The following is a 56067-nucleotide window of genomic DNA, read 5'->3' as shown; positions in this document are numbered from 1 at the left end:
CAGAAAGGACTCCCATGAGTTCCCAGTTTGAATCCTTCGACGACGTCTACGCCTCCGCCCGCGACACTGTAGGGGTCCGTCTCTTCACCGCCTCCGTCATTGCCGACGAAGGTGGCAGCATGGCGCGCATTTACACCACCCACCCCGGGGTCTACCCGGTTGGCGGTAAGAAAACCCTCGCGGGAGACACTAATCCTGTCTGGCTGGAGCAGGTCCTCATCGGCCAGCAGCCGTTCCTGGGTGCCGACAGGGAAGCGGTCAGGGCTTTCTTCTTCGACTCCGGAACGATCGAATCGCTGGGCTGCGGCGCGATTGTCAATGTTCCGGTGCTCAGCGGCGGTCGTACGATCGGCTCGATGAACTTCCTGGCGCCCGAAGGCAGCTATGACCAGTCCTCGGTGGACGCCGCCGTCGAGGTTGCGAGGCGCTCTGTCCGGCTCCTCGAAGACGCATTGGCTGCCACGAGCTAGCGTGCGCCCCCTAATAGGAAGGAAACACTGCACGTGATCCCCAACTCTCAGGGAAGCCTGACCATTCGGAACGCCAGGATCTTCGACGGCGAATCACCAGCACTCATTGAGGGCTCCATCATCGTCCGGGATGGCAGGGTCACCGCCGTAGGCACCACCGACGAAGGCACTGGCGCCGGGAACATAGTTGACGCGGGCGGCCGGGTGGTGATTCCCGGCCTCATCGATGCCCACTTCCATGCGTATGCGCTCAGCCTGACGTCGGCGATAAACGAAACCGGGCCGTTGAGCTATTCCGCGCTGGCCGGTGCCCGCAGGCTTGAGGCCGCGCTCGGCCGGGGCTTCACCTCAGTCCGGGATGTGGCTGGGGGTGACGTAGGCCTGGCAACTGCCATCGAGGAGGGACTGTACCCCGGTCCCCGGTATTTTTTTACCGGTCCGGCGCTGAGCCAGACCGGCGGTCACGGTGACATTCGCGCCGCGAGCGATGCAAGCTGCTTCCATGGCGGCCATATGTGTGAGGTGGTGGACGGCGTAGAGGACCTGCTGCTGGCGGTGCGCCACCGGTTCCGGACCGGTGCAACGGCCATCAAGCTCATGACCTCCGGAGGAGTGATCTCTCCTGTCGATCCGATCCGTGTACCCCAGTACAGCGCGGCGGAAATCCGCGTGGTCACCGAAGAGGCATCGCGGCGGGGCAGCTACGCCACCGCGCACGCCTACTCACCAGAGGCTATTACGCACTCAGTCCTCAACGGAGTCCGCTGCATCGAACACGGCAACCTGCTGGATGCTGAAACCGCCCGCCTCATGGCGGAGAATGACGTCTATCTCGTACCCACGTTGGTGACATACGACGCGATGGGCCGCCGTGGAGCGGAAATCGGGCTGACCGAGGTGGGAGTCGCCAAGAACCAGGAAGTCCTGGGCGCCGGCAAGAACGCCGTCACACTGGCGCGCGACGCCGGAGTCCGGATTGGCTTCGGCAGCGACCTCATGGGTGAGCTCGAGGATGAACAGCTGGCCGGGCTTCGCCTGCAGTGCGAAGTGTTGGGAGTCTACGACGCACTCCGCTCTGCGACTTCAACGAACGCGGCACTGCTCCGGCGCGAAGACCTGGGCCGTATCGCGAAGGGGGCATGCGCGGACTTGGTGATATTAGACGGAAATCCCTTCGACGAGCCCTCAGTGCTCTGGGACGAGCGCCGGAATCGCACCGTCATTAAAGCCGGCCACGTCGTCCCCTCCGGCGGCTTTCCGGTGGGTTCTGTCACGACAGACGAGGTCACCAGCGGCGCCACCGCATAACGGCGTGTCGGGCAGCTGGGCGACGAAGGTGGCGGCTCGAAGACCCGCCGCCGTCTTCGTCGTTCATAGAGGGAATCCGTTACCAAACGAACCGAGAAGAGCCGCTATTAGCCGTGTTCCCAGGTGGGCCCATGCGGGCAAGCTGTGCCTGAGGCGAGGGTAATTGCTCGGTCAGGCTGGCGGGCGCCGGTTGAGGGCCTGTTCGGGCCGCCTTCACCCGGTGGAGTGCCTCTTGCTGGAGCGTAACCGGCGCTTGAGTTGTGGTGGTGTCTACGGCGGCGGTGAGAGCACCTTGGTCCGACCACGGTCATGTTGCTCCAGCTCCCCCCGCCCATGAATAGGTGTAGGTCACCGCAGCAACCCCAGTCACAGCAGGCGGAAGACCACCCAGGGACTTGAACCTGCCACCCCACACACCCGCTTAGGCACCGCGGCAGCCAGGCCAAAGTGGGGTTGCCCGCAAGCTGTGGACAGTTGGTCAGGCGGCTTGTGCCGGCTGAGGTTGGTCCGTGGTGAGCAGCAGTTCGTGCTCCACGGGGGTGTTATAGCCCAGTGCTGAATGGAGGCGGGTGCGGTTATAGAACTCCTCGATCCAGCGGCCGGTGGCCCGGATGGCGTCCTGTCTGGTTGCCCACCGGCGCCGGTCGTAGAACTCCGCTTTCAGGGTGGACCAGAACGATTCCTGCATCGCGTTGTCCCAACACACGCCCGTCCTCCCAACGGACTGGCGGATACCAAGCCCGGTACAGACGTCATTGAGCTGGGTGGAGGTGTACTGGGTGCCCCGGTCGGCGTGGAAGACGACCCCGGCCGGGCCGCCGCCGCGCAGAATGAAGGCCATGCGCAGGGCCCGTTCGACCAGAGCGCTGGACTGGGTAGAGTCCATTGCCCAGCCGATCACCCGCCTCGAGCAACCGTCCCTGACTGCGCACAAGTACACCCAGCCCTCACCGGTACGAAGATAAGTGATATCCGAGATCCAGACCGCGTCCAGCACACCGGTGTCCCATTTCCTGGCCACCAGATCCGGGATCGAATGGACCCGCCCCTCACCGATCGGGGCCACGGGCCGGAACCGGCGCGGCGAGATCCCTTCCAGACCCTGCCGACGCATCGAGGCCGCGACGGTCTTCCGGTCAACGCCGGTCCCGTTCCTGGCCAGCGCTGCCCGGACCCGCGGCGCCCCATAGACTCCGGTCGAATCCTGATGAACCCGCCGGACTTTTGCATCCAGTTCAGCCCGGACCACCGTCCGCAGTGACCTCACGGAGGTCCTCCGCCGCCAAGCGTAAAACCCCGATCGTGACACGCCCAGCAGTCTGGCCATCCGCTGGATCGAGTAGTTAGCCTTCTCGGCCTCCATCAGTTCGAAGCATTCCGATTCTGCTGCTTGGAGGCGAAGAAGGCTGCGGCTTTTCCCAGGAACTCGTTATCCATCCGCAACTGCGCGTTTTCCCGGCGCAACCGCTCCAACTCCGACTTCTCTGTCTCGGCCGCCGCGACCTCTTCCGGGGCCGCCAGACGTGCCCGTTCCTGAGCCACCCACCGGCCCAACATCTGCTCTCCAAGCCCGAGTTCCCTAGCCACCGGCGCTACCGGCCTGCCGGTATCGATAACGAGCCGTGCAGCCTCCCGCCGATACTCCGGAGTGAATTTACGTCGTGTCGTGCTCACAAGAACACCTTCCCGCAGAATCCCAGGATCCCGCTACTTCAGGTGTCCACCAACAGAGGCTAACCCCAAAAGCCCGCGAACCTAGCGTCCGAGGGACGCCCCGTAGACTTTGTCCACACTTAAAAGCAAAAACCCCTTCTGACGAGGGGTTATGCCGTGCCCGAGGTGGGACTCGAACCCACACACCTTTCGATACCGCATTTTGAGTGCGGCGCGTCTGCCAATTCCGCCACTCGGGCGCGGAGATACCGGGTTGAAAGCGGCTCCATTTCTGTGAGCAACGCGATCCGTTCCCAGCACGCGAAACTACTCTACATGCAGATAGGCTGTTTCAAAGAACCGGACGCGCCGCGTGCAACAAAACCTGCCCTGGATGCGCCCGCACTAAGATGGACATGAACCCGCCGAACCTTTGCAAGGAGATCCCGTGACAGAACAGACGGAGTCCGCACCCGCAGCCCAGCCGGCCCGACGCGTCGTCGTTGCCGAGGATGAGACCCTCATCCGACTGGACATTATCGAGATTTTGAAGGGCGAGGGTTACGACGTCGTCGGTGAGGCGGACAACGGCGAGAAGGCCGTGCAACTGGCCGAGGAACTGAAGCCGGATCTCGTCCTCATGGACGTCAAGATGCCGGTGATGGATGGCATCTCCGCAGCTGAGAAGATCGTCAAGGCCCGCATCGCTCCCGTGGTCCTCCTGACGGCTTTCAGCCAGAAGGAACTGGTGGAGCGCGCCCGCGACGCCGGCGCCATGGCGTACGTCGTGAAGCCCTTCACCCCGGCGGACCTGGTCCCTGCGATCGAGATCGCCCTTTCCCGCCACGAGGAAATCAAGGCGCTCGAGAACGAGGTCTCGGACCTCCAGGAGCAGTTCGCCACCCGCAAGCTTGTGGAGCGCGCCAAGAGCCTCCTGACCACCAAGATGGGCCTCACCGAACCCGAGGCTTTCCGCTGGATCCAGAAGACCTCCATGGACCGCCGCCTCAGCATGCGCGAGGTTGCCGAGACCATCATCAACCAGGTCAACTAACGCCGGGAAAGGCGGCTTCCCATCCGGGAGGCCGCCTTTTGCGTGCCCAAATACACGCCCGACGGCGGCCGCCACCAAAGCGGCAACGTCACCAGCCGCCGCCAAAGCAACACAGCCCCCACCCGCCGTCGCGCCTTAAACAAACAGGACCCCGCCTTCAAAAAGGCGGGGTCCTGCCAAGCCACTACGAAGACTAGGCCTTGTTCTTGGTCTCGTCTTCAGGCCACGGTCCAACAGGTTCCTTGCGCGAACCGGAGACCTTGGAGGTGTCTGCGAGGTCGCCCACCTTGTGGACCTTGAGCGAGTTGGTGGAGCCGGCCTGTCCGGGAGGCGAACCGGCAGCGATGACCACCAGGTCCCCTTCGTCCACGAGCTTCATGTCCAGCAGGCTCTTGTCCACCTGGGCGGTCATCTCGTCGGTGTGGCCAACCATGGAGACCAGCACGGGGCGGATACCCCAGGTGAGGGCCAACTGGTTCCATACGTGCTCTACGGGCGTGAAGGCGAAGACGGGCTTCACCGGGCGCAGGCGGGAAAGGCGACGCGCGGAGTCACCGGACTGCGTGAACGTACAGATGTACTTGGCGTCCAGCTGGTCGGCGATTTCGACGGCTGCACGGGTGATGGCGCCGCCGCGGGTGCGGGGCTTGGTGCCCAGAGGGGGGACGCGTTCCAGGCCGTGTTCTTCGGTGGATTCGATGATCCGGGCCATGGTCTTGACGGTTTCGATCGGGTACTGACCCACTGACGTCTCGCCGGAGAGCATCACTGCGTCGGCGCCGTCGAGCACTGCGTTGGCGCAGTCGGAAGCCTCGGCACGCGTCGGACGCGGGTTATCGATCATGGACTCGAGGACCTGTGTGGCCACGATGACCGGCTTGGCCCAACGGCGGGCCAGTTCGATGGCGCGCTTCTGGACGATCGGCACCTCTTCGAGCGGAAGCTCAACGCCAAGGTCGCCACGGGCAACCATGATCGCGTCGAACGCATCGATGATCTCGTGGAGCTGGTCCACGGCCTGCGGCTTTTCGATCTTGGCGATGACCGGCACGCGGCGGCCTTCTTCGTCCATGATCTCGTGGACGCGCTTGATGTCGGCAGCGTCACGCACGAAGGAGAGGGCAACCAGGTCGACGCCGCGCTTGAGCGCCCAGCGGAGGTCGTCCTCATCCTTCTCGCTCAAGGCGGGAACGTTCACGGCAACGCCGGGGAGGTTGATGCCCTTGTTGTTGGACACTTTGCCGCCCACGGTCACGGTGGCAACAACCTTGACGTCGTCAACCTCGATCGCGCGGAGCGCGACCTTGCCGTCGTCGATCAGCAGGGCGTCGCCCACGTTGACGTCCTCGGTGAGGCTCTTCAGCGTGGTGGAGCAGATGTCCTTGGTTCCCGGAACGTCCTCGGTGGTGATGGTGAAGGTGTCACCAACAGCCAACTCATGCGGACCGTCCACGAAGCGGCCCAAGCGGATCTTGGGGCCCTGGAGGTCAGCCATGATCGCCACCGGCTTGCGCAGCTGCGAGGAAGCCTTGCGGACGTTCTCATAGGTGTTGTCGTGCACGGAGTAGTCGCCGTGGCTCATGTTCATACGCGCAACATCAACGCCGGCTTCCAGCACCGCGAGGGTGTTGTCGAAGCTGGAAATAGCCGGGCCGAATGTTGCCACAATTTTCGCGCGTCTCATATACCTACCCTAAGTAGTGTGCTGCTGATTGAGTAAAAGAAAGTTCCTTCCGGCGCTATAAGACCGCGATTGCCCGGTCTGTGGGGGCGACCGGCGCCGGCAGGATGGTGCTTCCCATGAGGAACTTATCCACGGCGGCCGCGCAAGCACGGCCTTCCGCGATGGCCCACACAATCAGAGACTGGCCACGCCCGGCATCGCCGGCAACAAACACGCCCTCGGTGTTCGTCATGTAGTAGCCATCGCGGGCAACGTTGCCACGACCGTCAAACTCTGCACTTACTTGTTCGGTGATACCGGCCGGTTCAGGGCCGGTGAAACCAAGGCTGAGGAACACGAGGTCCGCGGGGATGACCCGCTCGGTTCCGGCCTTGGGGAGACGCTTGCCGTCAACGAATTCTGTCTCGGCAACCTTCACGCCCGTGAGCTTGCCGTTTTCGCCAACGAACTCAACGGTGGACGCCAGGTACGTGCGTTCGCCGCCTTCTTCGTGGGCGCTGGCCACCTCGAAAAGCGTGGGGAACGTCGGCCACGGTTGGTGTGCGGCACGCTCCGACGGCGGCTGCTTGCCGATTGCGAGCGTCGTCACGGATGCTGCCTGCTGGCGGTGCGCGGTACCGATGCAGTCGGCGCCGGTGTCGCCGCCACCAAGGATCACCACGTGCTTGCCGCGGGCATCGATGTGGTTCGCGGGGTTCTCCCCCGCCACCACACGGTTGGCCGGGACGAGGTAATCCATGGCGAAGTGGACGCCGTCAAGGTCGCGGCCCGGGATGGGCAGGTCGCGGGGAACGGTGGCACCGGTAGCAACAACCACGGCGTCATAACGACGGCGGAGCTGCTCCCAGGTGACGTCGGTACCAACGGCCACTCCGGTACGGAAACGGGTGCCTTCGGCCTTCATCTGCTCCAGGCGGCGGTCAACTTGTTCCTTCTCCATTTTGAAGTCGGGGATGCCGTAGCGGAGCAGGCCGCCGATCTTGTCGTCACGCTCGTAGACGGCAATGGTGTGGCCAACGCGGGTCAGCTGCTGGGCAGTTGCCAGGCCCGCCGGGCCAGAACCAACAACGGCGACCGTCTTGCCGGTGAGGCGGGTGGGCGGAAGCGGGTGCACCCAGTCGTTGTCGAAGGCCTCATCAATGATGGAGACCTCAACCTGCTTGATGGTGACAGCCGGCTGGTTGATGCCGAGCACGCAGGAGGCTTCGCACGGCGCCGGGCACAGGCGGCCCGTGAACTCGGGGAAGTTGTTCGTGGCGTGGAGGCGCTCGATCGCCTCTTCACCCTTGTCCCGCCACATGAGGTCGTTCCACTCGGGGATGAGGTTCCCCAGCGGGCAGCCCTGGTGGCAGAAGGGAATGCCGCAGTCCATGCAACGGCCGGCCTGGCTCCTCAGGACGCCCTTTTCCTGGGCTTCGTACACTTCTTTCCAGTCCATGATGCGGACGGGAACGGGACGGCGTGGCTGCGTTTCGCGCTGCCGGACTTTCAGAAATCCGCGTGGATCAGCCACCGGTTACCTCCAGGATTCGAGACCATACTTCTTCGCCGTCGGGGTCGAGGCCTTCTTCGATGGCGTTGAGTCGGGTTTGCAGGACTGCAGCGTAATCGCGCGGCAGTACCTTGGTGATGCGGGCGGCGGTGTCGTCGAAGTTTTCGAGCAGACGGCCGGCCAGGACGGATTCGGTCTCCTCAAGGTGCTTGGTGAGGAGGCCGTGCACGATGTCGCGGTCTTCGGCATCGAGCTCCAGGAGTTGGAGCTCGCCGGAGTCCAGGGCGTCCTTGTTGACACGCTCGGGCTGCAGGTCCAGCACGTAGGCGGTGCCTCCGGACATTCCGGCACCGAAGTTACGCCCGGTGCGTCCGATGATCAGCGTCTGGCCACCGGTCATGTACTCGCAACCATGGTCGCCAATACCTTCGACGACGGCTGTCGCACCGGAGTTGCGGACCAGGAAGCGTTCGCCCACCTGACCGCGGAGGAACATCTCGCCGCTGGTCGCACCGTATCCGATGACGTTGCCGGCAATGACGTTCCGCTCCGCCTGGAACACGTTGGTGCGGTCGGGGCGGACGATGATGCGTCCACCGGACAGGCCCTTGCCAACGTAGTCATTGGAATCGCCGAACATGCGCAGGGTGATACCGGCCGGAAGGAACGCGCCAAGCGACTGCCCGGCGGTGCCGTTGAGGGTGACGTCGATCGTGTCGGTTGCCAAGAGGTCCGTACCGAACGTCTTGGTCACCACGTGGCCCAGCATCGTGCCCACGGAACGGTCCGTGTTGATGACGTCCAGGGTGATTTTCACGGGCATGCGGTCGCTCAGGGCTTCCTGTGCCATGGTGATCAGCCGCTGGTCGAAGTGCTTGTCCAGCTCGTGGTTCTGGCCCACCATGTTGCGCAGCGGCACGTCGTCGTCGAACTCGAGGCCGTGCAGGATCGGATCGAGATCCAGTCCGTCTGCCTTCCAGTGGTCGATCGCGTCGCGGGTATCCAGGACCTCGGAGTGGCCGATCGCCTCTTCGAGGCTGCGGAAGCCGAGCTCTGCCAGGATTTCGCGGACTTCTTCTGCGAGGAACTCGAAGAAGTTGACCACGAACTCGGGCTTGCCGTTGAAGCGCGCACGGAGCTCGGGGTTCTGCGTGGCAACGCCCACGGGACAGGTGTCCAGGTGGCAGACGCGCATCATGATGCAGCCTTCAACCACCAGTGGAGCGGTGGCAAAGCCGAACTCCTCACCGCCCAGCAGCGCAGCGATCACGACGTCGCGGCCGGTCTTAAGCTGTCCGTCAACCTGGACCACAACACGGTCGCGGAGGCCGTTGAGCATCAGGGTCTGCTGGGTCTCGGCCAGGCCGAGTTCCCACGGCACACCCGCATGCTTGAGCGAGTTCAGCGGCGAGGCGCCGGTACCGCCGTCGTGCCCTGAAACCAGCACGACGTCGGCCTTCGCCTTGGTGACGCCGGACGCCACAGTGCCGATCCCGACTTCCGAAACAAGCTTCACATGCACCCGGGCCGAAGGGTTGGCGCGCTTGGCATCGTAGATGAGCTGCGCGAGGTCTTCGATCGAGTAGATGTCGTGGTGCGGGGGCGGGGAGATAAGTCCGACGCCGGGCGTGGAGTGCCGGGTCCGGGCCACCCACGGGTAGACCTTTTGTGCCATCAGCTGGCCGCCTTCACCGGGCTTCGCACCCTGGGCCATCTTGATCTGGATGTCGTCGGCGTTGGTCAGGTAGAGGCTGGTCACGCCAAAACGGCCGGACGCAATCTGCTTGATGGCAGAGCGGCGCTCCGGGTCAAGCAGGCGTTCGACGTCCTCGCCGCCTTCGCCCGTGTTGGACTTGGCGCCCAGGCGGTTCATGGCGATCGCCAGTGTCTCGTGCGCTTCCTTGGAGATGGAGCCGTAGCTCATGGCACCCGTGGAGAAACGCTTGACGATGCTGGAGACGGGCTCCACTTCCTCGAGCGGAACCGAAGGACGGACGCCGGCCTTGAACTTCAGCAGGCCGCGCAACGTCATCAGGTTCTCGGACTGGTCGTCAACGCCCTTGGTGTAGGACTTGAAGATGTCGTACCGGCGTTCGCGGGTGGCGTGCTGCAGGCGGAACACCGTCTCCGGGTTGAAGAGGTGCGGTTCGCCGTCGCGGCGCCACTGGTACTCGCCGCCACCCAGAAGCGGACGGTGCGGCTGTTCGATGCCGCCGTCGGGGTAGGCCATCTGGTGCCGTGCGGAAACTTCCGCGGCGATGACATCCAAGCCGACGCCTCCCAGTTGGGAGTGGGTGCCGGAGAAGAATTCGTCCACGAGTTCCTGGGACAGGCCCAGTGCCTCGAAGGTCTGGGCGCCGGTGTAGGAAGCCACCGTGGAAATGCCCATCTTGGACATGATCTTCAGGACACCCTTGCCGAGGCCCTTGATGAGGTTGTAGACGCCATCTTCGGGCGTCACTCCAACAACGTCGCCGTTGGCAATCAGCTGTTCCACCGACTCCATGGCAAGGTACGGGTTCACGGCGGAGGCGCCGTAACCGATCAGCACTGCCACGTGGTGGGTCTCGCGGACGTCGCCGGCTTCCACCACGAGCGCCGTCTTGGTGCGGTTCGCGCTGCGGAGCAGGTGGTGGTGCACGGCGCTGACCAGCAAGAGCGACGGAATGGGGGCCCACTGGGCGTTCGAGTCGCGGTCGGAGAGCACGATGTACTGGACGCCGCGGTTGATGGCACCGGAAACCTGTTCGCAGATCTCGGTCAGCCGGGCACGCAGCGCAGCTTCTCCACCTTCGGGGCGGTAGAGGCCGCGTACCTTCATGGCGATGCGGTCGCCGTCGGGGTTTTCGATGTTCGCGATCTTGGCCAGCTGATCGTTGTTGATCACCGGGAACGGCAGGGAGATCTGCGGCTGGCGGACCTGCTTGCCGTCCAGGAGGTTGCCGTTCGGGCCGATGGCACACTTCAGCGAGGTCACGAGTTCCTCGCGGATGGCATCCAGCGGCGGGTTGGTCACCTGGGCGAACGACTGCACAAAGTAGTCGAACAGCAGGCGGGGGCGCTTGGACAGCACAGCAACCGGGGTATCGGATCCCATGGCGCCGAGGGGTTCGGCGCCGGTGCGGGCCATGGGCCCGAGCAGGATCTTGAGCTCCTCGGTGGTGTAGCCGAAGGTCCGCTGGCGGATGTTGACCGACGCTGCGGTGTGCAGGACGTGTTCTCGCTCGGGCAGCTCGTTGATGTCGATCAGGTTGTCCTTGAGCCACTCGGCCCACGGGTTCGCAGCTGCTACCTCTGCCTTGACCTCGGAGTCATCGATGATGCGGCCGGCTTCGGTGTCCACAAGGAACATCTTGCCGGGCGCAACGCGGCCCTTCTTCACAACGTTGGAGGGCTCGACTTCAATAACGCCCACCTCGGATGCGAAGACAACAAGGCCGTCTTCGGTGATCCAGTAGCGGCCAGGACGCAGGCCGTTGCGGTCCAGGGTGGCGCCGACGAGGTTGCCGTCGGTGAAGGACACTGCGGCAGGACCGTCCCAGGGTTCCATCAGCAGGGAGTGGTATTCGTAGAACGCACGGCGTGCCGGATCCATGGTGGCGTGGTTCTCCCACGCCTCCGGGATCATCATCATGATCGAGTGCGTAATGGGGCGGCCGGAGAGCCAGAGCAGTTCGGCCACCTCGTCGAAGGATGCCGAGTCCGAGGCGCCGGGGGTGCAGATCGGGTACAGCTCTTCAGGGGTGTCGCCCAACAGCGGGCTGGCCAGCTGCGACTGGCGGGCACGCATCCAGTTGCGGTTGCCCTTGACCGTGTTGATCTCTCCGTTGTGGGCAATGGTGCGGAACGGCTGCGCCAAGGGCCATGACGGGAACGTATTGGTGGAGAAGCGCGAGTGGACGATCGCAAGCTTCGTCTTGAAGCGCTTGTCCGAAAGATCGGGGTAGAACGGCTCGAGCTGCGCCGTGGTCAGCATGCCCTTGTAGACGATGGTCCGCGAGGAGAGCGACGGGAAGTAGACGCCGAACTTGTTCTGCGCGCGCTTGCGGATCCGCCAGGCACGGGAGTCCAGCTCATTGCGCTCCAGCTGCTCGCCGGTAGCAGAGGCCAGGAAGGGCTGGGAGAAGTACGGCATGCATGCCCGTGCCATGGCACCGACCAGGTCGGCGACCACAGGCACTTCGCGCCAGCCGAGGACCTTCAGGCCCTCATCGGCGGCCAATGCTTCGATGCCGGCTTTCGCCGTCGCAGCTTCACGTGACTCGGCAGGAAGGAATGCGGTACCGACGACGTACTGGCCGGGCGCCGGGAGTTCGAATTCAGCCACTGCGCGGAAGAACTCGTCGGGGATCTGCATGAGCAGGCCCGCGCCGTCACCGGTTCCCTCGTCGGCGCCGACAGCGCCGCGGTGTTCGAGATTGCGGAGGGCGGTCAGGGCCGCTTCCACGATGTCGTATCCCGGTTCCCCGCGGAGCGTGGCAATAATGGCCAGGCCGCAGGCGTCCTTCTCCGCATCAGGGTTGTAGAGACCCTGCGCCTCCGGCAGCGCAGCGAAGCGCTTGAACGGAGACATGGCACCCTGGGGTTCGATTTTTTCGGACCATCCGGGGTTATGAAGATGGGTCATGGGAGACGTCCTTCCTCGAGATCGTGCGTATGGAAGGGACAACGTTGGCCCCACCTTGCAGGCCCTTGTGATGGGCACAACAAAGCGCTAGTTAATGGAAATTGTAGGCCAGCCAGTCAACTCAGCTGAACAGCTGGGCAGACCACTGGCCCCGGCAAGACCGGTGAACATCGGTGTGTTTTGCGATCCGGATTCCGGGGTGCCACGACGCTGTGGACTGGGCCCTACGAGCGGTGACTCTGTTGCCCCTTTTTGCCGGACGCGACTACTTGGTGACGTCACCTTCCGGCGAAGATCCGGGGGCCTTCCTCGCGGCAGTACCAGCAGATTCCGATTCCGTCGTGGCCTGGGTGCCTCGGCCGGAATCCCCTGCTGCTTCCTGCGGCTGGTCAACGTGGCCCGGATCGCTTTGGTTATCTGGGAGATTATCACGGGAACCACTATCTGAGACAGATCGGTCCGCATCATGACTCGTGACGCTCGTCACCGTCGAGGCATCCCCGGCGGACCGGGAGGACGCCTCGGAAGTAGCCTCCGGGGACGGCTCCTTGCCCGGCAGATAGGGGCTGTCAGGCACCGGGCGCCCTCCCCTGCCCAGCAGGAGGAAGATCACCAGTGCCGCTAGGAACACGAAAATACTGGTCCATACGTTAAGCCGGGTGGTGATACCGAAGAGGCTGATCTGCTCGGCATCGTCTATCCTCAGCGCCTCGATCCATACGCGGCCCACGGTGTAGTACATCGCGTAGAGCCAGAACAGGCGTCCCTTCCGGAAATTGAACCTGCGGTCAAGGAGCAACAGGATGCCGACGCCTGCGAGGTTCCACAGGAACTCATAGAGGAAGGTGGGGTGGAAGAGGGTATCGGCAGCCATGCCGGCCGGGAAGTTCGCATTGGCCGGATCAATCTGCAGCCCCCAGGGAAGCGTCGTCGGGGCGCCGAACAGTTCCTGGTTGAACCAGTTGCCCCAGCGGCCGATCGCCTGCGCCAGCAGGAGTCCCGGAGCTGCCGCATCCAGGAAGGCGGTCAGCTTGACCCCGGCCCGCCGGCAGCCAATCCAGGCACCGACGGCGCCCAAGAGCACCGCGCCCCAGATTCCCAGGCCGCCCCGCTGTATTTGCGGAATCAGGGACAAGTCACCTGTGCCGTCAAAGCCCGGGCCGAAGTAGGCGTCCGGTGACGAGAACACGTGGTAGAGCCGGCCGCCGATGATTCCCAGGGGAATCGCCCAGATGGCAATATCCCACAAGCTGCCCTCCGGAGTGCCGCGACGCTTCCAGCGGACCGAGGTGAGCCACAGGCCAACGATGATCCCGGCAAGGATGCACAAGGCGTAGGCGTGGATGCGCAACGTCCCCCACGGGAGCGGAATGTCGAATCCGGACCACGATGGGCTCGGGATGCTCATCGGGACCATGGCCGCTGCGTGGAGGACGTTGTGCATGTGCGTCGCTGTTCCTTTTCCTAGGCGTCTGCAGCCGCGCGGCCAAGGCCGGCGCTGAGGTTCTTGGTGAGTTGCCCGACGGCGTCCACGCCGCCATCGCGCAGGGCCGCCACCAGGGCAGTGCCGACGATCACGCCATCGGCATACGCGGCTATCTCGCGGACGTGGTCAGGGTTGGAAACACCCAGGCCCACGCAGACACGCTCGGCTCCCGCCGCGTGCGCCCGTGCCACCACGTCCTCGGCGCTGCTGCTGACCGACTGGCGGGCACCCGTGACACCCATGATGGAAACGCCGTAGACGAATCCACGGCTCGCCTTGACTGTCATGTCCAAGCGCTCGGGCGTGGAGGACGGGGCCACCAGGAACACGCGGTCCAGGCCGTACTTGTCCGAGGCTTCGAACCATTCAGCGGCTTCGTCGGGAATGAGGTCCGGGGTAATGAGGCCTGCTCCCCCGGCTTCTGCCAGGCGGCGGGAGAACTCGTCAACGCCCATGCGCATCACAGGGTTCCAGTAGGTCATCACCAGGACTGCGGCATCCGTTGCCGCCGTAATGCCGGCAACGACGTCAAACACGTGGGAAACCCGGAAACCGTTGTTGATGGCTTCGGTAGTGGCTGCCTGGATAACGGGGCCGTCCATGACGGGATCGGAGTAAGGGATGCCGATCTCGATCAGGTCAGCGCCGTTGCGGGCCAGCGCAATACCGGCGTCGATGCTGGCTTGGACCGTGGGGTAGCCGGCCGGCAAGTACCCGACGAGGGCGGCACGCCCCTCGGACTTGGCACGGTCGATCGCCGCAGCGGACTTGCTCTGGAATTGCTCGGTCATCAGTTCTGGTCCTCGTTGACATCCACGGCAGCTTCGGAGGTGTGCTCCGTGGGCCCCTTGGGCTTGCGGGTGGACAGTGTGGTGCCCTTGACGTGGCCTTCTTCGTCGAGCATGTTGAACCATGCCGCAGCGGTCTCCACGTCCTTGTCGCCGCGTCCGGAGAGGTTGACGATGATGGTCACCTCGGCCGGGTTCTCCTTGCCCGCCGTGAGTCGCTGGCCCACCTTGATGGCCCCGGCGAGGGCGTGCGAGGACTCGATCGCGGGAATAATGCCTTCGGTCCGGCAGAGGAGGCTGAACGCATCCATTGCTTCCGTGTCCGTGATGGGCTCGTAGGTCACCCGGCCGATGTCGGCAAGGTAGGAGTGTTCGGGCCCGACACTCGGGTAGTCCAGGCCGGCGGAGATCGAGTGCGACTCGACCGTCTGGCCGTCCTCGTCCTGCATGAGGTAGGAACGGGCACCGTGCAGCACACCCGGACGTCCCAAGGAAATCGCTGCAGCGTGTCGTCCCGTTTCCAGGCCTTCACCTCCGGCCTCGAAGCCGTAGATTTTCACGGAAGCGTCGTCCAGGAAACTGTGGAACAGGCCGATCGCGTTGGAGCCGCCGCCGATGCAGGCGCAGATGGCGTCCGGGAGTTTGCCGGTCTGTTCGAGGATCTGGGCGCGGGCTTCCTCGCCGATCACTTCATGGAAGAAGCGGACCATCGCGGGGAACGGGTGGGCCCCTGCCGCAGTACCCAGCAGGTAGTGGGTGTTGTCCACGTTGGCGACCCAGTCACGCAGGGCGTCGTTGATGGCGTCCTTCAGCGTCTGGGAACCGTTGGTTACCGGCACTACGGTGGCTCCAAGGAGCTGCATGCGGGCCACGTTGAGGGCCTGGCGGCGGCAGTCCTCGGCGCCCATGTACACCACGCACTCCAACCCCAGCAGGGCTGCGGCAGTCGCGCTGGCAACGCCGTGCTGGCCGGCGCCGGTCTCGGCGATGACGCGGGTCTTGCCCATGCGCTTGGCAAGGAGGGCCTGGCCCAGGACGTTGTTGATCTTGTGCGATCCGGTGTGGTTGAGGTCCTCGCGCTTGAGGAAGATCCGAGCGCCACCGGCATGCTGGGAGAAACGCTTGGCTTCGGTCAACAGCGACGGACGGCCGGAGTAGTTCTTGTTGAGGTCCTTCAGTTCGGCAAGGAAATCAGGATCGGCCTTGGCTTTCTCGAACGTGTCCTGGACCTCGTCCAAGGCAGCGATGAGCGATTCAGGCATCCAGCGGCCGCCGTACTTGCCGAAGTACGGGCCGGCAGCGTTGCGCAGCGAAATGCCACCTTGCAGGAATGCGTCGGCCGCATTCTCTTCCGAGTTGGCTGTTGGCGCGTCCACCATCAGTCTCACCGTCCTGTTCCAGTTAGTTCAATGGGTATTCACGTGCCACAAGGCAGCCTCGGACCACAGTCCGGGCTGCCTCGTAGCTAACGCCTTGCTTCAGGTGCGTCTCAGTTCCTGACTGCGATGGCAGCAGCACCAGCTGCTTTGAATTCGTTGATGCGTTCCCGCGGTGTGGCATCGCTGACCAACGCTTCACCGACGAGGATGGCGTTGGCGCCACTCGCGGCGTAGTGCGAAACGTCATCGGCACTGCGCACGCCCGACTCCGCGACAATGACCGCCTCAGCCGGAATAAGACCGGCGAGCGAGGCGAAAAGGGAGCGGTCGACGTCGAGCGTTTTCAGGTTGCGGACGTTGACGCCAATGATGCGGGCATTGGCCGCGACGGCGCGTTCAATTTCCTGCTCGGTGTGGGTTTCCACCAGGACGTTCATGCCAAGTTCCCGGCTGAGTGCGCTGTAGTCCGCCAGTTGGGCATCGGACAGCGCGGCGACGATCAGCAGGATAAGGTCGGCGCCGTGGGCACGGGCTTCCCAGATCTGGTATTCGTCAACCGTGAAGTCCTTGCGGAGCAGGGGGATGTTCACGGTGGCGCGCACGGCATCCAGGTCGGCCAGCGACCCGCCGAATCGGCGCTGCTCCGTCAGCACGCTGATGACGGACGCACCGCCGTCTTCGTACTGTGCGGCGAGGGACGCCGGATCCTCGATCGGTGCAAGGTCACCCTTGGAGGGGCTGCGCCGCTTGATCTCCGCGATGACCTTCAGGTCTTCGCGCGTGGCCGAGGGTCCGCCGAGCGCTGCCCAGGCATCACGTGCCGGGGCGGCTGCCGCTACGCGGTCCTTCAGCTCAACGGGAGAAACAAGCCGCCGACGGGCCTCCATGTCCTCCTTGACGCCGACGATGATGTCGTCAAGAACGGTCACGATTAGTGGCCGTTGTTCTGCAGCTTGCTGCCACCCACTCCGTAGCCGGCCTTGCGCATGGCCCAACCAACAATCAGGCCGATGACCATGACTGCGATGCCGCCGATGAAGATGGGCGTGCTGGCAATCACGAAAGCGATGGAGGCAACGAGGGCGCCGACCAGCATCACAATCACGCAGGTCCAGGCAGCCGGGCTGTTTCCGTGGCCGATGGCGTCAGCGTGGCTGGCCATGGCGGACTCGGCTTGGTTGGCGGACACTGTGGTTTTGCTCATGTGGAATCTCCTCGGGATGAATACTGCTTACATTCTGCCATTTATTGGCGGTGGCCGGGACATCGACCGACGTCAGGGCGAGTGCCGGCCCCTTTTGTTGCGGAGGTTGATGTTCGACGGCGGCCCCCGCGCCGGACACGCCGCTTACGTAGGGTCTTCCCCGCGGGAAAGGCTGTCCCAACTGTCGATCTCATCGACCGGACCGGTGCCGCGCTCCCCTGCGCGGGCGGCGGCGTCGTACTTGGTCCTGGTCTTCCAATGGCGCCCGGCCAACGGGAGCCACACGGCGCAGCCTGCCAGGAGTGCGGCCGCAGCAACGGCAAGCACAGGAAACACCGTGGTGTTCACTGCGGCCTGCCCGCCGGAGACGCCGGTTGCTGCAGCGATGGAACCTTGTGCGGCACCCAACGGATCACCGAGGACCGTCCCGGCAGCCAGGATGGTACCGACAGCCGACAACCCGATGATCACCGCAATGATCCACCGGGCAATCCTTCCGGCGATGGACGCCGCAAGGGCACCGGCCAAGGCTACGAGCGCCAGGGCTGTTACTGCGGTGGCGGCCTTGTTGCCGGGCACTTGGAGGTTGCTGTTGGACACGGCAGCCGGGTCCAAGCGGACCTCGATCCACGTCTGCGTAGTAGTGCCGAAGACCGCGAAGGCCAGAATCACGGTGGCCAGGACCACGGTCGATTTCCGGGTCCACCGTCGCTCAACGCCGGTGGTCTTGTCTTGCGCCTTTGCCGTCACGGTGCAGGAGTTCCGTCCTCGTCGGCTCCGGCCTCGCCCACTCCGTCAGCAGCGATGTTGTGCAGCGAACCGGCGGTGTGGACCGCGCGCAGGGGTGCTGCCGCCTTGTTGACGGTTTCCAAGGCCTCGGACGGCTTGTGCGAATCGGCGACGATGCCTCCGCCGGCCTGCACGTAGGCCCGTCCTTCGCGCAGCAGGGCAGAGCGGATGGCAATAGCCATATCCATGTCCCCGGCGAAGTCGAGGTAGCCCACCACCCCGCCGTAGATTCCGCGACGGTGTGGTTCAAGCTCGTCCAGGAGGCGCAAAGCACGGGGCTTGGGGGCACCGGACAGGGTCCCCGCAGGGAAGGTCGCCTTGAGGACGTCATACGCCTTGGCGTCGGGAGCCAGCTCCCCCACCACGGTGGAGACCAAGTGCATGATGTGGCTGAAGCGCTCCACCTCCATGAACTGGGTGACATCCACGGTTCCAGCCACGCACACCTTGGAGAGGTCGTTCCTGGACAGGTCCACCAGCATCAGGTGCTCCGCGCGTTCCTTTTGGTCAGCCAGCAGCTCCGTGGCAAGGGCCTTGTCGGCTTCCACGGTCTTGCCCCGGGGACGCGAACCTGCGATCGGATGGGTGATGACTTCGCCGCCGGTCACGGTGACCAGCGCCTCCGGGGACGAACCCACAATTGAGTACTCCCGGCCGTCGGCATCGGCGAGGCTGAAAATGTACATGTACGGGCTCGGGTTGGTATTGCGCAGGACCCTGTAGACATCCAGGGGATCAGCGGCGCATTCCATTTCGAACCGGCGCGAGATGACCACCTGGAAGACTTCACCATCAACAATGGCTTCCTTGCCGCGGTCAATGGCTTCCAGGTACTGGTTCTCGTCCCAGCGCTCCTGCACGCTGGAAGCGAAGTCCAAGGCGGCGCTTTCCAGCACGGAGACCGGCTGGGCGACGGGCGTGCTGATCTGCTCCAGCAACGCCTTGACCCGTGCCACGGCGTCATGCCATGCCTCGTCCACGCGCTCGGAGCTGTTGTCGAAGTTGATCGCATTGGCAATGAGCAGGACCGTTCCGTCCACATTGTCATGCACGGCCATGTCCGTCACGAGGTTCAGGGCCATCTCCGGCAACTGCAGATCGTCCTCGGGCGGGGAGGTCAAGCGCTCCCAGTGGCGCACTGTTTCCCAGCCGAGGAAGCCCACCAGGCCGGACGTGAAGGGAGGCAGGCCTTCAAAACGGTCGGTTTGCAGTGCCGCGATGGTGTCGCGGACGGCTTCCACGGGGTTGCCGGACGTCGGGACACCCACCGGCGGCTGGCCGATCCAGTGCGCGTTTCCGTCTTTGGTGGTCAGGGTGGCGCGGGACTTGGCACCAATGAAGGAGTAACGGGACCATGAGCCGCCGACGGCAGCGGACTCCATCAGGAAGGTGCCGGGTTGGCCCTGCGCCAGCTTCCGGTAGAGGCCGATGGGTGTCTCGGCGTCGGCCAGAACTTTGAGTCGAACGGGGATGACACGGCTGTGGGCGGCGAGTTTCCGGAACTCTTCCAGGCCCGGGCTGATGATTCCAAGGTCCTGCATGGCTATATCTTTCCGCCTTTGTGTGAGGTGGTGAGTCAGTGGTTAAGGATGGGGGCCCTAGTCACGGTTGCCGGCGACGACGGTCAGCTCGCGTCCGTCGAAGCAGGTCCGGGTTCCCGTATGGCAGGCAGCGCCCACTTGGTCCACCCGGACCAGAAGGGCATCGCCGTCGCAGTCAAGGGCGACAGACTTCACGAACTGGACATGCCCGGAAGTGTCGCCCTTGCGCCAGTATTCCTGGCGCGAACGGGAGTAGAAAGTGACACGACCGGTGGTCATCGTGCGCCGAAGAGCTTCGTCATCCATCCAGCCCAGCATGAGGACCTCGTTGGTGTCATGCTGCTGGACGATGGCGGCTACAAGGCCTGCAGGATCGCGCTTGAGCGCGCTGGAAATCTCCTGCGGCAGGGTTGCGGCGGGGTCGCTCGCTGCCTCCGCGGCGGGAGTTGGGCTGGGGGTGGACTGCTCAGACATCAGATCAAGTCTAGTGCCTTTGCCGGGGCCCGGTTCCTGCGGCGGTTCCTCTGCGCAACAGCGGCTCGATCGTGCTAGTTTCACAAGTGATGCATTTCGTCGATCCTTCCCGAGAAGTACTGGCCGAAACCTTGCTGGCGGCCGGGCCTGACTCCCCCACGCTCTGTGAAGGGTGGCTGACGCGCGATCTTGCCGCCCACTTGTACCTGCGTGAACGCAAAGCATCCGTGGGCATCGGGCTGTTGATCCCAAGCCTGGGAAAGGCCTCGGACAAGGCGACGGCCAAGCTGGCTTCCAAGCTGAAGACTGCCGAGGACTACGCCAAGCTGGTCAAGGCGTTCCGAGCAGGCCCGCCGGCCCTTTCGCCGTTGAGGATCAAAGCCCTGGACGAGACCTCCAACCTCATTGAATACTTCGTGCACACCGAGGACATCCGCAGGGCCGGTGACCGCTGGGCGCCCCGCGCCTTGGACGAAGCCTATTCGGACGCCCTCTGGGACGATCTCATCAAGCGGGCAGCTTTCCTTTACCGCGGAGTCGATCTTGGCATCGTGCTCGTGCGGCCCACGGGACCCCGCCACGTGGCCAAGCGGGCACCCGTATCGGTGGCAATCGTCGGAGAGCCGGGCGAGCTGATCATGCACGCCCACGGCCGGACCAACCAGGCGTTGGTCACGTTCGAAGGCCAGCCGGACGCCGTCGCGCTTTTGCAATCGGCCGACATCGGACTTTAGGGCAAACCCACAACAACAACGAAAGGGCCACCTGCAGGTGGCCCTTTCGTTGTTGTGAACGCTATGTGGTTACCGTACGGGTTAACGTACTTCGAATCCGGCCTGCGCGATCGCTGCCTTGACTTGGGCAATCATGTCGTCCGGTCCGAAGTGGAACACGGAGGCAGCCAGCACAGCGTCGGCTCCTGCTTCCACAGCGGGCGGGAAGTGCTGCGGCTCCCCCGCACCGCCGGAGGCGATGATCGGAATGTTCACGGCTGCCCGGACCAGGCGGATGAGTTCAAGGTCGAATCCGTCTTTGGTTCCGTCAGCGTCGATCGAGTTCAGCAGGATTTCGCCGACACCACGGTCCGCGGCTTCCTTCGCCCAGGCAATGGCGTCGATCCCGGTGCCCTTGCGGCCGCCGTGGGTAGTGACTTCAAAGCCCGACGACGTCGGGGCGTCACCTTCGCGGGTGCGGCGCGCATCCACGGACAGCACCAGGACCTGGGAGCCGAAGTGGCGGGTGATTTCGTCGATGACCTCCGGCCGGGCGACGGCTGCGGTGTTGATCGAGGCCTTGTCGGCACCAAAGCGGAGCAACTTGTCCACCTCGGCAACGCCACGGACGCCGCCTCCGACGGTGAGCGGAATAAAGACTTCCTCGGCGGTCCGGCGGACGACGTCGAAGGTAGTCTCGCGGTTGCCGGACGACGCAGTGACGTCCAGGAACGTCAGTTCGTCGGCGCCTCCGTTGTCGTAGCGGTGCGCCAGTTCCACCGGATCCCCCGCGTCCCGGAGGCCCTCGAAGTTGACGCCCTTGACTACCCGGCCTGCATCAACGTCCAGGCAGGGAATAACGCGTACGGCTACAGCCATGTGCTGATCCTCAATTCTGCGGTTCTGCTGATCGGAGCGCGGGTCAGATACGGCAGGCGTGGATGCTGCTGACCAGGATCGCCCGGGCGCCCAGGTCGTAGAGCTCATCCATGATCCGGTTGGTTTCCTTCTTGGGAACCATGGAACGCACGGCAACCCATTCCGAGTCGCGCAGCGGCGACACGGTGGGCGATTCCAGGCCCGGTGTGAGGGCTGCGGCGTCTTCCACGAGGTCCTTGCGGATGTCGTAGTCCATGAGCACGTATTGCCGTGCCACCAGCACGCCCTGGAGGCGGCGGATCAGGACGTCAATTTCCTTGGCGGTACCATTGGCGGCACCGCCCTTGCCTGCGCGCCGGATGAGCACCGCTTCGGAGCGGAGGATCGGGTCGCCGAAGATTTCCATCCCGGCAGCCTTGAGGGTGTTTCCCGTTTCGACGACGTCGGCAATGGCATCGGCGACGCCGAGGCGCACCGACGATTCCACGGCACCATCCAGGCGGACCACCTTCGCGTTGACCCCGCGCTCTGCGAGATAGTCGCGCAAAAGACCGTCGTAGCTGGTGGCCAGGCGCTTGCCTTCAAGCTCTTCGACGGCGGAGAAGTCACCGACGGGCCCCGCGAAGCGGAAGGTGGACGCGGCGAAGCCAAGCGGGAGGAGCTCTTCGGCTTCAACCTGGGCATCGAGCAGGAGATCGCGGCCGGTGATTCCGACATCCAGCGTTCCCTGTCCAACGTAGACCGCGATGTCCCGGGGGCGGAGGAAGAAGAACTCAATGTCGTTGTCAGGATCGACCATCACCAGTTCACGGTTGTCGCGGCGCTGGCGGTAGCCGGCCTCGGACAACATGGCTGAGGCGGCTTCGGAGAGGGATCCCTTGTTGGGGACTGCTACACGGAGCATTGGGAGACTTTCTGTTGTTGTTGGAGGTTTTCAGGCACATCGGCCACGCTGCGGGCCCGGTTGTTTCCACTGCAGGACACAGCCCGGGAGGCGTGGCTAAAGATGCTTGTAAACGTCCTCCAGGCTGAGGCCCTTGGCGAGCATGAGGACCTGCAGGTGGTACAGCAACTGGGAAATTTCCTCGGCAGCGGCTTCGTCGGATTCGTATTCCGCAGCCATCCACACTTCGGCGGCTTCTTCGACTACCTTCTTGCCGATGCCGTGGATTCCGGAGTCCAGTTCGGCTACCGTGCGCGAACCTGCCGGGCGGGTCGCTGCTTTCTCACTCAGTTCTGCGAACAGCGTCTCGAAATTCTTCACGCCCTACAGACTACTTCCTTCACGGCAACCACCGCTTGTTGGGGCCTTGGATGACGAAGGGGATGTGAGTGAACACACACCCACATCCCCTTGCCGGGCCTTATTCCGGAGGCCGGCAGCGCGCCGCCCTTTACTGGAACTGCTTAAGCGTTACTGCCGTGGCCAAGGCGGCGGTAACAGCTTCATGGCCCTTGTCCTCGCTGGAGCCGGGAAGTCCCGCGCGGTCCAGGCCCTGCTGCTCGGTATCGCAAGTGAGGACGCCAAAGCCGACAGGCACGCCGGTGCGGACTGACACGTCGGTAAGTCCCGACGTCGCGGCCTGGCAGACGTAATCGAAGTGCGGGGTGCCGCCGCGGATGACGACGCCCAGGGCAACAACGGCGTCGAAGTGCGGAGCAAGGCGGGCAGCCGCTACCGGGAGTTCGAAGCTGCCCGGAACCCGCAGCAGGACGGGCTCGGCAATGCCGGCTTCCTTGGCGGCGCGGAGGGCTCCGTCAACCAGGCCGTCCATGATCTGGGTGTGCCAGCTGGCGGCGACAATGGCCAGTTTCAACTGTGAGGTTTCCTCGGGGTTGAGGGTGGTGAGGTCAATGGTGGGGGCGCCGTGTCCGCTCATTGTGTGCAGTAGATCCGTTCAGTCGTTGATGCTGTCAAAGGGGTGGGCCAGCGGGGTCTTCCCGTTGCCTGCGTGCTCTGCCTGGAGCGTCAGACGGTGGTCCATCCGGTCTTTCTTGGTCTGCAGGTAGCGCAGGTTCTGCTCGCGGGAGGGAACCTCGGTGGCTACCATCTCCACCACGGTGACGCCCGCCTGTGCCAAGCGGTTCTGCTTGTCCGGGTTGTTGCTCAACAAACGGACTTCCTGCAGGCCCATTTCCGCCAGGATCTGCGCGGCAGCGTTGTAAGAACGCGCGTCGACCGGCAGGCCCAGCTGCTCGTTGGCCTCAACGGTATCGAAGCCGGCTTCCTGCAACGCGTAAGCCTTGATTTTGTTGGCAAGGCCGATGCCCCGGCCTTCCTGCCCGCGCAGGTACAACAACGTGCCGCCCTCGGCGTTGATGAGTTCGAGCGCAAAAGCCAGCTGCTCTCCGCAGTCGCAGCGGTAGGACCCGAAGACGTCCCCGGTGAGGCACTCGGAGTGCAGCCGGACCAGCGGAGCCTTCCCGCTCCTGGACGGATTCGGCGAGCTGACAGCCAGGTGTTCAACTCCGGTCTCGTGGTCCGTCCAGGCCTGTGCCACAAAGTCTCCGAAAGCGGTGGGCAATTGGACGATCGGCCCTCCGCTCACGGGGTGGGGCGTGCGTTCGGTCTCGTCGCTGCTGCGCGTGATGGATGCCGTCATCGCTTCTCCTCGTCTGCCACTGAAAGGTGTGCCGTTGGAATCTCTTCCTGCTGGGACTCTACCGCCTCGACGTATGCCACCAGGTCCTCAATGGAAATGAGGGGACATCCGTGCCCGGCGGCAAACTCGCGCAGGCTGTCCAGGCGCATCATTTCACCGTCGTCGTGTACCAACTCCGCGATCACACCCACCGGGGCAAGCCCGGCGAGCCGGCACAAGTCCACAGCAGCTTCCGTGTGTCCGGGGCGTTCACGCACTCCTCCCTTAACTGCTCGGAGGGGGAAAATATGCCCGGGGCGCGTGATGTGGGCCGGGGTGCTCGCCGGATCCGCCAGGATCCGGGCTGTCAGTGCGCGGTCCGTCGCTGAAATCCCGGTGCTCACTCCGTGGGCAGCATCGCAGGAGATCGTGTAGGCGGTACCCTTGGCATCCTCGTTGACGGCCACCATTTGCGGCAGTGCCAAGGCGTCCGCCCGCTCTCCTTCCAGCGGCACGCAAATGACGCCGGACGAGTAGCGGATGGTCCATCCCATAAGGGCCGGGGTGGCGTGCTGGGCGGCGAAGATAATGTCGCCTTCGTTCTCGCGGTCTTCGTTATCAACCACGATCACCGGTTTCCCGGCTGCCATTGCGGCAATGGCCGCTTCAACGGGGTCCAGGCCCTGCCTGCGTACCCGGGCGGGATCGGTCTTGGTGGGGGCGCTCATCGCACAGCCTCCTGGGCTTCCGTGGTCTGTTCGGGGCTTGCGGACCGGCTCTCATCGTCGGCACGGTGGGCAGGCTTGCCCTGGGGCGCAAAGGACAGCAGCCGTTCGGTGTACTTGGCCAGGACATCGACTTCGAGGTTGACCTTGGCACCCACGGGCTTTGCACCCAGGCCGGTCTCTTCGAGGGTGGTGGGGATCAGGCCGACTTCGAACCATGGCTCCGGGTCGGCAGCGGGACTGACGGCGGTCACGGTCAGCGACACGCCGTCAACGGCAATGGACCCCTTCTCGGCAATGTAGCGGGCCAACGTGGCAGGTACACCGAACCGCAAGCGGTCCCAGTTCCCCAGGGCCTCACGCTCCAGCAACTCGCCGACGCCATCGACGTGTCCCTGGACCACGTGCCCGTCCAAGCGTCCGCCGGCAGGAACGCACCGTTCCAGGTTGACGCTGTCCCCCGCCGCCAACTGACCGATAGTGGTCCGGAGCAGGGTCTCCCCCATGACATCGACGCTGAACTCCTGCCCGTTGATCTGCGTAGCCGTCAGGCACACACCGTTGACGGCGATCGAACCGCCCAAGGCGAGGCCCTCCGTGGTGGTAGGGGCTTTAAGCCGCAACGTGGCGCTGGCTTCGCCGTCGTGGTCGATGCCAAGTACGGTGCCCTGTTCGGCAACAATTCCGGTAAACATCAGTGTCCTCCTGAGACGTACTCCGCGGCTTCGCTGCCGGGAAGGGAATTTTCTTGTGTGGTAGCCGGCCGGGTGGGCCGGAGATGAAGTCGAAGGTCATTGCCGAGGGTCCGCACGGAACCGCCGCCGGCCTCGTCCCACATCCAGTGCTGGGCCTGGGACAGGGTAGTGATGCCGAGGTCGTTCAGGGCAGGGGTTCCGGAGCCCAGCAGTGTGGGAGCCAGGTAGACAATCAATTCATCCACCAGGCCCGCCGCCAGGAAGGTGCTGAGGATGCTCGAACCACCCTCCACCATGACGTGCCGGACGCCCTCCTCGAACAGCATGGACAACGCTTCGCGCGGATCCCGGGTGGCCAGGTGGAGGAAGCGCCCGTCCGTCCCGCGCACCGCCGCGTCCTGGGGCACCTCGCGCCGGCCCATGACAGCGCGGAGCGGTTGACGCCCGGAAAGTCCACCCTCCGGATCCCTTGCAGTCAACCGGGGATTATCGATCAGGACCGTTCCGGTGCCCACGAGGATCGCGTCAATAAGTCCGCGCAGGCTGTGGTTGTCCGCCAGCGACTCTGGACTGGAGATCCATTGGCTGGTGCCGTCCACTGCCGCGATGCGGCTGTCCAGCGTCTGGGCGATGTGCAAGGTGACAAAGGGCCGCTTGGAGGCAACGGCGTCGAACCATTCCCGGTTCAGCTCCAAAGCATCGGCTGCCGCGAGGCCCGACTCCACTGTGATACCCGCGGAACGGAGCGTGCGGGCGCCTCCTGCCGCGGGATCATGGGGATCGTCGACGGCGTAAATCACCCTGGTGATACCGGCGGCGATGATCGCCTGGGCACAAGGACCGGTACGACCCACGTGGTTGCAGGGCTCCAGCGTCACCACCATGGTGGTACCGCGCAGCTCGATCCCTGCCTTCCGCGCTTCGAGGATGGCGTCCGCTTCGGCATGTGCCGTTCCGGCGCCACGGTGATAGCCGACGGCGACCTGCTCACCGTCGGCGTTCAGGATGACGGCACCTACCAAGGGGTTGGCGCCACGGGGACCCTGCAAGGCCGCACGCAGAGCCGTGTCCATGGCCGCAGACTCAAGCACACTGAAGGTAGTGGCAACCGCGTTCATCGGGCGGCCCCCACTGCGACGGGTGCCGGACCGGCCACTGCAGCTGCGCGCTTGGATGCCCGCCGCCAGACGAAGAATCCGGCGAGGGTGAAGAATCCATAAAACAGGTACATGAAGGCACTGGCGTAATAGCCGGCGGTGAACAGCAACGGGACGCCCACAACGTCCACGGCCACCCAGATCAGCCAGAATTCAGTCCAGCCGCGGGCCATGCCATAAGTGGCCAGCAGTGACCCCATGAAAGTCCAGGCGTCCGCCCACACCGGCGGGTAGGAGCCGAGGGCGTCGAACAGCGGTGTCAGTGCTGCCGTTCCCGCCACCATGGCGCCAATCAAAGCGATGCGGACCTTGTTACTGGCCCAGGACGGCACGATTGCGCGGCCTTCGCCTGCAAGGTGACGCCCCTGCTGCCAGCGGTACCAGCCATAGATTGCGACGGCCATGAACATGATTTGGCGGCCCGCCTGGCCCCACAAAGTGGCCGGCGCCGCCGCGCCAAAGACGTTCCCGAGGAACACGGTCAGCAACAGGAGGTTGCCGAGGATGCCAACAGGCCATGCCCAGACTTTGCGGCGCATTCCGCCGAGGGCGCTGGCGAGCCCAAAGATGTTGCCAAGCACTTCGCGTAGAACAAGCGCAGATCCTCCAACGGGAATCTGTGCTTCGAAGAGCCATCGCAGAAAATCCATGCCGTTCCTTCCCAGTGACCGCGATGGCTCCGGGGGTGTACGACAGCGCATGCCCGCCCGGCCATCCTCAAAGGACGCCGACGGCATACCTGTACGTGCTTCTCCCATCCAGACTTTAACCGTCGGTACCGGAATTCCACCGGTTCAACCGTCTGCTTCCGGCTCCACAAGAGTGGTAACCGTTAGCGCGCGGGTCGCGGACTATAACCGCCGGTTCGGACTTACACCGACCCCGGAGCACGTATATGTGTGGTGCTATTGTGCCACAACCTCGAAGATGCCCGGGCTATTCCCGGCCATCTTCGTGACACATTGTTGCTGCTTGGGCTGCCTTGCCGCCTAGGCAGCGGGCTGTGTGGCCTTGGTCCCGGCGAGCCGGAGCCGGTCGATCGCCGCCGCGGGATCCGCGTGGCCGTAAACAGCCGAGCCAGCCACGAAGACATTGGCCCCGGCCTCGGCGGCACGGACGATGGTTTCCTCGGTGATCCCGCCGTCCACCTGGATGGCGACACCGATACCCGAACCCTCAACGGCCTCACGTGCACGACGGATCTTGGGCAGCGTGATGTCAAGGAATGCCTGTCCCCCGAAGCCCGGCTCGACCGTCATGATGAGCAACATGTCCACTTCGCTCAGCATGTCCAGATAAGGCTCCACGGGAGTTGCCGGCCGCAACGCCATACCGGCCTTGGCGCCGCGCGCCCGCAATTCGCGGGCAAGCTTGACCGGAGCCATCGCAGCTTCCGCGTGGAACGTCACTGAAGCGACGCCTGCGTCCGCGTAGGCCGGCGCCCAGCGGTCGGCGTCGGAAATCATCAGGTGTGCATCCAGCGGAACCGGGCTGACAGCCTGAATCCTCTGGACGACCGGCAGCCCGAGGGTGAGGTTGGGGACGAAGTGGTTGTCCATCACGTCCACGTGCACGGCATCGGCATTGCTGATGCGCTGCAGTTCGGCCTCAAGGTTGACGAAATCCGCGGACAGGATGCTCGGGTTGATACAGCACTGAGTCAAGGAAAATCCTTCGGGTGGTTGGTGGGGCGAACAACTGCGGCAGAACTAGGCCTTCTTGCGGATCAGCGCCAGGAACATGGCATCCGTTTGGTGGACATGCGGCCAGAGCTGGGCGGTCAGCTCATGACCGGCGCCGAGCTCCCTGCCCAGGCTGACCCGGTCCAAGGCATCTCCGGCATCCAGCAGTTCCAAGTCCGTCCGTTTGGCAAGGACATCGGAGACGACCGCGGTGGTTTCGGCCGGATGGGGTGAACAGGTGACGTAGCCGACTACTCCTCCGGGCTTGACGGCATCGATGGCGGATGCCAGGAGTTCACGCTGCAACGGACCCAGGTCTGCGATATCTTTCGGTGACCGGCGCCAACGGGACTCCGGCCGGCGTCGCAACGCTCCGAGGCCGCTGCAGGGAACATCCACCAGCACGCGATCGAAAGACTCCGGCTCTTCGCTGCCTACTTCCCTGCCGTCCCCCGTGCGGACGGACCAGGTTGCGGACGGCACGGCGGACAGCGCCTGCTGTACCAGCTTTGCCCGGTGGGGTGCAGGTTCATTGGCCAGGAGGGTGGCACCGTCGCGGTGGGCCAAAGCCGCAAGCAGCGCGGCTTTCCCGCCGGGACCGGCACACAGATCAAGCCACCGTTCATTGCCGTCGGCAGAAGTTTCGACGTCAGCGCCCGCAACGGCACGCGCCACAAGCTGCGAACCGACGTCCTGGACACGCGTGGTGCCCTGACGCACGGATTCAAGCCTGCCGAGGTCACCGCCCGCGGACATCGCCGAGCCCTCAACGAGTTCCCCTGCCGTGGCGCCTTGTTCGAGGGCTTCGTCCAGGTCTCCGAGTCCCGGCAGTGCCACCAGATTAACCACCGGAGCGGCGTTGTCCGCTTCCAGCAGTGCCTCGATGTCCGAGGCAGGCCTGCCGTGGTTCACCAAGGATTGCCGCAAAGCACGGACGATCCATTCCGGATGGGAGTGGCGCAAGGCGGCAATCCTGGTGGCATCCGTTTCCTGGTCCAGGAGAAGGTCCAGCCATTCCTCCATCGAGTGCGCCGCCACCTTGCGCAGGACCGCGTTGATGAGCGCTGAGGGCCCTGCGCCGATGACTGCCCTCGCCAGGCCAACGGTCTGGTCCAAGGCAGCGTGGGCGGGCACCCGCATGGACAGGAGCTGGTGCGCTCCGATCCGCAGGGCATCAAGGATGGCGGGGTCCAGCTGGTCAAGCGGCCTGTCCACACACCGGGCAAGAATGGCATCGTACGTTCCCTGCCCGCGAAGCGCTCCGTAGCTGAGCTCCGTGGCAAAGCCGGCATCCCGGCGGTCCAGTCGGTGTTCGCGGATGCGGGCGGGGAGGACGAGGTTTGCATAGGCGTCTTCGGAAGCAACTGCGCGCAGCACCTCGAAAGCCACCAGACGGGCAGGATCAGCACGCCGGGTCCGCTGCGAAGGGGCATTGGTGGAGAAGCCCCGCTGCGGACCCCGGTTGCGTTCGCGGCCCTGGGCGTTGCGCTTGCTTCCTGAACGATCGCCCCGGGTGCCCCGGTTGTCCCGGTTGTCCCGGCCACCCCCGTCGCGGCCACCGCTGCTGTTGTGGCCTCGCCGGCCGGACTCACTCATTCGAAGACCACTTTCTCGGGTGTTGCCAAGCCGCGGGCCCAATCGGCCGGCAGCATCATTTTTTTGCCTGCGGGTTGGACACGCCCCAGCTGTACGGCATGGGAGCCTGTCCCTACCAGCACGGCTTTACCTTCTGGCCGGACATGACCCGGCGCAAGACCGTTCACATCCGGCCGTAAGGCCACGGGCTCAAGCTTGATCCGCTGGCCCTCCAGCATTGTCCAGGCTCCGGGCTCGGGGGTAACGCCCCTGGACCTGCGGTGGAGCGCCAGGGCCGGCTGCTGCCAATCCAACCGTCCGTCTTCCAAGGTGAGTTTGGGCGCCAGGCTCACCTCACCGGACTGCGGCTGCGGAGCCGCCTGGCCGGCGTCAATAGCGGAGAGCGTTTGGCACAAGAGAACCGCACCGCTGACCGAGAGCCGCTCCAGGAGGTCACCGGCGGTGTCCTCATCCCGGACCGATTCCGTCAGGGCTCCAAAGACGGGGCCGGTGTCCAGGCCTTCCTCCAATTGGAAGGTCACCGCGCCTGTCACATCGTCACCTGCGATCAACGCCCGTTGCACGGGAGCCGCCCCGCGCCATGCCGGAAGCAGGGAGAAATGCAGGTTGACCCAGCCGTGTGCGGGAACAGCGAGGGCGTCCCGGGGAACGATTCCTCCGTAGGCGACGATTGCGGCGACGTCGGGCGAAGTGTCAGCGATGTGCGCCGTGGTCTCAGCGTCTACTTTGGCCGCCTTGATCACCTGGATTCCCAGCTCTTCGGCGCGGGCAGCCACGGGAGATGGAGTGAGGACGCGCTTTCGTCCCAGCGGAGCGTCCGGCCGGGTCAGCACCGCGACGACGTCGAACCCTGCTTTGACCAGCGCGTCCAATGACGGAACGGCTACCGCCGGAGTTCCGGCAAACAATACCCTCACTCGGGAATCCCGAAGCTGCCGCCGCCAAAGCTCGAGCCGACGGAGGAAGCGCGCTTGGACGTGGTCTCTTCCGTGACGGCATGGTAATTGGCGTTGCGGATGGCGCGCAGGGCAGCCTTCCGGTCTTCGCCTTCGAGCCTGTCGGTGTAGAGGATGCCGTCCAAATGGTCGGTTTCATGCTGGAAGCAACGGGCCAGCATGCCTTCGCCCTCTACGGACACCGGCTTGCCGTGAAGGTCCACACCGGTGACCCGGGTGGCACGGTGGCGCCGGACGGGAAAGCCCAGTCCGGGGATCGAAAGGCACCCCTCCACCTCATCGGGCTGGAAATCCTCGCTGTTTTCCAGCACCGGATTGATGATGTGGCCGGCAACGCCACCGACGCGGTAGGTGAAGACGCGTTTGCTCACGCCGACTTGGGGCGCGGCGAGGCCTGCACCCTCCACGTCCTCCATGGTCTCCATCATGTCCGCGACCAGTTTGGCGAGCTCCGGACCAAAATCGGTTACAGGATCCGCTACGGTTCGCAGCACCGGATCACCGATGATTCGGATACTCAAAATTGCCATCTGTTGCCAGTCCTCACTTTTGTCTGTCTTTGGTCCGCGTTGCGGAGCCAAAGCCAGTTTAGTTGAGACGGCCAAGGAGGCGCCGGGCGTTCAGCCCAGCGCTCCGGCCCCAACGCTTACCCTGGCAGGAGCCGCCAGCGGAGGCGGGGCAATCGGCAGGAGGGCCTGACCGGCCGCGGAAACGTCGGCGGACATCTCCCACACGCGGCGGAGGGCGCAGAACTTCCACCAATGGTGCTTGAGGACGTCCGGATTGGCGCGCTGCGGGCGAACTTCCGTCTCACCGATGGCTACGGCCAGGAGCATGGGGTTCTCACCGAACTTCCAGGGCTCCCACTGCCCGGCCACGGGATCCACCAGGCTTTCCTCGGCTTTCATTCCCGCCACCAGTTGCATGACCACCTTGTCATCCAGGGCTTTCACCGTGCCGTCACGGGTTGTTCCTTTGGTCTTGTAGTCGATCAGGCAGATCCGTCCATTAATACGGGCCACCAAGTCCAAGGTGCCGGCGTAACCTACCGATTGGTTCCAGACGGTGATCTCGGGCGCGATCGGTTCCACGCGGTACAGCTCCCACCACTCGTCGAAGCGCGCTGCAAACGCCTGCTCCCCATGCGAAGCGAGTTCGTCCCGGCATTCCTGCATGCGGTGCGGACGGCCCAGCGCCCGAAGCGCCACTTGCTCGCAGTAGGTATGGACCCGGTCACCGCGGGCCGCTGCTTCATCCCGGTATGTTTCAGCGGCTTTGGCGGCCTTGTTGACTGCCTGGCGGATCCTTGCCGGGCTGCCGATCATTGCCGGGAGTTCCGGATCTGCGGCAAGGCTGCTTGCTCCCATGTAGCTGAACCAACCATCCAGGGCGTGCGCCTGCTGTGCAATCACTGTTGTGATGGAAGGAACAGCGAATTGCTCAGTAGTGGAGCGGGCGTACATGCGTCCGTAGTCAGTAGCGTGGGCAAGCAGTGGTGCGGTCATATAAAGACTCTGACACAGACCACCGACAGAATTCCCCTCAGGCCTGCGGTTCGGGGCTTCCCGGCTGATCGGATCCGGAATCCGCAGCCCCGCCGGACGTCCCCACGGCCGGGGAACCCAGCAGGGTGGTGAGGTGCCGGGGATCCAGCCTGGCGAGCTTCGCGGCCAGGATTGGCGCTTTCCCGGCAAGTTCCTCAACGCGCAGAACCAAGGAAACATCAGTAGTGGTTACGCCTGCTTCGGGGCAATGGTGATTGTGCACACTTCCCTTGTGCCGTCCCGACCATGATCGTGACGAAAGACCATGATCGTGACGAAACCCATCCGAATGATGGCCCCGCCGCGACACAAACGCGTTCCCTGCCAGACAGATCCACTGGAGCGAACCCGCTCTGCGATGACAACGACTCATGGAAGAGGAAACCCATGGAACTCTTTAACGATCTGCAGAAGAAGGCGCGAGACCTCATAGCCGGCAACGAAGAAGCCATCAAGGAAGGCATCGAAAAGGTGGGCGACTTCGTCGACGAACAAACCGACGGCAAGTTCGCTGAACAAGTGGATCTGGTCCAAGGCGCAGCCTCGGACTACGTAGCGAAGATCGACGGCGACACAGACGCAGCTTCAGCCGGCGACGTCGCTCCGCAGCAGTAGCCGACCCGCAACGCAGCAGCGAACCAAAAGCAAAAGCCCCCGAGTAACTCGGGGGCTTTTCCTGGTGGGCGATACTGGGTTCGAACCAGTGACCTCTTCGGTGTGAACGAAGCGCGCTACCACTGCGCCAATCGCCCCGAACCTTGCCGCGCTTTCGCAACTGCGGGCCGGTGCATATAGAAGATTAGCCCACCATCGCAGGAATGCAAAACGAACCAGGAGCCGGAACTACACAGCTGAAATTACAGCCGTGAAAGACACGGAATTCCGCGTCAAATCAGGCATCCGGGCAGTCTCCGAGTGGAAAGTGGCTGCGCGATTTGGAGATTGCTGGAACCTCCTATAGAGTTTTTACTCGTCGGAAAGCGACGGAATGCCTGCAAGGCGGCCCACGCTAACCAACAATGCGGACGTAGCTCAGCTGGTAGAGCACCACCTTGCCAAGGTGGATGTCGCGAGTTCGAATCTCGTCGTCCGCTCGCAAGGCACTGTCAGGCAAGAATTCTTCGGAATCCTGCTTACACGGTGGGTTGGCCGAGAGGCGAGGCAGCGGCCTGCAAAGCCGTATACACGGGTTCGAATCCCGTACCCACCTCGGTGAAAACCATGCTTTCAGCAGTGCTGGATGCTTGGGCGATTGGCGCAGCGGTAGCGCGCTTCCCTGACACGGAAGAGGTCACTGGTTCGATCCCAGTATCGCCCACCAAAACAAGGCAACTTGTTTGTTGTTCCTAGCCGGGTTCCAACCCGGCTAGGAGCATGTGCGGACGTAGCTCAGCTGGTAGAGCACCACCTTGCCAAGGTGGATGTCGCGAGTTCGAATCTCGTCGTCCGCTCTCCTTTCACAAGGACCCGGTAACGGGCGATTGGCGCAGCGGTAGCGCGCTTCCCTGACACGGAAGAGGTCACTGGTTCGATCCCAGTATCGCCCACCAAAACAAGGCAACTTGTTTGAGTGATATAGCCAGGCAATGCCGGGCTTGCACCACATGCGGACGTAGCTCAGCTGGTAGAGCACCACCTTGCCAAGGTGGATGTCGCGAGTTCGAATCTCGTCGTCCGCTCCAAGAAAAAGCAGCTCCCCGGAGCTGCTTTTTTTGTGCCCGAAACCAGTTTCTGCAATTCATCAGTGGCCGTAACCGATATCGCTAAGAAAAAGTCGCTTTATCTAATGTGATTGGGCTCGCATAATGTACTGCGAGTTCATCACCAATCCACGCCACTGGCAGGAGTACCCCATGAATCAACAGACGGCTTCCCAATCCGTCATGCGGCGCAAGCCGATCGACGACATCGAGGAAGAAAGCAAGCACAGCGGGCTGTTCAAAAGCCTTGGCCTCTGGCAACTGACGGCCATCGGCGTCGGCGGAATCATCGGCGTCGGAATCTTCTCCCTTGCCGGGCTGGTGGCGCACGGATCGGAGGGCAATCCCGGGGTGGGCCCCGCGGTGCTGATCTCGTTCCTCATCGCAGGCCTGGCATCCGGAGCGGCAGCCCTCTCCTACGCCGAATTCGCCGGCATGATTCCGCGCGCCGGCTCCGCATACACCTACGGCTATGTTGCCCTCGGCGAGATCATTGGATGGTTCATAGGGTGGGACCTGCTGCTGGAATACATCGCCATCGTGGCTGTGGTGGCGATCGGCATCTCCGGATACTTTGACGCTTTCCTTTCAGGCATCGGAATCCACATGCCCACCTGGATGACCTCCACAGCCGATGAGGGCAAGGGCGGCATCATCAACCTTCCCGCAATCCTGGTCTGCCTCCTGGTGACCTGGATCCTCAGCCGTGGAACCAAGACCTTCGGCCGGTTCGAACTCGTGGCGGTCGCCATCAAGGTGATCCTGATTCTGTTCATCATCGGTTTGGGCGTTTTCTACATCAATACCGAGAACTTCAACCCGTTCATGCCCAGCGGCTTCGGTCCGGTCCTGGCAGGTGCCGCCACGGTCTTCTTCGCCGTCTTCGGCTACGACGCCATGAGTACAGCCGCAGAGGAGGCCAAGGACGGCAAGAAGCACATGCCCAAGGCCATCATCCTGTCGCTTGTCATCGCGATGCTGCTCTACGTTGCCGCGACGTTGGTCCTGACCGGCATGCAGAACTACAAGGACATCGATCCCGCCGCCGGCTTCGCCTCGGCATTCACGGGCGTCGGACTGCCGGTAATCGCCACCATCATCTCGGTTTTCGCCGTGTTGTCCATCCTCACTGTGATGCTCACCTTCCTTCTGGGTGTCACCCGCGTGTGGTTCTCCATGAGCCGTGACGGCCTCCTCCCCGGTTGGTTCGCCAAAACGGACCGCCACGGTACGCCCCAACGTGTCACCTGGATCGCCGGCGTCGCCTCCGCCTTCCTGGCAGGCATCTTCCCCATCAAGGAAGTTGCCGACCTGACGAACATCGGCATCCTCGCGGCGTTCGTCGTGGTGTGCGTATCCGTCATCATGTTCCGCTACACCAAGCCCGACGCGCCCCGCACGTTCCGGCTCCCCCTCATGCCGGTTGTCCCCGCATTCGGCGTCCTGGCCTCGGCCTTCCTGATGGTTCAGTTGCACTGGGAGACCTGGGTGCGCTTCGGCGTGTGGCTGGTCATAGGCCTGGCGATCTACTACTTCTACGGCCGGAAGCACTCACTCATGAACCCGGACAGCCCGCGTCACCTGGAGACAAGTAAGCCCTTGGCGTAGCGAACCGCCTGGTCCTTGGCACCCCCAGCATCTGGTGTTAGGGTCGGACGCGGAGGAGCGAACTGGCTCCGCGAAGGAAGGGAGGTGCCCGTGGGATTAATTGACGACCTGAAGGGCAAGGCTCAGGGTCTCATTCAGGGCAACGAAGAAGCCATCAAGAATGGCATCGAAAAGGCCGGAGACTTCGTCGACCAGAAGACCGGCGGCAAGTTCGCCGGACAGGTTGATGCAGTCCAGAATGCCGCTTCCAACTTCGTGGCCAAGAACGACGGTGAAGCCGATCCGGCTCCCGCAACGGATGAGCCAAAGCAGCCCTAGCTGCCTGAGCCGCCGCAACAGATACGTCAAGGGGGCACCGGTCCCGCCGAGAGGCGACGCCGGTGCCCTTGGCGTTTAATCAGCCACTAGATCCGCTTGGCTATCCCGGGGCGGGCAGGCTGGCGGCCTTCCGGTACCTTGGTCACTATGCCTTCCGCCCCCACCGTCATTCAGCACCCTCCCCGGCGCGAGGGCCTCGGGCCGCCCATCGCAGCGGGAGTGGTCACCGCACTCGTGGGTTTCACGTCATCGTTCGCCGTAGTCCTGGCAGGATTGCAGTCCGTGGGAGCAACTCAATCCCAGGCAGCCAGTGGACTCCTGGCGTTGACTTTGACGTTCGGCGCGGCAATTCTCTGGCTGTCCTGGCGTTCCAAGATGCCGGTGACCTTGGCGTGGTCCACGCCTGGCGCCGCCTTGCTCGCCTCTGCCGGGATGGTCGACGGCGGGTGGCCGGCAGCCGTAGGAGCCTTCCTGCTGGTGGGGGTGCTGATCCTGCTGACCGGGTTGCTCCCCGTTCTGGGCAGGCTCATGGGAAGGATCCCCACCGCCTTGGCCCAAGCCATGCTGGCGGGCGTCCTGCTCCCCCTGTGCCTGGCACCGTTCAAGTCCTTGGGAACGGCGCCGCTGCTGGTTGGTCCTGTTGCCTTGTGCTGGTTGCTCCTGCTGAAGCTCGCTCCCCGGTGGGCAGTACCCGGAGCATTGGTGGTGGCACTGGCGGTGATTGGAATCCATCTTGGCGTGAACGGGACCTATCTTCCCGCTGACGCGCTGGTGCCCAGGCTTGAATGGACAACGCCGGCTTTCAGTGTGGAGGCTGCGGTCGGGCTGGCCCTGCCGCTGTTCATCGTCACCATGGCGTCGCAGAACATCCCCGGCGTAGCCGTCCTCAAGTCGTTCGGCTTCACCACCCCATGGCGGTCTTCCATGGTGATGACCGGAGCAGGCACCATGGCGGGGGCGGTGTTCGGCGGTCATGCGATCAACTTGGCGGCCCTCAGCGCTGCATTGGCTGCCGGGGAGGAAGCGGGCAGGAACCCCGGCCAAAGGTGGCGCGCCGCCTTCGTGTCAGGACTCGCCTATCTGGTTCTTGCCGTGTTTTCCGCCGCCTTGGTCACCGTTGTTGCGGCGGCTCCGCCGGGATTGCTGGAAGCTGTTGCCGGCCTCGCGCTGTTGGGGACCTTGGCCGCCGCCATCTCCTCGGCGCTGGCCGAAGCAGAAGAACGCGTTCCGGCTTGCATTACGTTTCTGCTGGCAGCCTCGGGCCTCAGCTTCGGCGGCATCGGGGCCGCGTTCTGGGCTCTGACGTGCGGCATTCTGGTCCGGTGGCTGCTGAAGCCCGGCCCGCTGGTCAGGAAGGCTCGTGGTTCTGGGCCTCGCGCGCCAAGGCAGTGAGCCTGGAAACGGCGCGGAAGTACTTCTTCATGTAGCCGCCGGCCATCATCTCTTCGGTGAACAGTTTGTCGAACGGAACACCGCTGGCCAGGATCGGCACGTCCTTGTCGTACAGGCGGTCGGCCAGCACCACGAAGCGCAGGGCTACAGCCTGCTCCGTGATGGTGTCCACGTCACGCCACACCACGGCGTCGATCCCGGAAATCAGCTGCCGGTAGCGGCTCGGGTGGACGCCTGCGAGGTGGTCCACCAGCGTGCGGAAGTCATCAACGGCAACAGTCTGGCCTTTGAACTCGCTGCGCATCCGATGCTTGAGCTCTTCGGTCTTCAGGGGTGCAGGAGCTGCCGGCAATCCGCGGTGCCGGAAATCTTCGCCGTCGATCCGCACAACATCGAACTGGTCCGCCAGGACCTGGATTTCGCGCTGGAAGTCCACGGCTGCGAAGCGGCCTTCGCCCAAAGAACCGGGCAGGGTGTTTGACGTTGCTGCCAGCTTGACCCCCGCGTCGGCCAATTCGCGCATGAGGCGCGACATCAGGACGGTGTCGCCGGGATCATCAAGTTCGAATTCGTCGATGCAGACCAGTTTGTAATTGCTGAGGGCGTCAACGGTCTTGCGGAAAGACAGCGCGCCCACGAGGTTGGTGTACTCAACGAACGTGCCGAAGGCCTTCGGACCGGGCGACCGGTGCCACAGGGACGCCAGGAGGTGGGTTTTCCCGACGCCGAAACCACCGTCCAGGTAGATGCCGGCCCGCGAGGTGGTCTTCTTGGCGAACAGCTTTTTGAAAAGGCCGCCGTTGTCTTCAGCCCCCACAGCGTCCGCGAAGAAGGACAGCACCTTGACGGCGTTGGCCTGGCTCGGCTGCGACGGGTCGGGCCGGTAACTGTCGAACGACACCTCGCCAAATCGCGGAGAGGGGTAGAAACCCTTGAGGAGTTCCTCCACAGAGACTGACGGCGTGCGGGCTGTCAGTTGTTCGATGTGCACCAGTTGTGGTCCGTTCTTCCGGTAGTGGGTCCCCAGCAAGAATACCGGCAACGCGGGCGCCCGGACGGCGCACGTGACCAAAGCCATGTTTCACCGTATGACCGGCGGAGCAGCGCGAACCCGGCGCGGTAGTTAGTGTTGTGAGCATGCCGGGCCGGCAACAGGAGCTACGTTGGGCCTGGCTCCGTCCGTTGTCAGTGAAAGGCCACCACCATGTCCTACCCCGTTGAACAGAACGAAAAGTTCGCAGCTTATGCGAACCCCGAACGCCTCGTATCCACCGAGTGGCTCGCGGCAGCGCTGGCCGATGGCGCCGTTGCCGACGGCAAGCTGGTGGTTGTGGAGTCCGATGAGGATGTCCTCCTCTACGAAACCGGCCACATCCCCGGCGCGGTCAAGATCGACTGGCACACCGATCTGAATGACGAAGTCACCCGCGACTACGTCGATGGCGCGGCTTTCGCCGCCCTGGCTTCCGCCAAGGGAATTTCCCGCGACAGCACCGTGGTCATTTACGGCGACAAGTCCAACTGGTGGGCCGCTTACGCACTGTGGGTCTTCACCCTGTTCGGTCATGAGGATGTCCGCCTCCTCGATGGCGGCCGCGACAAGTGGATTGCTGAAGGCCGTGAACTCACCACCGACGTCCCTGCTCCCGCCCGGGGCGACTATCCCGAGGTGGAGCGGAACGATGCTCCCATCCGCGCATTCAAGGAAGACGTCCTGGCACACCTGGGCAAGCCGTTGATCGATGTGCGTTCCCCCGAGGAGTACACCGGCCAGCGCACGCATATGCCGGCTTACCCCGAGGAGGGCGCGCTGCGCGGCGGCCACATTCCCACGGCTGCCTCTGTTCCCTGGGCCAAGGCTGCTGCCGAGGACGGCACCTACCGCTCGCGCGAAGAGCTCGAAGCCCTCTACCTTGGCGAAGCAGGCCTCAAGGCCGGTGACGACGTCGTGGCGTACTGCCGCATCGGCGAGCGTTCCAGCCACACTTGGTTCGCCCTCAAGTACCTGCTGGGCTTTGAGTCCGTCCGCAACTACGACGGCTCATGGACCGAATGGGGCAATGCAGTACGCGTTCCCATCGTCAAGGGAGCCGAGCGCGGATCCGTTCCGGCCTCCCTGGTCCGTAACTAGCACGTCATCGTGCTACGTAGTGCGTATGCTGGGATGTGATGAGTACCAACACTTTGCCCACCGCACTGGCGGAAATCGTCGACGACTTCCAGGCGCTGTCCGAGCCTGAACGCCTGCAACTGCTGCTGGAGTTTTCGCGTGGCCTGCCCGAACTGCCGGAACGGCTGACGAACCATCCGGAGTTGCTGGAACAGGTGGTGGAGTGCCAGTCGCCGCTGTTCCTCACCATTGAATCGGAGAGGAAAACGGATGGCCCCAGCGCCTACCGCCTGTTCTTCAAAGCCCCGCCGGAGGCACCCACCACGCGTGGTTTCGCTGGAGTCCTCCATGAGGGACTGGACGGACTGACCGCGGAGGAGATCCTTGCGGTGCCGGACGACATGCCGGAGCTGCTGGGTTTGACCCGTGCCATCACTCCCCTGCGCATGCGCGGGATGACGGCCATGCTGGGACGTATCAAGAGGAAAGTCGCAGCGGCCAACAAGCTGGAAAGCTAAGCATGGCCAAGAAGATGGCTTCACAGGGAACGCCGGCTACCGCAGCACTGACTGCGGCCGGCGTTCCCTTCGTCGTCCACCCCTACGCTCATGACCCCTCAGCTCCCAGTTACGGGTTGGAAGCGGCCGAGGTTCTGGGCATCGATCCCGCCCGGGTCTTCAAGACCCTCATGGTGGAGGTGGAAGGCCGTCTGGCTGTGGGGGTTGTCCCGGTGTCCGGCAGCCTGGATTTGAAGGCTGTTGCCGGTGCCCTGGGCGCCAAGAAGGCGTCCATGGCTGATCCAAAGGCGGCGGAACGGCGCACGGGCTATGTCCTGGGCGGCATCTCTCCCCTTGGCCAACGCCAGCCCTCTCCCACCGTCCTGGACGAGTCCGCCCTGGGTTTCGAGACCATCTTTGTCTCCGGCGGCCGGCGTGGCCTGGACATCGAAGTGGCTCCAGCCGATCTTGTGCGGCTCACCCGGGCGGTGACCGCCGCAATCGGCTCCGCCAAGGACTAGGAACGGCCTGCGGCCTCTCCTGCCGGTTCGGCGTCCGCGCCGGTGCCTCCGGGGTTGTTCCGGGGAGCCAGCTGCTGCAGCAGCCAGGAACGCACCATCCGCTCCCATTTCTCCGGGTCCACGTTCCATTCCTTGGTGTGCCGCGACCCGTGGAACGCCTCGAACGTCACCATGTCCGGATTCTTCTCCGCCAGGCTTGCCGAAGGTTCGAACGGCACGTATTCGTCATCGACGCTATGGATCAACAGGGTGGGGGTCCGCAGTTCAACGGCGCGGGCTTCCCAGTCCATGGCCTTCAGGTTCACGGGGGCGGCCAGCCCGGTCAAGCGGCGTCCCAAAGGATGGCCGAGCATCAACTGCCCATAACGTCCCACGTTGTAGGGAATCCTGTTGACCTGCGCGTGATGGGCCATGACGTTGACCCAATTGATCACGGGTGCATCCAGCACCAGGGCCCGGATCCGTTGCCGGTGCTTGGAGAGGTCCGCTGCCTGCAGGCTGATGGCACCTCCCATGGACCAGCCGAAGAGAACCACTTCCCGGGCTCCGTGGTCCAGGGCATATCCGATGGCCGCCTCAACGTCCCGCCACTCCGTGGAGCCGAGTCCGTAACGGCCATCCAGGGCCGAAGGGGCCAGGCCGTCGTTGCGGTAGGACACCAGCAGGCTGTCCAGGCCCAGTTCCTTTGCCGTCCGGACGGCACGCAGGCATTCCATCCGGGTGGCTCCGCGGCCGTGGACCATGATGGCCCAGACAGGAGCGGTTGCGGCCGCCTCGGCACGGATCAACCAGGCAGGCGCCGTCCCGCCTTCCACCTCGATCTCCACGTCGTCAGCTGCCACGCCAATGGCTGACGGGTGGTGGTAGGCGGCGCCGCTCCACCAACCCCGGCGGGCTTCGGAGAGGTTCCCGGAGTAGACCTCTTCCACCTCCCTCAGTACGGTCTGCTCGGCCGGCGAGTAGGAAACAATCCGGCCGATCCTGGCATGCCCCTTGCCGTTGTCGAAGAAGAGGCTGTACACGCCGTCCACGGTTGTGTCCGGGGTCGCGGCGAGAATGACCTGCGGGCCCGCGTCGCCCTGGATGACCGCCAGGACCTCCTGGTCAGCGTTCTTGGCAGAGGGCGTGATGACGCGCCTGGCGAAGTAGACGGCGAGCGCCGAGGAGCCGGCACCCACAAAGGCCGCCAATGAGGTCCCCGTGAGGATTCCGGCGATTGCCCACTTGGTACGCAGGCTGAGGGTGGAGTCTGCAGCGTCGCTCGCTGACCGGGAATTGGTTGCCATGGTTCCATTCTCGCTGGTAGCCGTGGCGCAATGCCGCAATTGCGGGCAAAACCCTGCGTTGTGCGCGATCGCAGGTCTACGCTGTAGCCATGAGCGATCCCATCGTCATCCTGACAGAAGAACCCCTCGGCCCCGACGACCGTGCCAACATTGCCAAATTGCTCGACGGCGGTGACGCTCCAGTGGTGGTCCTGGTGCCCGCGAACACGGAACGGCATCTCTTGGTTGATTTCCTGGAGAATCTCTCCTTGCTGGATATTGCCAAGGCCTTCAGGGAGCTTGGTGCCAAGTCCCCGGACCCGGAGGTGGAGCGGGCGCACGCGTCTGAGACGCTGGCGACGTCGTTGGCGGCACTGGAAGGCCTGGGCGGGGGCGTGACCGGAGAGATCGTCGACGGCGGTGCCGTGGCCGGCTTGGTTGCCAAGGTTCGGGACCTCGGTGCCGCCCAGGCCGTCGTCGTCACGCGTCCGCATGCCATAGCCGATACCTTCCACACGGACTGGGCCAACAAGGCGCAGGACCAGTTGGGCCTTCCCGTGCTGCATCTTTACGCGGGCTCGGGATTTATCGGCGACTCGTGAGCGTTGCATAGAACATGAGCTCATCTGAGAACACCACCCCAGCTACCGATGTGCCCGTGGCAAAGTCCGATGCCCAGTGGCGCCAGGAATTGACTCCGGAGGAGTACCGGGTGTTGCGGCAGGCCGGAACGGAACGTCCTTACACGGGTGAGTACTGGGACACCCACACTGAGGGTGTCTATCAGTGCCGTGCTTGCGGAAGCCGGTTGTTCACCAGCCGGGAGAAGTTCGATTCGCACTGCGGCTGGCCGTCCTTCTGGGCGCCGTTGGCCGAGGGCACCGTGAGGTACCTCCATGACCGCACACTGGGCATGGAGCGGATCGAGGTTCGTTGCGCCAAGTGCGATTCGCACTTGGGGCATGTCTTCGAGGGCGAGGGGTACGACACTCCCACCGACCAGCGCTATTGCATCAACTCCATCTCCCTGCGCTTGGTGGAAACCGACGCGGACTAACTGCTGGAGGGCGCGGGATTCCGGAAGGGAATTCCGCGCCCAGGTCCGCGTTCCGCTGGACCTTGGGGCCACTCTTCCAGGGCCATGGCCAAGACTTTCTTATGCTCGACCCTTTTTTGAATTAGCGATACTTCTGCGTTGCTACGCTCGCCTCAGAAGCATTACCTCCTTCGAAAGGGCCGAGTTACATGACAACCATCGCCACCTCCACCCGTCCGCTCGTCACTGCAGACAACGCGGATTGGAAGTCCCTTAAGGCAGCAGCAACAGCACTGCAGGCACACCAGCAGCAGGACGGCTCCATCGCCGATCCCGCCGCCCACGCAGAAGCGGCACGGCTCGTTGCCACCATCCAGGATGCAATCACCCGCCTGGCGCCCAGCTTCCCCCACGACGCCGACTACCTCGAGTTGCTGGTGGCGGACTTCGCGCGCTGGGTAGAGGGTGGCTTCGGCATCCCCGATTTCCTTGACTCCCTGCAGGCCTTCCAACCCCAGAAGCAGCGCATCGACGGCCTCCAGCACTTGGTGGTCTTCCCGATGTACACGCAGAACGGCAGCACCAACCGCCTCGTGGAAGCCGTGCTGATCGAGGTCATCTGGCCCGAGTTCATTGCCGGCCTGGAGGGCGGCGAGTACTCGAACAAACTGTTCGTCCCGATCCGTTTCGTCGATTTCACCGCGGGCTACGACACCAACTCCGCAGTCCTGTTCCCTGAGACAGTGGCAGTCCGCCAGACCCCGACGTTCACGTGGGGCGCCATCTTCGCCGACCGCGAGGCAGCACGCTTCCGCCGCGTGCTCAAGGCTGCCGCGGAAACGACGTCGCTGGAACTGCCGGAGGATGCCGCAGAGCTGCTGGAGGACCAGGAGCTGACCCAGCGCACGTTCGTGATGTGGGACCTGATCCATGACCGCACGCACATGCGCGGGGACCTTCCGTTCGACCCGTTCATGATCAAGCAGCGCATGCCCTTCTTCCTGTACTCCCTGGAGGAACTCCGCTGCGACCTGACGGCGTTCCGTGAAGCCGTCCGCATCGAAAAGGACGAGGAAGCAGACCCCGATGCCCGCCGGCACGCGAAGCTCGTGCAGTACGCGGTCATCTTCGACCGCATCTTCCGCTTCGCCATTACCGGCAGCCGCGTGCGCAACTACGACGGCCTCGGCGGCCAGCTGCTGTTCGCCTGGATGCACCAGCACCATGTCCTGCACTGGACCGACAGCAAACTCAGCATCGACTGGGCGGAAGCTGCCGACGTCGTGATTGAACTGGGCGCCCGCATCGAGGAACTGTACTGGCGTTCCATCGACCGCCCCAAGACGGCTCACTGGCTGGCCGCCTACCAGCTGATTTCCGAGACCGTCACTCCGCATCCGGCGTCGGTGTGGGCCAAGGGCCCCGAGGCCCTTCCGCTGGCGGGACCGCCGCGGGCGCTCACCGACCAGGTCCTGGACGACGAGTTCCCCCTGTCCATGTTCTATGAAGCCCTGGAGAAGAAGATGCGCCCCGTCATCGAGTCCACCACGGGCATCACCGGCGCGACCGCGGCCTGATGCCCCATACGCATCCTGCCGGCGAAATAGACTTGAAAGCGTGAATGAACAAGTGACGAGCACTACACAGGCTATCCACCTTGACGGCAGCACTACGGATCACAGCCGGCTGCATGACCCCTCCGTGCGTGGCTTCGCCTCGGACAACTACTCCGGCGTGCATCCCGAAATCCTTGCTGCCCTGGCCGCAGCCAATGGCGGCCACCAGGTTTCCTATGGCGAGGACATCTACACGGCCCGGCTCCAGGAAGTCCTTGAGCAGCAGTTCGGGACGGGGATCGAATGTTTCCCCGTGTTCAACGGCACGGGAGCCAACGTGCTGTCCCTCCAGTCCTTGCTCCCCCGCTGGGGCGCTGTCATCTGCGCTTCCACGGCCCACATCAACATGGACGAGAACGGTGCCCCCGAACGGATCGGCGGCATGAAGCTCCTGCAGGTGCCCACCGAAGACGGCAAACTCACTCCCGCGTTGATCGACCGTGAGGCCTGGGGCTGGGGCGATGAACACAGGGCCCAGCCGCTGGTGGTCTCCATTACGCAGACCACGGAGCTTGGCACCTGCTATACCCCGGAGGAAGTCCGTGCGATCGCGGACCACGTGCATGCCAAGGGCATGAAGCTCCACATGGACGGGGCACGGCTTGCCAACGCAGCCGCCCACCTCGACCTTCCGCTCCGCGCCTTCACCCGCGACGCCGGCGTCGACATCCTCTCCTTCGGCGGCACCAAGAACGGCCTGCTTTTCGGTGAGGTAGTAGTGGCCTTGAACCCCGAGGCAGCCCACGGCCTGAAGTACCTCCGGAAAATGAACATGCAACTGGCCTCGAAGATGCGCTTCATCTCCGCCCAGTTCATAGCCCTGCTGGATGACGGCCTCTGGCTGCGGTCAGCCGCGCATGCCAACGCCATGGCAGCGCGGCTGCGGGCAGCCGTCGATCAGGTCGACGGCGTTGAACCCACCCAGGCAACCGAGTCCAACGGCGTCTTCGCCATCCTGCCCGAAGGTGTTGCCGACCGCCTCCGCTCACAGTTCGCTTTCTACGATTGGGACGCTGCACGGCGCGAGGTGCGGTGGATGTGTTCCTTTGACACCACTGAGGAAGACATCGACGCGTTCGTGGCAGCCATCAGACGGGAAGTGGCTGCGGGATAACGGCTGGGTTCCGGGGCGGCGAGCCTGCACAGAAACGCCGCCCCGGACGCATAATCTGCCATGGTGAACGCCCTCTCACAGGTTCCCGCGGACTTCCTTTCAGCCCTGGGAACGCTACGAAAAGCACAGTGCCGCAGCGAACTGCGACTGGATGAGATCCCCGCCCCGGCACGGCTCGCGCCGTACGCCGTGGCTTTGGGAGCCGAAGTCTTCCGGCCCACGGCAGCCACCCGCCGCGTGCCGGTGCACGGTCCCGTGGCCAAGGCCTTCATCGAGAAACAGGGACAGCACCCCGGCGACAACGAAGACGACGAACTCGCCACAGGCCGCTTCATCCTCCTCTACGATCCCGAAGGGTCGGCGGTCTGGGAAGGTGAGTTCCGGATCGTCACCTATATCCGGGCCCAACTGGACGCCGACATGGGCAACGACGCAATGCTCGGCTCAGTGGCGTGGACCTGGCTGGTGGAAGCCTTGGAAAACCACAACGCGCAGTACAAAGCGGCCGGTGGCACGGCCACGCGGATCCTTTCCGAGAGTTTTGGGACGCTGGCAGACCGGCCGGACACCATTGACATAGAACTGCGGGCCTCATGGACACCGGCCTCCTCCGATGTACAGGCACACCTGGAAGCCTGGTCGGACATGGTGTGCACCTTCGCCGGCCTCCCGCCCCTGCCGCCGGGAGTGACGGGACTGCCCAACAGGAGGCTCAACTGAAGCCGCACTGCACCCCCGATCCGGCCGCGGCGCGCCGGACTCGGTAAGCTTAAGCAATCATGACCCCTGAAAAACTGGAAAAAACCACAACCGGCGACCCGGTTGCTGATCCCACAACCCACATCAAGGTGGACGGCTTCGACAGCCACGTTCCCGAAATCATCGAACTGGATTCACCGCGCGAAGGCGTCCCTCCGGTCATCGACACCATGGCCGGACTGGAGCGCTGCGCCGCAGCGATTGCCGCCGGATCCGGGCCTGCAGGGGTCGATGCCGAACGCGCCTCGGGCTTCCGTTACGGCCAACGAGCTTTCCTCGTCCAGATCCGGCGGGAAGGATCCGGTACGTGGCTGATCGATCCTGAACCGTTTGAGAACCTGGCCATCATCAATGACGCCCTCCGCGGCGTCGAATGGATCCTCCATGCGGCAACGCAGGACCTCCCATGCCTGTCCGAGCTCGGCATGTGGCCGGACAAGCTGTTCGACACCGAACTTGCCGCCCGCCTCGCCGGATTGCCCCGGGTAGGCCTGGCAGCCGTCATCGAGCAATTGCTTGGCTTCGGCCTGGCCAAGGAACACTCCGCCGCCGACTGGTCCACCCGACCGCTCCCTGAACCGTGGTTGCGGTACGCAGCACTGGACGTCGAGGTCCTCGCAGAATTGCGCGAAGAACTCATCGAACTCCTGGAAGCCGACGGAAAGCTGGAATTCGCCGAACAGGAGTTCGCCGGTATCCTCGCCGCCGGGATCGCACTTCCCCGCGTGGATGCGTGGCGCAAGACGTCGGGCCTCCACCAGATCAGGGACCGGCGGCAACTCGCAGCCGTGCGCGAATTGTGGTTGGAGCGGGACCAGCTGGCGCGGAAGCGGGACGTGGCACCGGGACGGCTCATCCCCGATTCCGCACTGGTGGCCGCCGCAAAAGCCCTGCCCACCACCGTCCCCCAATTGTTGGCCACCAAGGGATTCCACGGCAGGTCGGCGCAGCGGGAAGCACCCAGATGGCTCCGCTGCATCACCGCGGCCCGTATGCTGACCGAGCTTCCCCCGCTGCATCTGCCCACCAACGCACCGCCGCCGCCCCGCGTTTGGGCAGACCGCGATGCTGAAGCAGCCGCCCGCCTCGTCACTGCCCGGCCTGCCCTCCAGGAAAAGGCGGACGAGCTGAAGCTGCCGGTGGAAAACCTGCTGACCCCGGACTACCTGCGGCGGGTACTGTGGCGGCCGCCGTCGGAAGTCTCGCACCAGACGGTCGCCGACGAACTGCGCGCCCTGGGAGCCCGCGAATGGCAGATTTCGTTCGCCGCCCCGATCATCGTCGAGGCATGCCTGAACCCACAGCCGCTCCCGGCCAAGGAGCCCAAGCCCAAAGATTCTCCGTAGCCACCTGAAGGCCCGCGTTCATGAACCCCGGTTCGTGGATGCGGGCCTTTGCCGTATACGGGCCTTGCACGCAAAGTTACTGGTGAGTAACATTGCAGCAATGCCCTCCGGATTCCGCCCAGCGGTTCCGGCACCGTGTCTCAGCGAGGAGTTTCACATGAGTCCATCACGCACTGCGCAAAGAACCGTCCGCGACGTCGTCTTCGTGGACGGCGTCCGCACTCCCTTCGGCAAGGCCGGAGACAAAGGCATCTACGCCGGAACGCGTGCAGATGACCTGGTGGTGAAGTGCATCAGGGAACTCATGCGCCGCAATCCTTCCCTCCCGGCCGAACGCGTTGACGAGGTAGCCATCGCAGCAACCACGCAAACCGGAGACCAGGGCCTCACCATCGGCCGCACGGCCGCGCTTCTGGCCGGACTCCCCCGGACCGTTCCGGGCTTCGCGATCGACCGCATGTGCGCAGGCGCCATGACCGCAGTCACGACGACGGCGAGCGGCATCGGCTTCGGCGCTTACGACGTCGTGATCGCCGGTGGAGTGGAACACATGGGCAACCACCCCATGGGTGCCGGCGCTGATCCCAATCCGCGCTTCATGTCCGAACGCCTCGTCGATCCGGCCGCACTCAACATGGGCAACACTGCCGAAAACCTGCACGACCGGTTCCCCGCCATCACCAAGGAGCGTGCGGACGCCTACGCTGCGTCCTCCCAGGCGAAGCTTGCGGCGGCCTACGCCGAGGGGCAGATCCAGGGCGACCTTGTTCCGGTGGCCACCATGAAGCCGGGCCAGGGATGGACCGTGCACTCCGTAGACGAGCCTCCCCGCCCGGGAACCACCGTGGAGGATCTGGCCGGGCTCAAGACGCCCTTCCGGGCCCACGGCCGGGTCACCGCCGGCAACGCGGCAGGATTGAACGACGGCGCCACCGTAGCCCTGCTCGCGGCCGAAGACACAGCGGGCGAACTCGGCCTCCCCGTAAAGATGCGCATGGTGTCCTACGCCTTTGCCGGCGTGGAGCCGGAGGTCATGGGAATCGGACCGGTCCCTGCCACCGAAAAAGCGCTGAAGAATGCAGGCTTGGACATCTCGGACATCGGACTCTTTGAAATCAATGAGGCCTTCGCAGTCCAGGTCCTGAGCTTCCTCGACCACTTTGGCATCGCGGACGACGATCCCCGGGTGAACCGCTATGGCGGCGCGATCGCCGTCGGACATCCCCTCGCTTCTTCCGGTGTCCGGCTGATGACCCAGCTGGCGCGGCAGTTCGAACAGGACCCTTCCGTGCGGTATGGCATCACCACCATGTGCATCGGCCTTGGCATGGGCGCCACCGTGATCTGGGAGAACCCGCACCACGCAGACTATGGAGCCACTTCCACCACCGATTCCACCTCCGAAGAAGGAGCCGCCGCATGAGCGCCAACGATTTCCAGAAGCTTGCCGCCCTGTTTCCGGACGAAGTGGTGACGCACTCCTATGTGCAGGACATCGAGCTTCCCGACGGGGCCGGGACCTTCGCCCTCATCACCCTGGACAACAGACTGGACCATTCCAAGCCGACCACCCTGGGGCCCAATACCCTCGTCGAACTTGGCGGCGTCCTGGAAGCCCTAAGGGACCGGGCCGCCAAGGGTGAGATCGTGGGCGTAGGCGTCACCGGGAAACCCTACTTCCTGGTGGCGGGTGCAGACCTCTCCGCGGTCAAGACCCTCAAGGAGCGCGAACACGGCCTGTGGATGGCCCAACTCGGCCACGAGGTCTACGGCACGCTCGTCAACCTGGGTGTCCCCAGCTTCGCGTTCATCAACGGCCTCGCCCTCGGCGGCGGGCTGGAGATAGCGCTGCAGTCCACGTACCGGACGGTGTCCACCGGCGCAGGCGCCTTGGCGCTCCCCGAGGCGTTCCTGGGCCTGGTACCGGGTTGGGGCGGGGTTTATATCCTCCCCAGGCTGATCGGCCCGGAAAACGCCGTGCAGGTCATGATCGGGAACGCCCTCAACAACAACAAGACGCTGACGGGTCCCCAAGCCTTCGAACTGGGAATTGCCGATGCCATGTTCGAACCCGCCGACTTCCTTGAGCAATCCCTGGCTTGGGCCGCCGGGGTGATCTCCGGCCGTACCGCCCCCGACCGGCAGAACGCCGTCGATCCTGCCGACCCCGCCGTGGCAGAGCGTTGGGCCGCCGCCGTTGCCGCAGGCAGGGACGTGGTGGAAGCAAAGATCTCCAACGCAGCGCCAGCCCCGGGCAAGGTGCTGGACATCATGGAGGCCAACCGGACCATGACCCAGGCGGAATCGGCTGCCCTTGAGTGCCGGACGCTGGCGGACCTGATGCAGTCGGACGAATTCCGCGCCACGGTCTACGCTTTCCTGGACCTCGTCCAGAAGCGGTCCAAGCGGCCGGCCGGTGCGCCGGACCGGAAGCTGGCCCGGCCGGTTACCAAAGTGGGAGTCGTCGGTGCAGGCCTCATGGCCAGCCAGCTGGCGCTCCTTTTCGCACGGCAGCTGAAGGTCCCCGTGGTCATGACCGACATTGACCAGTCCCGCGTCGACAAGGGTGTGGCCTACGTCCACGCCGAAGTGGACAAGCTGCTCGGCAAGAAGCGCATCAGCCCCGATGCCGCGAACAGGACGAAGGCACTGGTCACCGGATCGGTGTCCAAGGAGGCCTTCAGCGACGCCGACTTTGTGATCGAGGCGGTCTTCGAAGAACTCAGCGTCAAGAAGCAGGTCTTCGCCGAAGTGGAGGCGATCGTCTCCCCCGAGTGCATCCTGGCAACGAACACGTCATCCCTGTCGGTGACAGCCATGGCCGAGGACCTCCGGCATCCCGAACGCCTGGTGGGCTTCCACTTCTTCAACCCCGTGGCAGTCATGCCGCTGCTCGAAATAGTGCGGGCACCGAAGACCGATGACGCCGTCCTCGCCACGGCCTTCGAACTCGCCAAGGGGCTCAAGAAGACCGCAGTCCTCGTCAAGGACGCTGCGGCCTTCGTCGTGAACCGGATCCTCCTGAGGTTGATGGGCGAGGTCATTGCCGCGTTCGACGAGGGAACTCCCGCAGAGGTGGCCGACACGGCGCTGCGCCCCATGGGCCTGCCCATGACGCCGTTCACCCTGAGTGCCATGGTGGGATTGCCCGTGGCACAGCATGTCCAGGAGTCACTCCACGCGGCCTTTGGCGACCGCTTCCCGGTGTCGCAGAACCTGCAGAAGCTGATCGACAACGGCGTGAAGTCCCTGTGGGTTGCAGGCCCCGATGGTGCGCCTGTCCTCCCCGAAGAGACACTCGCCATTCTGTCCTTCGGCCAGACTCCGTCCACCGGGGAAGAGGTCCTGCGTCGGACCCAGGATGCCCTCGCCGAAGAGATCGGGCTCATGCTGGCCGAAAACGTCGTGGCAGGTCCTGAGGACATCGACCTCTGCATGATCCTCGGTGCCGGATGGCCCATGTTCCTCGGCGGAATCACTCCGTACCTTGACCGGGTGGGGGCGTCGGAGCGGGTCAACGGGAAGCGTTTCCACGCACCGGGGGTCGCCTCAGCGGCGCTTTAACCGCAGCAACGTCAAAGGCCGTGGACCCGTGGTCCACGGCCTTTGGCGTAGGCATTGTCCTCTGGTCTACCCAAGAACTAGAAGAGTGCAACCTTCGGAGTTTTCGGGAAAATGTCATCGAGTTCGTCCCGGTCGCTCTGCGAGGGCACCCAGCGCACGGCCCCGGCGTTTTGGCGGATCTGTTCCGGCTTGGTGGCCCCTGCGATGACGCTGGCCACGCACGGCTGGGCGGCAAGCCACGAGAAGGCAAGCTCCACCTCTGTCAGACCGCGCTCCTTGGCGAACTGTCCATACCGGCCCAGCTGGTCCCAATCCGCGTCATGGACCAGATGCGTGCGGGTGTGGCTCAAGCGGGATCCCTCCGGGGCCTTCCCCGCCGAGTACTTGCCAGTGAGGAGCCCGTTGGCCAGCGGGAAGTACGGCAGCACGCCCAAGGAGAAAGCTTCGGCCGCGGGAAGGATCTCCAGTTCCGCACGGCGGTCCAGCAGGTTGTAGTGGTTCTGGGTCGAGATGAAGCGGGATCCACCAAGCTGGCGTGCCACGTACTCTGCTTCCGCCACCTGCCATCCGGCAAAGTTGGAGTGCCCGATGTACCGGACTTTGCCGCTGGTCACCAGATCATCCAGGGCCGCGAGGGTCTCGTCCACCGGTGTTGCGTGGTCCGGGGTGTGGTACTGGTAAAGGTCGATCCATTCGGTGTCCAAACGGCGCAGGGAAGCTTCCAGGGCCCGCACAATGTACCGCCGGGAACCCCGTGCCCCGAAGTCCTTGCCGTTGGCGCCCTTCATGTCCATGCCGAATTTGGTGCCAATGACCACGTCCCCCCGGTTTCCCTTGAGGGCTTTCCCCAGCATCGTCTCGCTGAGGCCGGCTTCCCGACCATACGCATCGGCAACATCGAAGAACGTCACCCCGGCGTCGAGGGCGGCGTGGACTACCGCGTCCGTGCCCTCCTGGGATTCCGTAGGCGTATTGGCGCGGCCTAGGTTGTTACAGCCCAGCCCCACGACGGAGACGGTCAGTCCGGAGCGGCCAAGGCGTCGATATTCAGTCATGGCCCCAGCCTAGTACGTGCGGCCGGGGCACCGGCGCGGGGACTCAGTCCCCCCGGACGGCTCCGTAGGAGATGCCGGATTCTTCCATCGCATCCTCCAACTGGGCTATGGCCACGGGGCCCAATCCATGCAGTTTCGAGGCCTCCAGCCCACCGAACGCTGCCAACTGTTCCAAGGTTTCAATGCCCTCGTGGGCCAACGCCCGCCTGGCCGGAGCTGCGAGGCCCTTTGGCAGCGGCGTATGTCCGGGCCAGTTGCTTTTCTGTGGCATGGAACGGTCCCTCCTGGTGCGGTCGCTAGTACTTAGAGCGTAAAGCCAGCACCCTTCCGGGGCGAGTGCTTCAACTTAAACCCGGTCGGTTCCCCATGCGGGGCCGCTGCGATGCTGAGCTTGGTGAAATCAAGGTCCTCATTGCGGATACAGACTTTGATGGCGTTGACAGCCTTATTGACGTCCGGGCAGAGGCAGAAGATGTTCAACCGCGAGTTCCCTACCTCTGAGCGTTCCACCGTCCCGAGGCCCCGCCAGGCGAGCTCCGTGGTGAGTGCAGCTTTGGCGTTCCGTTCCAAGTAGCGGTCGCGTTCGGTGCCGTCCTTGGTCTTCAACGCGAACTGCGCCACCACCCAGAACTGTTCGGATGGAGGAATCTCCGCGTAGCCGTCCTCTTCGCACTGCGCAGCGAACGCAGCCATCAGTCCGTCCACCGAGGTGTCCTCCCCGATTTCCGATTCTTCGGTCCGGCTTTGGTGCCCGACCACGCCATGGTTGACCACAAAGTGCCGGTCCTCGTCGTCGAACCATGCTTCGCGGAAATGCAGGACTCCGTCCTCATCGCGCTTGTACATGCGGATGATTCCGCTCATGCCCGTCCTTTCGTGAACCATTCGGCGCTGACGCTTCCCGGTGAGGCAACATCAAAGGGTGCTTCCATGGTGCTGACTGCCGCCAGGAGAACCGCGCACTCAGTGCGCATGGCTGAGACAGTTTCCCCGGGATAGCCCATATGTATGCGGTGCTCTTCGAACTCATCCTCATCGTCGACGAAGACGCCACGGACGGTCGACCTGATCACGTCAAGGTCCATGTCGATCAAGTGGAACTCCGTCACGCCCGGGCGGATGGTCTTCCATTCATGGGCGGTGGCAAGGTCCACATAGATCCGGAAGTCGCCGGGGTACGTGTCGTCGTAGAACGTGGCAACGTACTCCCCTGTTCGGGGCACCAGCAGCAAGGCATCCGAGGCTGTGTAGAAGGCAGCTCCGGGGCGGGCACAGAATTCACCCTTGCCTTGGAAGATCCACCATCCGTGGATGTCCTCGCCGAGGTATCTTCCCGGTACTACCCAGTGGGCCTTCCCGTCCCATTTCCTGTTCCGTGCCACCACCAGATCGCCGGGCTGCAGCACTCCGGGCTCGCGTCCCCCGCTCACAACGTGGGCAAGCTGCCGGTGGTGGGGTGGGCCTGGCCTGGCAAGGGCCGCGCAAAGGGGACCTTGGTGCCCAAAACCTGGGCAACGACGTCGTGGGTTATCTGTTGGGCCGTCAGACCGACGCGCTCCAGGACTTGGCTGCGGGACCCGTGGACGAGGAACTCCACCGGCAACCCGACCTCGTTGAGGGCGGTGTCCACTCCAGCGGCACGCATTTCCTGCCGGATCCGCGAGCCCACACCGCCGGCACGGACTCCGTCCTCGATGCAGATCACCAAGCGATGCCGGGCAGCGAGGGCAATGATCGACTTCCGGACCGGCAGGACCCAGCGAGGATCCACCACCGTGGAGCTAATGCCTTGGGCACCCAAGCGGCCGGCCACGTCCAAGGCGAGTTCGGACATGGTTCCCACGCTGACGATCAGGACGTCGTTTTCCGTGGACCCTTCCGGACGGCGCGCCAGGACGTCGACGCCGTCCTTGAGCCGCTCGATCGCTTCGACCTCCTTGCCGACGCTGCCCTTGGAGAAGCGCACCACCGTTGGAGCGTCATTGATGGCCACGGCTTCCCTGAGTTCTTCGCGGAGCCGGGTTGCATCGCGGGGCGCAGCCAGATGCAGGCCCGGGACGATCTGCACCATTGCCATGTCCCACATGCCGTGGTGGCTGGGCCCATCAGGACCGGTCACGCCGGCGCGGTCCAGGACCACCGTGACGCCGGCCTTATGAAGCGCCACGTCCATGAGCAACTGGTCGAAAGCGCGGTTCAGGAAGGTGGCGTACACAGCCACCACAGGGTGGAGGCCGCCATAGGCCATTCCAGCTGCAGACGTCAGCGCGTGCTGTTCAGCGATGCCGACGTCGATGACGCGTTCGGGGTGGCGCTCGGCGAACTTGTGCAGTCCCACGGGGATCAACATGGCCCCGGTGATGCCGACGATGTCCTGGCGTTCGTCCGCGATATCCGCGATCTCTTCGGCAAAGACCGACGTCCATGAGCGCGCGCCGGGGGTCTCGGTGGACTCTCCGGTCTCCGGGTCGATGATCCCGACTGCGTGGAATTGGTCGGCCTCGTTGGCCAGTGCCGGGGCGTACCCGTGGCCCTTCTCCGTCATGGCATGGACGATCACCGGACCGCCGTACGCCTTGGCGGTACTCAGGGCGTGTTCCAGCGCCTGGAGGTTATGACCGTCAACAGGGCCGATGTACTTCATCCCAAGGTCCTCGAACATGCCCTGGGGCGCCCACCAGTCCTTGATGCCCTTCTTCATCGCGTGCAGGCTCTTGTACGTGAACTGCCCTACCGGCCCGCCGTTCTGGAGGCGCTTCTTCCACCAGTCCAGCATGCCTTCGTAGGCGGGAGCAGTGCGGAGGGAATCGATGGTGGGGCGCAGCGAGGCAAGGTAGTCTGCGAGGCCGCCAACGGTGGGTGCATAGGAGCGTCCGTTGTCGTTGACCACGATCACCACCCGCCGGCGCTTATCGGCAGCGATGTTATTGATGGCTTCCCACGTCATGCCGCCCGTCAGCGCTCCATCCCCGACGACGGCGACGACGAACCGGTCGCCTTCGCCGGTCAGCTGCCGGGCCCTGGAAATGCCATCCGCCCATGACAGGGACGAGGATGCGTGGGAGCTTTCCACGATGTCATGCTCGGACTCGGCACGGTCCGGGTAGCCGGACAGGCCGCCTTGCTGCCGCAGCGTGCTGAAATCCTGCCGGCCCGTCAGCAGTTTGTGCACGTAGGACTGGTGCCCTGTGTCAAAGACGATGCTGTCCCGTGGCGATTCGAAGGTCCGGTGCACGGCCATGGTCAGTTCCACAACGCCGAGGTTGGGCCCCAGGTGACCACCGGTTGCGGCTACGTTGGTGATCAGGAAGTCCCTGATCTCGCCGGCCAACTGATCCAATTCGGAGCTGGTCAGGCCGGCCAGGTCCTGCGGATCCTTGATGGTTTCCAAGAGTCCCAAAGGCCCTCCTTACGTGAATGACGTGCTTGTTAACTTTAGCGCGTTGCCCGCACCCTTGAAGCCCATGGACGCCGCCGCCATGATCGTGCGTGGCTGCTCCGGCAATAAAAAGCAGGCAGCCCCTGCCGGTCGAGGACCAGCAGGGGCTGCCTGGCGGGTAATTCGACGGTAGGCCTGCCGATTCCTTATGCGGAGATCTGGCGCAGCACGTACTGCAGGATACCGCCGTTGCGGTAGTAATCGGCTTCACCCGGGGTATCGATGCGAAGCACTGCGTCGAAGGACTTG

The 56067-nt window shown here is 64.1% G+C and carries 55 protein-coding genes, 8 tRNA genes and 1 riboswitch (2 of these 64 cut by a window edge); of the genes, 26 read left to right on the top strand and 37 right to left on the bottom strand.

All coding sequences use genetic code 11. The features are described from left to right. The 3 genes in view from QN084_RS20375 to QN084_RS20365 are tightly spaced (at most 33 nt apart) and all read left to right on the top strand, a layout consistent with a single transcriptional unit that may run on beyond the window. Positions 1–31, top strand: partial view of a helix-turn-helix domain-containing protein gene (locus QN084_RS20375; RefSeq protein ID WP_259362946.1) — the 3' end only. 1517 nt of this gene lie to the left of the window's left edge; 31 of the gene's 1548 nt are visible here — the last part of the coding sequence; the start codon falls outside the window, past its left edge; the stop codon is at positions 29–31. Continuing rightward, on the top strand, positions 15–470 hold the full coding sequence (locus tag QN084_RS20370; RefSeq protein WP_069695684.1) for a hypothetical protein: 456 nt from the start codon (positions 15–17) through the stop codon (positions 468–470). Before QN084_RS20375 ends, QN084_RS20370 begins: the two co-directional genes overlap by 17 nt. Before the next feature lie 33 nt (positions 471–503). Continuing rightward, positions 504–1778: a metal-dependent hydrolase family protein gene (locus QN084_RS20365; protein ID WP_069695685.1), complete on the top strand. Its 1275-nt coding sequence runs from the start codon at positions 504–506 to the stop codon at positions 1776–1778. A 478-nt stretch (positions 1779–2256) separates the two neighbouring features. Here the strand turns inward: QN084_RS20365 and QN084_RS20360 are convergent. Together QN084_RS20360 and QN084_RS20355 are read right to left on the bottom strand one after the other, a co-directional pair. Continuing rightward, a protein-coding gene (locus QN084_RS20360) for an IS3 family transposase (protein WP_259362723.1) occupies positions 2257–3452 on the bottom strand; the annotation gives its coding sequence in 2 pieces (ribosomal slippage) (positions 2257–3185 and positions 3185–3452; 1197 coding nt in all). 157 nt (positions 3453–3609) lie between these two features. Then, positions 3610–3691: transfer RNA gene (locus tag QN084_RS20355), tRNA-Leu, on the bottom strand. Positions 3692–3879: 188 nt separating this feature from the next. Here QN084_RS20355 and QN084_RS20350 point away from each other — a divergent pair. Beyond that, positions 3880–4485, top strand: a complete 606-nt coding sequence (locus tag QN084_RS20350; RefSeq protein WP_021473049.1) for an ANTAR domain-containing response regulator — start codon at positions 3880–3882, stop codon at positions 4483–4485. 193 nt (positions 4486–4678) lie between these two features. Here the strand turns inward: QN084_RS20350 and pyk are convergent, their stop codons facing one another. The 11 genes from pyk to hisI form a co-directional block, all read right to left on the bottom strand. After that, positions 4679–6169 carry a pyruvate kinase gene (gene pyk / locus QN084_RS20345; protein ID WP_031216728.1) on the bottom strand — a complete coding sequence of 497 codons (1491 nt, stop codon included), beginning with the start codon at positions 6167–6169 and terminating at the stop codon, positions 4679–4681. Positions 6170–6224: 55 nt separating this feature from the next. After that, positions 6225–7682 carry a glutamate synthase subunit beta gene (locus QN084_RS20340; protein ID WP_069695701.1) on the bottom strand — a complete coding sequence of 486 codons (1458 nt, stop codon included), beginning with the start codon at positions 7680–7682 and terminating at the stop codon, positions 6225–6227. Beyond that, positions 7675–12288 carry a glutamate synthase large subunit gene (gene gltB, locus QN084_RS20335; RefSeq protein ID WP_062096237.1) on the bottom strand — a complete coding sequence of 1538 codons (4614 nt, stop codon included), beginning with the start codon at positions 12286–12288 and terminating at the stop codon, positions 7675–7677. The genes QN084_RS20340 and gltB overlap by 8 nt, the downstream gene beginning before the upstream one ends. 265 nt (positions 12289–12553) lie before the next feature. Next, the gene (lgt, locus tag QN084_RS20330) at positions 12554–13732 is read right to left on the bottom strand and encodes a prolipoprotein diacylglyceryl transferase (protein ID WP_062096235.1); all 1179 of its coding nucleotides are present in this window, start codon (positions 13730–13732) and stop codon (positions 12554–12556) included. A gap of 20 nt (positions 13733–13752) precedes the next feature. Next, the gene (trpA, locus tag QN084_RS20325; protein ID WP_069695702.1) at positions 13753–14565 is read right to left on the bottom strand and encodes a tryptophan synthase subunit alpha; all 813 of its coding nucleotides are present in this window, start codon (positions 14563–14565) and stop codon (positions 13753–13755) included. Continuing rightward, complete coding sequence (trpB, locus tag QN084_RS20320) at positions 14565–15941, bottom strand: tryptophan synthase subunit beta (protein ID WP_021473055.1); 1377 nt, start codon at positions 15939–15941, stop codon at positions 14565–14567. Before trpB ends, trpA begins: the two co-directional genes overlap by 1 nt. A gap of 110 nt (positions 15942–16051) precedes the next feature. Continuing rightward, complete coding sequence (trpC, locus tag QN084_RS20315) at positions 16052–16870, bottom strand: indole-3-glycerol phosphate synthase TrpC (protein WP_170828580.1); 819 nt, start codon at positions 16868–16870, stop codon at positions 16052–16054. Positions 16871–16872: 2 nt separating this feature from the next. Then, positions 16873–17145, bottom strand: coding sequence for an HGxxPAAW family protein (locus QN084_RS20310; protein WP_021473057.1), 273 nt, complete (start codon positions 17143–17145; stop codon positions 16873–16875). A 144-nt stretch (positions 17146–17289) separates the two neighbouring features. Then, on the bottom strand, positions 17290–17895 hold the full coding sequence (locus QN084_RS20305; protein WP_069695703.1) for a Trp biosynthesis-associated membrane protein: 606 nt from the start codon (positions 17893–17895) through the stop codon (positions 17290–17292). After that, the gene (locus QN084_RS20300; protein ID WP_069695704.1) at positions 17892–19475 is read right to left on the bottom strand and encodes an anthranilate synthase component I; all 1584 of its coding nucleotides are present in this window, start codon (positions 19473–19475) and stop codon (positions 17892–17894) included. The genes QN084_RS20305 and QN084_RS20300 overlap by 4 nt, the downstream gene beginning before the upstream one ends. Before the next feature lie 57 nt (positions 19476–19532). Then, on the bottom strand, positions 19533–19949 hold the full coding sequence (hisI, locus tag QN084_RS20295) for a phosphoribosyl-AMP cyclohydrolase (protein WP_021473060.1): 417 nt from the start codon (positions 19947–19949) through the stop codon (positions 19533–19535). 89 nt (positions 19950–20038) lie between these two features. Here hisI and QN084_RS20290 point away from each other — a divergent pair, with 89 nt between their 5' ends. Next, positions 20039–20683 (top strand): TIGR03085 family metal-binding protein, encoded by a 645-nt coding sequence (locus tag QN084_RS20290; protein WP_021473061.1) that lies wholly within the window; start codon positions 20039–20041, stop codon positions 20681–20683. Between the two features lie 81 nt (positions 20684–20764). Here the strand turns inward: QN084_RS20290 and hisF are convergent, their stop codons facing one another. The 15 genes from hisF to QN084_RS20215 form a co-directional block, all read right to left on the bottom strand. Continuing rightward, the gene (gene hisF, locus QN084_RS20285) at positions 20765–21541 is read right to left on the bottom strand and encodes an imidazole glycerol phosphate synthase subunit HisF (RefSeq protein WP_021473062.1); all 777 of its coding nucleotides are present in this window, start codon (positions 21539–21541) and stop codon (positions 20765–20767) included. 43 nt (positions 21542–21584) lie between these two features. Further along, positions 21585–22445 (bottom strand): ATP phosphoribosyltransferase, encoded by an 861-nt coding sequence (hisG, locus tag QN084_RS20280; protein WP_069695705.1) that lies wholly within the window; start codon positions 22443–22445, stop codon positions 21585–21587. 96 nt (positions 22446–22541) lie between these two features. Beyond that, positions 22542–22805: a phosphoribosyl-ATP diphosphatase gene (locus tag QN084_RS20275; RefSeq protein WP_018778638.1), complete on the bottom strand. Its 264-nt coding sequence runs from the start codon at positions 22803–22805 to the stop codon at positions 22542–22544. 130 nt (positions 22806–22935) lie between these two features. Next, complete coding sequence (ribH, locus tag QN084_RS20270; protein ID WP_062096219.1) at positions 22936–23421, bottom strand: 6,7-dimethyl-8-ribityllumazine synthase; 486 nt, start codon at positions 23419–23421, stop codon at positions 22936–22938. A gap of 18 nt (positions 23422–23439) precedes the next feature. Beyond that, positions 23440–24144, bottom strand: a complete 705-nt coding sequence (gene ribA / locus QN084_RS20265; RefSeq protein WP_021473065.1) for a GTP cyclohydrolase II — start codon at positions 24142–24144, stop codon at positions 23440–23442. Then, positions 24141–24851 (bottom strand): 3,4-dihydroxy-2-butanone-4-phosphate synthase, encoded by a 711-nt coding sequence (gene ribB, locus QN084_RS20260; RefSeq protein WP_069695706.1) that lies wholly within the window; start codon positions 24849–24851, stop codon positions 24141–24143. The genes ribA and ribB overlap by 4 nt, the downstream gene beginning before the upstream one ends. Continuing rightward, positions 24848–25543 carry a riboflavin synthase gene (locus tag QN084_RS20255; protein WP_062096218.1) on the bottom strand — a complete coding sequence of 232 codons (696 nt, stop codon included), beginning with the start codon at positions 25541–25543 and terminating at the stop codon, positions 24848–24850. Before QN084_RS20255 ends, ribB begins: the two co-directional genes overlap by 4 nt. Next, positions 25543–26661 carry a bifunctional diaminohydroxyphosphoribosylaminopyrimidine deaminase/5-amino-6-(5-phosphoribosylamino)uracil reductase RibD gene (ribD, locus tag QN084_RS20250; RefSeq protein WP_021473068.1) on the bottom strand — a complete coding sequence of 373 codons (1119 nt, stop codon included), beginning with the start codon at positions 26659–26661 and terminating at the stop codon, positions 25543–25545. Before ribD ends, QN084_RS20255 begins: the two co-directional genes overlap by 1 nt. Beyond that, the gene (pnuC, locus tag QN084_RS20245) at positions 26658–27350 is read right to left on the bottom strand and encodes a nicotinamide riboside transporter PnuC (RefSeq protein ID WP_069695707.1); all 693 of its coding nucleotides are present in this window, start codon (positions 27348–27350) and stop codon (positions 26658–26660) included. Before pnuC ends, ribD begins: the two co-directional genes overlap by 4 nt. 91 nt (positions 27351–27441) lie before the next feature. Continuing rightward, a riboswitch (FMN riboswitch) is annotated at positions 27442–27595 on the bottom strand. Positions 27596–27689: 94 nt separating this feature from the next. Further along, positions 27690–28364: a ribulose-phosphate 3-epimerase gene (rpe, locus tag QN084_RS20240; protein WP_021473070.1), complete on the bottom strand. Its 675-nt coding sequence runs from the start codon at positions 28362–28364 to the stop codon at positions 27690–27692. A gap of 45 nt (positions 28365–28409) precedes the next feature. Beyond that, positions 28410–29978: an RsmB/NOP family class I SAM-dependent RNA methyltransferase gene (locus QN084_RS20235; protein WP_069695708.1), complete on the bottom strand. Its 1569-nt coding sequence runs from the start codon at positions 29976–29978 to the stop codon at positions 28410–28412. Next, entirely contained in the window at positions 29975–30895 is a 921-nt protein-coding gene (fmt, locus tag QN084_RS20230) for a methionyl-tRNA formyltransferase (RefSeq protein ID WP_031216732.1), read from the bottom strand. Before fmt ends, QN084_RS20235 begins: the two co-directional genes overlap by 4 nt. After that, positions 30892–31464: a peptide deformylase gene (def, locus tag QN084_RS20225; RefSeq protein WP_021473073.1), complete on the bottom strand. Its 573-nt coding sequence runs from the start codon at positions 31462–31464 to the stop codon at positions 30892–30894. Before def ends, fmt begins: the two co-directional genes overlap by 4 nt. A gap of 90 nt (positions 31465–31554) precedes the next feature. Further along, positions 31555–32439 carry a cytochrome P450 gene (locus QN084_RS20220; RefSeq protein WP_021473074.1) on the bottom strand — a complete coding sequence of 295 codons (885 nt, stop codon included), beginning with the start codon at positions 32437–32439 and terminating at the stop codon, positions 31555–31557. 37 nt (positions 32440–32476) lie between these two features. After that, positions 32477–32701 carry a hypothetical protein gene (locus QN084_RS20215; RefSeq protein ID WP_128397295.1) on the bottom strand — a complete coding sequence of 75 codons (225 nt, stop codon included), beginning with the start codon at positions 32699–32701 and terminating at the stop codon, positions 32477–32479. A 164-nt stretch (positions 32702–32865) separates the two neighbouring features. Between QN084_RS20215 and QN084_RS20210 the strand changes: the two genes are divergently transcribed. After that, positions 32866–33093 carry an antitoxin gene (locus tag QN084_RS20210; RefSeq protein ID WP_021473076.1) on the top strand — a complete coding sequence of 76 codons (228 nt, stop codon included), beginning with the start codon at positions 32866–32868 and terminating at the stop codon, positions 33091–33093. A gap of 62 nt (positions 33094–33155) precedes the next feature. Here QN084_RS20210 and QN084_RS20205 read toward each other — a convergent pair. Next, positions 33156–33230: transfer RNA gene (locus QN084_RS20205), tRNA-Val, on the bottom strand. 269 nt (positions 33231–33499) lie between these two features. On the opposite strand from QN084_RS20205, the gene QN084_RS20200 reads away from it, so the two are divergent. From QN084_RS20200 to QN084_RS20160, 9 genes are all read left to right on the top strand, one after another. After that, positions 33500–33572, top strand: a tRNA-Gly gene (locus QN084_RS20200). A gap of 45 nt (positions 33573–33617) precedes the next feature. Then, a tRNA-Cys gene (locus QN084_RS20195) sits at positions 33618–33688 on the top strand. A 36-nt stretch (positions 33689–33724) separates the two neighbouring features. After that, positions 33725–33799 (top strand) — tRNA-Val (locus tag QN084_RS20190). Positions 33800–33856: 57 nt separating this feature from the next. Further along, positions 33857–33929 (top strand) — tRNA-Gly (locus QN084_RS20185). Positions 33930–33953: 24 nt separating this feature from the next. After that, positions 33954–34028, top strand: a tRNA-Val gene (locus QN084_RS20180). Positions 34029–34084: 56 nt separating this feature from the next. Further along, positions 34085–34160 (top strand) — tRNA-Gly (locus QN084_RS20175). Between the two features lie 171 nt (positions 34161–34331). After that, positions 34332–35786, top strand: a complete 1455-nt coding sequence (locus tag QN084_RS20170; protein WP_069695709.1) for an amino acid permease — start codon at positions 34332–34334, stop codon at positions 35784–35786. A gap of 84 nt (positions 35787–35870) precedes the next feature. Next, the gene (locus tag QN084_RS20165) at positions 35871–36104 is read left to right on the top strand and encodes an antitoxin (protein ID WP_021473078.1); all 234 of its coding nucleotides are present in this window, start codon (positions 35871–35873) and stop codon (positions 36102–36104) included. Between the two features lie 147 nt (positions 36105–36251). Then, positions 36252–37496 carry a benzoate/H(+) symporter BenE family transporter gene (locus tag QN084_RS20160; RefSeq protein WP_021473079.1) on the top strand — a complete coding sequence of 415 codons (1245 nt, stop codon included), beginning with the start codon at positions 36252–36254 and terminating at the stop codon, positions 37494–37496. On the opposite strand, the gene zapE is transcribed toward QN084_RS20160, so the two are convergent. Then, complete coding sequence (zapE, locus tag QN084_RS20155; RefSeq protein ID WP_062099128.1) at positions 37453–38490, bottom strand: cell division protein ZapE; 1038 nt, start codon at positions 38488–38490, stop codon at positions 37453–37455. The genes QN084_RS20160 and zapE overlap by 44 nt on opposite strands. A gap of 210 nt (positions 38491–38700) precedes the next feature. On the opposite strand from zapE, the gene QN084_RS20150 reads away from it, so the two are divergent. The 3 genes from QN084_RS20150 to ybaK are packed head-to-tail and all read left to right on the top strand — an operon-like array spanning position 38701 to position 40624. Beyond that, complete coding sequence (locus QN084_RS20150) at positions 38701–39627, top strand: sulfurtransferase (protein ID WP_062096202.1); 927 nt, start codon at positions 38701–38703, stop codon at positions 39625–39627. Positions 39628–39665: 38 nt separating this feature from the next. Next, positions 39666–40124: a SufE family protein gene (locus QN084_RS20145; protein WP_021473082.1), complete on the top strand. Its 459-nt coding sequence runs from the start codon at positions 39666–39668 to the stop codon at positions 40122–40124. Between the two features lie 2 nt (positions 40125–40126). Beyond that, the gene (gene ybaK, locus QN084_RS20140; RefSeq protein WP_062096200.1) at positions 40127–40624 is read left to right on the top strand and encodes a Cys-tRNA(Pro) deacylase; all 498 of its coding nucleotides are present in this window, start codon (positions 40127–40129) and stop codon (positions 40622–40624) included. Here the strand turns inward: ybaK and QN084_RS20135 are convergent. Further along, positions 40621–41910, bottom strand: a complete 1290-nt coding sequence (locus QN084_RS20135) for an alpha/beta hydrolase family protein (protein WP_062096198.1) — start codon at positions 41908–41910, stop codon at positions 40621–40623. The two genes, ybaK and QN084_RS20135, sit on opposite strands and share 4 nt — an antisense overlap. 89 nt (positions 41911–41999) lie before the next feature. Here QN084_RS20135 and QN084_RS20130 point away from each other — a divergent pair, with 89 nt between their 5' ends. From QN084_RS20130 to QN084_RS20095, 8 genes are all read left to right on the top strand, one after another. Beyond that, on the top strand, positions 42000–42491 hold the full coding sequence (locus tag QN084_RS20130; RefSeq protein WP_021473085.1) for a hypothetical protein: 492 nt from the start codon (positions 42000–42002) through the stop codon (positions 42489–42491). 14 nt (positions 42492–42505) lie between these two features. After that, a complete protein-coding gene (gene msrB, locus QN084_RS20125; RefSeq protein WP_031216735.1) occupies positions 42506–42946 on the top strand; it encodes a peptide-methionine (R)-S-oxide reductase MsrB in 441 nt (146 codons plus the stop codon). A gap of 188 nt (positions 42947–43134) precedes the next feature. Beyond that, the gene (locus QN084_RS20120; protein WP_069695710.1) at positions 43135–44502 is read left to right on the top strand and encodes a DUF6421 family protein; all 1368 of its coding nucleotides are present in this window, start codon (positions 43135–43137) and stop codon (positions 44500–44502) included. A 73-nt stretch (positions 44503–44575) separates the two neighbouring features. Beyond that, positions 44576–45655 carry a threonine aldolase family protein gene (locus QN084_RS20115; RefSeq protein ID WP_062099126.1) on the top strand — a complete coding sequence of 360 codons (1080 nt, stop codon included), beginning with the start codon at positions 44576–44578 and terminating at the stop codon, positions 45653–45655. A 60-nt stretch (positions 45656–45715) separates the two neighbouring features. Beyond that, positions 45716–46375, top strand: coding sequence for a DUF3000 domain-containing protein (locus QN084_RS20110; protein ID WP_021473089.1), 660 nt, complete (start codon positions 45716–45718; stop codon positions 46373–46375). Between the two features lie 59 nt (positions 46376–46434). Next, positions 46435–47760 carry an HRDC domain-containing protein gene (locus QN084_RS20105; RefSeq protein WP_021473090.1) on the top strand — a complete coding sequence of 442 codons (1326 nt, stop codon included), beginning with the start codon at positions 46435–46437 and terminating at the stop codon, positions 47758–47760. 157 nt (positions 47761–47917) lie between these two features. Continuing rightward, the gene (locus tag QN084_RS20100; RefSeq protein ID WP_021473091.1) at positions 47918–49183 is read left to right on the top strand and encodes a thiolase family protein; all 1266 of its coding nucleotides are present in this window, start codon (positions 47918–47920) and stop codon (positions 49181–49183) included. Then, on the top strand, positions 49180–51324 hold the full coding sequence (locus QN084_RS20095) for a 3-hydroxyacyl-CoA dehydrogenase NAD-binding domain-containing protein (protein ID WP_069695711.1): 2145 nt from the start codon (positions 49180–49182) through the stop codon (positions 51322–51324). The genes QN084_RS20100 and QN084_RS20095 overlap by 4 nt, the downstream gene beginning before the upstream one ends. 77 nt (positions 51325–51401) lie before the next feature. Here the strand turns inward: QN084_RS20095 and QN084_RS20090 are convergent, their stop codons facing one another. From QN084_RS20090 to acnA, 6 genes are all read right to left on the bottom strand, one after another. After that, positions 51402–52379 carry an aldo/keto reductase gene (locus tag QN084_RS20090; RefSeq protein WP_069695712.1) on the bottom strand — a complete coding sequence of 326 codons (978 nt, stop codon included), beginning with the start codon at positions 52377–52379 and terminating at the stop codon, positions 51402–51404. Positions 52380–52422: 43 nt separating this feature from the next. Continuing rightward, positions 52423–52650 (bottom strand): helix-hairpin-helix domain-containing protein, encoded by a 228-nt coding sequence (locus QN084_RS20085; RefSeq protein ID WP_021473094.1) that lies wholly within the window; start codon positions 52648–52650, stop codon positions 52423–52425. 32 nt (positions 52651–52682) lie between these two features. After that, a complete protein-coding gene (locus tag QN084_RS20080; protein ID WP_021473095.1) occupies positions 52683–53243 on the bottom strand; it encodes a hypothetical protein in 561 nt (186 codons plus the stop codon). Next, a complete protein-coding gene (locus QN084_RS20075; protein ID WP_021473096.1) occupies positions 53240–53809 on the bottom strand; it encodes a DUF402 domain-containing protein in 570 nt (189 codons plus the stop codon). Before QN084_RS20075 ends, QN084_RS20080 begins: the two co-directional genes overlap by 4 nt. Beyond that, positions 53806–55779 carry a 1-deoxy-D-xylulose-5-phosphate synthase gene (gene dxs, locus QN084_RS20070; RefSeq protein ID WP_069695713.1) on the bottom strand — a complete coding sequence of 658 codons (1974 nt, stop codon included), beginning with the start codon at positions 55777–55779 and terminating at the stop codon, positions 53806–53808. The genes QN084_RS20075 and dxs overlap by 4 nt, the downstream gene beginning before the upstream one ends. 185 nt (positions 55780–55964) lie before the next feature. Next, positions 55965–56067: the 3' portion of an aconitate hydratase AcnA gene (gene acnA, locus QN084_RS20065; protein ID WP_285750635.1), read on the bottom strand. 2705 nt of this gene lie beyond the right edge of the window; the window shows 103 of its 2808 coding nt (coding positions 2706–2808); its start codon lies beyond the right edge, outside the window; the stop codon is at positions 55965–55967.

This window comes from Paenarthrobacter sp. R1 (assembly GCF_030264015.1).
In the GTDB taxonomy this organism is placed as follows: Bacteria; Actinomycetota; Actinomycetes; order Actinomycetales; family Micrococcaceae; genus Arthrobacter; species Arthrobacter ureafaciens.
This window is presented reverse-complemented; position numbering and strand designations above follow the sequence as displayed.

What these genes read in the sequence shown, in the direction of transcription:
- QN084_RS20150 (WP_062096202.1), top strand. Translation starts at nt 38,701, where the DNA reads ATGTCCTACCCCGTTGAACAGAACGAAAAGTTCGCAGCTTATGCGAAC.
- QN084_RS20220 (WP_021473074.1), bottom strand. Translation starts at nt 32,439, where the DNA reads ATGACCGCACCACTGCTTGCCCACGCTACTGACTACGGACGCATGTAC.
- QN084_RS20085 (WP_021473094.1), bottom strand. Translation starts at nt 52,650, where the DNA reads ATGCCACAGAAAAGCAACTGGCCCGGACATACGCCGCTGCCAAAGGGC.
- QN084_RS20130 (WP_021473085.1), top strand. Translation starts at nt 42,000, where the DNA reads ATGAGCGATCCCATCGTCATCCTGACAGAAGAACCCCTCGGCCCCGAC.
- QN084_RS20290 (WP_021473061.1), top strand. Translation starts at nt 20,039, where the DNA reads ATGCATTTCGTCGATCCTTCCCGAGAAGTACTGGCCGAAACCTTGCTG.
- ybaK (WP_062096200.1), top strand. Translation starts at nt 40,127, where the DNA reads ATGGCCAAGAAGATGGCTTCACAGGGAACGCCGGCTACCGCAGCACTG.
- QN084_RS20235 (WP_069695708.1), bottom strand. Translation starts at nt 29,978, where the DNA reads ATGAGTGAGTCCGGCCGGCGAGGCCACAACAGCAGCGGTGGCCGCGAC.
- QN084_RS20145 (WP_021473082.1), top strand. Translation starts at nt 39,666, where the DNA reads ATGAGTACCAACACTTTGCCCACCGCACTGGCGGAAATCGTCGACGAC.
- pnuC (WP_069695707.1), bottom strand. Translation starts at nt 27,350, where the DNA reads ATGGATTTTCTGCGATGGCTCTTCGAAGCACAGATTCCCGTTGGAGGA.
- QN084_RS20100 (WP_021473091.1), top strand. Translation starts at nt 47,918, where the DNA reads ATGAGTCCATCACGCACTGCGCAAAGAACCGTCCGCGACGTCGTCTTC.
- QN084_RS20160 (WP_021473079.1), top strand. Translation starts at nt 36,252, where the DNA reads ATGCCTTCCGCCCCCACCGTCATTCAGCACCCTCCCCGGCGCGAGGGC.
- def (WP_021473073.1), bottom strand. Translation starts at nt 31,464, where the DNA reads ATGGCAATTTTGAGTATCCGAATCATCGGTGATCCGGTGCTGCGAACC.
- hisG (WP_069695705.1), bottom strand. Translation starts at nt 22,445, where the DNA reads ATGCTCCGTGTAGCAGTCCCCAACAAGGGATCCCTCTCCGAAGCCGCC.
- QN084_RS20370 (WP_069695684.1), top strand. Translation starts at nt 15, where the DNA reads ATGAGTTCCCAGTTTGAATCCTTCGACGACGTCTACGCCTCCGCCCGC.
- ribD (WP_021473068.1), bottom strand. Translation starts at nt 26,661, where the DNA reads ATGAACGCGGTTGCCACTACCTTCAGTGTGCTTGAGTCTGCGGCCATG.
- QN084_RS20120 (WP_069695710.1), top strand. Translation starts at nt 43,135, where the DNA reads ATGACAACCATCGCCACCTCCACCCGTCCGCTCGTCACTGCAGACAAC.
- QN084_RS20090 (WP_069695712.1), bottom strand. Translation starts at nt 52,379, where the DNA reads ATGACTGAATATCGACGCCTTGGCCGCTCCGGACTGACCGTCTCCGTC.
- QN084_RS20255 (WP_062096218.1), bottom strand. Translation starts at nt 25,543, where the DNA reads ATGTTTACCGGAATTGTTGCCGAACAGGGCACCGTACTTGGCATCGAC.
- lgt (WP_062096235.1), bottom strand. Translation starts at nt 13,732, where the DNA reads ATGCACAACGTCCTCCACGCAGCGGCCATGGTCCCGATGAGCATCCCG.
- ribH (WP_062096219.1), bottom strand. Translation starts at nt 23,421, where the DNA reads ATGAGCGGACACGGCGCCCCCACCATTGACCTCACCACCCTCAACCCC.
- QN084_RS20105 (WP_021473090.1), top strand. Translation starts at nt 46,435, where the DNA reads ATGACCCCTGAAAAACTGGAAAAAACCACAACCGGCGACCCGGTTGCT.
- hisF (WP_021473062.1), bottom strand. Translation starts at nt 21,541, where the DNA reads ATGGCTGTAGCCGTACGCGTTATTCCCTGCCTGGACGTTGATGCAGGC.
- QN084_RS20170 (WP_069695709.1), top strand. Translation starts at nt 34,332, where the DNA reads ATGAATCAACAGACGGCTTCCCAATCCGTCATGCGGCGCAAGCCGATC.
- QN084_RS20300 (WP_069695704.1), bottom strand. Translation starts at nt 19,475, where the DNA reads ATGCAGGACCTTGGAATCATCAGCCCGGGCCTGGAAGAGTTCCGGAAA.
- pyk (WP_031216728.1), bottom strand. Translation starts at nt 6,169, where the DNA reads ATGAGACGCGCGAAAATTGTGGCAACATTCGGCCCGGCTATTTCCAGC.
- trpA (WP_069695702.1), bottom strand. Translation starts at nt 14,565, where the DNA reads ATGACCGAGCAATTCCAGAGCAAGTCCGCTGCGGCGATCGACCGTGCC.
- QN084_RS20080 (WP_021473095.1), bottom strand. Translation starts at nt 53,243, where the DNA reads ATGAGCGGAATCATCCGCATGTACAAGCGCGATGAGGACGGAGTCCTG.
- QN084_RS20110 (WP_021473089.1), top strand. Translation starts at nt 45,716, where the DNA reads ATGGTGAACGCCCTCTCACAGGTTCCCGCGGACTTCCTTTCAGCCCTG.
- QN084_RS20135 (WP_062096198.1), bottom strand. Translation starts at nt 41,910, where the DNA reads ATGGCAACCAATTCCCGGTCAGCGAGCGACGCTGCAGACTCCACCCTC.
- QN084_RS20210 (WP_021473076.1), top strand. Translation starts at nt 32,866, where the DNA reads ATGGAACTCTTTAACGATCTGCAGAAGAAGGCGCGAGACCTCATAGCC.
- ribA (WP_021473065.1), bottom strand. Translation starts at nt 24,144, where the DNA reads ATGACGGCATCCATCACGCGCAGCAGCGACGAGACCGAACGCACGCCC.
- ribB (WP_069695706.1), bottom strand. Translation starts at nt 24,851, where the DNA reads ATGAGCGCCCCCACCAAGACCGATCCCGCCCGGGTACGCAGGCAGGGC.
- hisI (WP_021473060.1), bottom strand. Translation starts at nt 19,949, where the DNA reads ATGTCTGAGCAGTCCACCCCCAGCCCAACTCCCGCCGCGGAGGCAGCG.
- QN084_RS20310 (WP_021473057.1), bottom strand. Translation starts at nt 17,145, where the DNA reads ATGAGCAAAACCACAGTGTCCGCCAACCAAGCCGAGTCCGCCATGGCC.
- msrB (WP_031216735.1), top strand. Translation starts at nt 42,506, where the DNA reads ATGAGCTCATCTGAGAACACCACCCCAGCTACCGATGTGCCCGTGGCA.
- gltB (WP_062096237.1), bottom strand. Translation starts at nt 12,288, where the DNA reads ATGACCCATCTTCATAACCCCGGATGGTCCGAAAAAATCGAACCCCAG.
- trpB (WP_021473055.1), bottom strand. Translation starts at nt 15,941, where the DNA reads ATGGTGGACGCGCCAACAGCCAACTCGGAAGAGAATGCGGCCGACGCA.
- QN084_RS20095 (WP_069695711.1), top strand. Translation starts at nt 49,180, where the DNA reads ATGAGCGCCAACGATTTCCAGAAGCTTGCCGCCCTGTTTCCGGACGAA.